The 44,164-nt window shown below is 72.8% G+C and carries 42 protein-coding genes and 1 tRNA gene; 24 read left to right on the forward strand and 19 right to left on the reverse strand.

Translation table 11 applies throughout. The features are described 5' to 3' along the window. Positions 1–43: 43 nt before the first annotated feature. Together ABT085_RS09190 and ABT085_RS09195 are read right to left on the reverse strand one after the other, a co-directional pair. Complete coding sequence (locus ABT085_RS09190) at positions 44–448, reverse strand: rodlin (protein ID WP_351603849.1); 405 nt, start codon at positions 446–448, stop codon at positions 44–46. 339 nt (positions 449–787) lie between these two features. Next, positions 788–1,195, reverse strand: coding sequence for a rodlin (locus ABT085_RS09195; RefSeq protein WP_351603851.1), 408 nt, complete (start codon positions 1,193–1,195; stop codon positions 788–790). Positions 1,196–1,408: 213 nt separating this feature from the next. Between ABT085_RS09195 and ABT085_RS09200 the strand changes: the two genes are divergently transcribed. From ABT085_RS09200 to ABT085_RS09210, 3 genes are all read left to right on the forward strand, one after another. Then, entirely contained in the window at positions 1,409–1,819 is a 411-nt protein-coding gene (locus ABT085_RS09200; RefSeq protein ID WP_351603853.1) for a rodlin, read from the forward strand. Positions 1,820–2,166: 347 nt separating this feature from the next. Next, positions 2,167–2,394, forward strand: a complete 228-nt coding sequence (locus ABT085_RS09205; protein ID WP_351603855.1) for a chaplin — start codon at positions 2,167–2,169, stop codon at positions 2,392–2,394. A 110-nt stretch (positions 2,395–2,504) separates the two neighbouring features. Continuing rightward, complete coding sequence (locus ABT085_RS09210; RefSeq protein ID WP_351603857.1) at positions 2,505–3,437, forward strand: hypothetical protein; 933 nt, start codon at positions 2,505–2,507, stop codon at positions 3,435–3,437. Positions 3,438–3,530: 93 nt separating this feature from the next. Here the strand turns inward: ABT085_RS09210 and ABT085_RS09215 are convergent, their stop codons facing one another. After that, positions 3,531–4,826, reverse strand: coding sequence for a carboxylate--amine ligase (locus ABT085_RS09215; RefSeq protein ID WP_351603859.1), 1,296 nt, complete (start codon positions 4,824–4,826; stop codon positions 3,531–3,533). A gap of 167 nt (positions 4,827–4,993) precedes the next feature. Here ABT085_RS09215 and ABT085_RS09220 point away from each other — a divergent pair, with 167 nt between their 5' ends. After that, complete coding sequence (locus tag ABT085_RS09220; RefSeq protein ID WP_351603861.1) at positions 4,994–6,361, forward strand: glycoside hydrolase family 26 protein; 1,368 nt, start codon at positions 4,994–4,996, stop codon at positions 6,359–6,361. Positions 6,362–6,392: 31 nt separating this feature from the next. On the opposite strand, the gene ABT085_RS09225 is transcribed toward ABT085_RS09220, so the two are convergent. From ABT085_RS09225 to ABT085_RS09260, 8 genes are all read right to left on the reverse strand, one after another. Continuing rightward, positions 6,393–7,499, reverse strand: coding sequence for a GNAT family N-acetyltransferase (locus ABT085_RS09225; protein WP_351603928.1), 1,107 nt, complete (start codon positions 7,497–7,499; stop codon positions 6,393–6,395). A gap of 14 nt (positions 7,500–7,513) precedes the next feature. Further along, positions 7,514–8,176 carry a YveK family protein gene (locus ABT085_RS09230; RefSeq protein ID WP_351603865.1) on the reverse strand — a complete coding sequence of 221 codons (663 nt, stop codon included), beginning with the start codon at positions 8,174–8,176 and terminating at the stop codon, positions 7,514–7,516. After that, on the reverse strand, positions 8,173–9,387 hold the full coding sequence (locus ABT085_RS09235; RefSeq protein WP_351603868.1) for a glycosyltransferase: 1,215 nt from the start codon (positions 9,385–9,387) through the stop codon (positions 8,173–8,175). The genes ABT085_RS09230 and ABT085_RS09235 overlap by 4 nt, the downstream gene beginning before the upstream one ends. Beyond that, positions 9,387–10,076: a polysaccharide deacetylase family protein gene (locus ABT085_RS09240; RefSeq protein ID WP_351603930.1), complete on the reverse strand. Its 690-nt coding sequence runs from the start codon at positions 10,074–10,076 to the stop codon at positions 9,387–9,389. The genes ABT085_RS09235 and ABT085_RS09240 overlap by 1 nt, the downstream gene beginning before the upstream one ends. A gap of 133 nt (positions 10,077–10,209) precedes the next feature. Beyond that, positions 10,210–12,201 (reverse strand): murein biosynthesis integral membrane protein MurJ, encoded by a 1,992-nt coding sequence (gene murJ / locus ABT085_RS09245; protein ID WP_351603870.1) that lies wholly within the window; start codon positions 12,199–12,201, stop codon positions 10,210–10,212. Beyond that, complete coding sequence (locus ABT085_RS09250; protein ID WP_351603872.1) at positions 12,198–13,586, reverse strand: O-antigen ligase family protein; 1,389 nt, start codon at positions 13,584–13,586, stop codon at positions 12,198–12,200. The genes murJ and ABT085_RS09250 overlap by 4 nt, the downstream gene beginning before the upstream one ends. A gap of 5 nt (positions 13,587–13,591) precedes the next feature. After that, complete coding sequence (locus tag ABT085_RS09255) at positions 13,592–15,025, reverse strand: sugar transferase (RefSeq protein WP_351603874.1); 1,434 nt, start codon at positions 15,023–15,025, stop codon at positions 13,592–13,594. Then, a complete protein-coding gene (locus ABT085_RS09260; RefSeq protein WP_351603876.1) occupies positions 15,022–16,230 on the reverse strand; it encodes a glycosyltransferase in 1,209 nt (402 codons plus the stop codon). Before ABT085_RS09260 ends, ABT085_RS09255 begins: the two co-directional genes overlap by 4 nt. A gap of 596 nt (positions 16,231–16,826) precedes the next feature. Between ABT085_RS09260 and ABT085_RS09265 the strand changes: the two genes are divergently transcribed. The 6 genes from ABT085_RS09265 to ABT085_RS09290 all read left to right on the forward strand — a co-directional run bounded on the left by ABT085_RS09265 (position 16,827) and on the right by ABT085_RS09290 (position 20,646). Continuing rightward, positions 16,827–17,066 carry a chaplin gene (locus ABT085_RS09265; RefSeq protein WP_351603878.1) on the forward strand — a complete coding sequence of 80 codons (240 nt, stop codon included), beginning with the start codon at positions 16,827–16,829 and terminating at the stop codon, positions 17,064–17,066. Between the two features lie 366 nt (positions 17,067–17,432). Beyond that, positions 17,433–17,723, forward strand: a complete 291-nt coding sequence (locus ABT085_RS09270; RefSeq protein WP_351603880.1) for a hypothetical protein — start codon at positions 17,433–17,435, stop codon at positions 17,721–17,723. A gap of 293 nt (positions 17,724–18,016) precedes the next feature. Further along, on the forward strand, positions 18,017–18,520 hold the full coding sequence (locus tag ABT085_RS09275) for a DUF5949 family protein (protein WP_351603882.1): 504 nt from the start codon (positions 18,017–18,019) through the stop codon (positions 18,518–18,520). 38 nt (positions 18,521–18,558) lie between these two features. Next, positions 18,559–19,110 carry a vitamin K epoxide reductase family protein gene (locus ABT085_RS09280; RefSeq protein WP_351603932.1) on the forward strand — a complete coding sequence of 184 codons (552 nt, stop codon included), beginning with the start codon at positions 18,559–18,561 and terminating at the stop codon, positions 19,108–19,110. A gap of 140 nt (positions 19,111–19,250) precedes the next feature. Further along, positions 19,251–19,796 carry a tyrosinase cofactor gene (locus tag ABT085_RS09285; RefSeq protein ID WP_351603884.1) on the forward strand — a complete coding sequence of 182 codons (546 nt, stop codon included), beginning with the start codon at positions 19,251–19,253 and terminating at the stop codon, positions 19,794–19,796. Beyond that, positions 19,780–20,646 (forward strand): tyrosinase family protein, encoded by an 867-nt coding sequence (locus tag ABT085_RS09290; RefSeq protein ID WP_351603886.1) that lies wholly within the window; start codon positions 19,780–19,782, stop codon positions 20,644–20,646. The genes ABT085_RS09285 and ABT085_RS09290 overlap by 17 nt, the downstream gene beginning before the upstream one ends. Before the next feature lie 60 nt (positions 20,647–20,706). Here ABT085_RS09290 and ABT085_RS09295 read toward each other — a convergent pair whose 3' ends face one another. After that, on the reverse strand, positions 20,707–21,030 hold the full coding sequence (locus ABT085_RS09295) for a chaplin (protein ID WP_351603888.1): 324 nt from the start codon (positions 21,028–21,030) through the stop codon (positions 20,707–20,709). 366 nt (positions 21,031–21,396) lie between these two features. Here ABT085_RS09295 and ABT085_RS09300 point away from each other — a divergent pair, with 366 nt between their 5' ends. From ABT085_RS09300 to ABT085_RS09315, 4 genes are read left to right on the forward strand one after another with little or no spacing between them, the layout of a single operon-like run. Then, complete coding sequence (locus ABT085_RS09300; protein ID WP_351603890.1) at positions 21,397–21,726, forward strand: SAV_915 family protein; 330 nt, start codon at positions 21,397–21,399, stop codon at positions 21,724–21,726. Further along, positions 21,719–23,179: a hypothetical protein gene (locus ABT085_RS09305; RefSeq protein ID WP_351603892.1), complete on the forward strand. Its 1,461-nt coding sequence runs from the start codon at positions 21,719–21,721 to the stop codon at positions 23,177–23,179. The genes ABT085_RS09300 and ABT085_RS09305 overlap by 8 nt, the downstream gene beginning before the upstream one ends. Positions 23,180–23,199: 20 nt before the next feature. After that, positions 23,200–23,820, forward strand: a complete 621-nt coding sequence (locus ABT085_RS09310; protein WP_351603894.1) for a DUF3592 domain-containing protein — start codon at positions 23,200–23,202, stop codon at positions 23,818–23,820. Further along, entirely contained in the window at positions 23,817–24,113 is a 297-nt protein-coding gene (locus tag ABT085_RS09315) for a hypothetical protein (protein ID WP_351603896.1), read from the forward strand. The genes ABT085_RS09310 and ABT085_RS09315 overlap by 4 nt, the downstream gene beginning before the upstream one ends. Positions 24,114–24,172: 59 nt before the next feature. On the opposite strand, the gene ABT085_RS09320 is transcribed toward ABT085_RS09315, so the two are convergent. Continuing rightward, positions 24,173–24,248: transfer RNA gene (locus ABT085_RS09320), tRNA-Arg, on the reverse strand. Positions 24,249–24,570: 322 nt separating this feature from the next. On the opposite strand from ABT085_RS09320, the gene ABT085_RS09325 reads away from it, so the two are divergent. The 4 genes from ABT085_RS09325 to ABT085_RS09340 all read left to right on the forward strand — a co-directional run bounded on the left by ABT085_RS09325 (position 24,571) and on the right by ABT085_RS09340 (position 30,990). Next, positions 24,571–26,178 (forward strand): dynamin family protein, encoded by a 1,608-nt coding sequence (locus ABT085_RS09325; RefSeq protein WP_351603898.1) that lies wholly within the window; start codon positions 24,571–24,573, stop codon positions 26,176–26,178. A gap of 381 nt (positions 26,179–26,559) precedes the next feature. Next, a complete protein-coding gene (locus tag ABT085_RS09330; protein WP_502982701.1) occupies positions 26,560–28,545 on the forward strand; it encodes a YfjP family GTPase in 1,986 nt (661 codons plus the stop codon). Between the two features lie 295 nt (positions 28,546–28,840). Further along, positions 28,841–29,305 carry a single-stranded DNA-binding protein gene (locus ABT085_RS09335; RefSeq protein WP_351603902.1) on the forward strand — a complete coding sequence of 155 codons (465 nt, stop codon included), beginning with the start codon at positions 28,841–28,843 and terminating at the stop codon, positions 29,303–29,305. 344 nt (positions 29,306–29,649) lie between these two features. Continuing rightward, the gene (locus ABT085_RS09340; protein WP_351603904.1) at positions 29,650–30,990 is read left to right on the forward strand and encodes a Cys-Gln thioester bond-forming surface protein; all 1,341 of its coding nucleotides are present in this window, start codon (positions 29,650–29,652) and stop codon (positions 30,988–30,990) included. Here ABT085_RS09340 and ABT085_RS09345 read toward each other — a convergent pair. After that, complete coding sequence (locus ABT085_RS09345; RefSeq protein ID WP_351603906.1) at positions 30,932–31,390, reverse strand: hypothetical protein; 459 nt, start codon at positions 31,388–31,390, stop codon at positions 30,932–30,934. The genes ABT085_RS09340 and ABT085_RS09345 overlap by 59 nt on opposite strands. A gap of 416 nt (positions 31,391–31,806) precedes the next feature. On the opposite strand from ABT085_RS09345, the gene ABT085_RS09350 reads away from it, so the two are divergent. From ABT085_RS09350 to ABT085_RS09370, 5 genes are all read left to right on the forward strand, one after another. After that, positions 31,807–32,259 carry a DUF485 domain-containing protein gene (locus ABT085_RS09350; RefSeq protein WP_351603908.1) on the forward strand — a complete coding sequence of 151 codons (453 nt, stop codon included), beginning with the start codon at positions 31,807–31,809 and terminating at the stop codon, positions 32,257–32,259. A gap of 26 nt (positions 32,260–32,285) precedes the next feature. Then, positions 32,286–33,863, forward strand: a complete 1,578-nt coding sequence (locus ABT085_RS09355) for a sodium/solute symporter (RefSeq protein WP_351603934.1) — start codon at positions 32,286–32,288, stop codon at positions 33,861–33,863. Positions 33,864–34,242: 379 nt separating this feature from the next. Continuing rightward, the gene (gene ettA, locus ABT085_RS09360) at positions 34,243–35,907 is read left to right on the forward strand and encodes an energy-dependent translational throttle protein EttA (RefSeq protein ID WP_351603910.1); all 1,665 of its coding nucleotides are present in this window, start codon (positions 34,243–34,245) and stop codon (positions 35,905–35,907) included. A gap of 6 nt (positions 35,908–35,913) precedes the next feature. Next, positions 35,914–36,339 (forward strand): acyl-CoA thioesterase, encoded by a 426-nt coding sequence (locus tag ABT085_RS09365; RefSeq protein WP_351603912.1) that lies wholly within the window; start codon positions 35,914–35,916, stop codon positions 36,337–36,339. Then, entirely contained in the window at positions 36,336–37,019 is a 684-nt protein-coding gene (locus ABT085_RS09370) for a DUF8010 domain-containing protein (protein ID WP_351603914.1), read from the forward strand. Before ABT085_RS09365 ends, ABT085_RS09370 begins: the two co-directional genes overlap by 4 nt. An 82-nt stretch (positions 37,020–37,101) precedes the next feature. Here ABT085_RS09370 and ABT085_RS09375 read toward each other — a convergent pair whose 3' ends face one another. Continuing rightward, positions 37,102–37,506 carry a globin gene (locus tag ABT085_RS09375; RefSeq protein ID WP_351603916.1) on the reverse strand — a complete coding sequence of 135 codons (405 nt, stop codon included), beginning with the start codon at positions 37,504–37,506 and terminating at the stop codon, positions 37,102–37,104. Positions 37,507–37,613: 107 nt separating this feature from the next. On the opposite strand from ABT085_RS09375, the gene ABT085_RS09380 reads away from it, so the two are divergent. Continuing rightward, complete coding sequence (locus ABT085_RS09380) at positions 37,614–38,600, forward strand: methyltransferase domain-containing protein (protein WP_351603918.1); 987 nt, start codon at positions 37,614–37,616, stop codon at positions 38,598–38,600. 126 nt (positions 38,601–38,726) lie between these two features. On the opposite strand, the gene ABT085_RS09385 is transcribed toward ABT085_RS09380, so the two are convergent. From ABT085_RS09385 to ABT085_RS09400, 4 genes are all read right to left on the reverse strand, one after another. Further along, the gene (locus tag ABT085_RS09385) at positions 38,727–40,166 is read right to left on the reverse strand and encodes an FHA domain-containing protein (protein WP_351603920.1); all 1,440 of its coding nucleotides are present in this window, start codon (positions 40,164–40,166) and stop codon (positions 38,727–38,729) included. Positions 40,167–40,261: 95 nt separating this feature from the next. Continuing rightward, positions 40,262–41,611 carry a vWA domain-containing protein gene (locus ABT085_RS09390; protein ID WP_351603922.1) on the reverse strand — a complete coding sequence of 450 codons (1,350 nt, stop codon included), beginning with the start codon at positions 41,609–41,611 and terminating at the stop codon, positions 40,262–40,264. Positions 41,612–41,722: 111 nt separating this feature from the next. Continuing rightward, positions 41,723–43,183 (reverse strand): PP2C family protein-serine/threonine phosphatase, encoded by a 1,461-nt coding sequence (locus ABT085_RS09395; RefSeq protein ID WP_351603924.1) that lies wholly within the window; start codon positions 43,181–43,183, stop codon positions 41,723–41,725. Between the two features lie 3 nt (positions 43,184–43,186). Then, positions 43,187–44,164: tetratricopeptide repeat protein (locus tag ABT085_RS09400; RefSeq protein ID WP_351603926.1), on the reverse strand; the 978-nt coding region annotated here is incomplete at its 5' end.

Genomic DNA, 44,164 nt, shown 5'->3' on the forward strand with positions numbered 1-44,164 from the left:
GGTCACCGGTTCCTCCGGTGACCCGCCGCGCGGAGCCTTCGACTCAGCGGTTGCCGACGCCGTTGCCCGTGAGGACCGGGATGTCGTCCAGGATGTGCGACAGCGGCTCGTCGCCCTTGGCCTGGGTGGAGTTCTCGACGCACTGCTGGTTCTGCGGGGAGGACAGGACGTTGATGTCCTGGAGCGCGACCGGGATCCCGCCGATGAGCGAGCCCACGTTCGCCTTGAGCGGCAGACCGACACAGGGCTTGTTGAGCGAGCCCTGGACGAGCGCGAGCTGCGGGCTCATGTTGCCGAAGGTCGCCGAGTTGCCGAATGCCTGCGAGGCGCCGTTGCCGCTGGCCGAGTGGGTGCCGTCGTTGCCGATGGCCATGGCCTGAGGGGCGGCCGCGGCCGCCACACCGGCGACGGAGGCGGCGACAGCCGCGGTTGCCCACAGCTTCTTCATGATCTTTCCCTTCGAAAGGCGGACTCCAGGGGGAGCTGCGTGATCGTCAACGGGCAGATCGCGGCGGGGGTTGCGATGTGTTACCCGATCGGCCCAGCGCGGTCCGATCAGTTGACGAGCGCCCCGCCTGCGCTCCGGCGCGCCGAGCGGACGCCCCGAGCTGCGAACGGACATGCGAGAGGGCGGACATACGGGAGCGCGGACACACGGGAGTGCGGGCATGCGGGAGCGCGGACATGCGAAAGAGCGGACCGCCGGGAGTTCGGCGGCCCGCTCTTGGATGCGGAGGAGGTTCAGCTCCCGGGCTCGTAACAGGAGCCGGGGGTCATGCCAGGGGGCTCAGCGGTTGTTCGTGCCGTTGCCCGTGAGGACCGAGATGTCGTCCAGGATGTGCGACAGCGGCTCGTCGCCCTTGGCCTGGGTGGAGTTCTCGACACACTGCTGGTTCTGCGGGGAGGACAGGACGTTGAGGTCCTGCACCGAGATCGGGACGACGCCGAGGAGCGAGCCCGCGTTGACCTTGGCCGGCAGGCCGATGCAGGGCTTGTTGAGCGAGCCCTGGATGAGGGCCAGCTGCGGGCTCATGTTGCCGTAGGTCGCCGAGTTGCCGAACGCCTGGTAGGCGCCGTTGCCGCTGGCGGACGAGGTGCCGTCGTTGCCGATGGCCAGCGCCTGCGGCGCGGCGGCGGCGGAGACGCCGACCACGGAAGCGGCGACCGCGGCAGAGGCCAGAACCTTCTTGATCACTTACTAATCCCTTCTGAGGAAACGCCCGTCCACCGGAGCGCTGCCCGGCACAACGGGAACTGTCCTGCTTGGTTCCTGGAATTCACTCCAATGGCCTATCACTGCCCGGACTTTTCGCTCATTGGGTGAACGGCCGCAACCAATCGCGGTGAAACCGGTTGTTGCGGAGGCAGGAACACACGTCTTGGCCCGAAAGCCAGGAAAGGAAGCAAAATGCTGAAGAAGGCAATGGCTGCGGCGGCGGTCGCCGCCTCCGTCGTCGGCGCGTCCGCGGCGGTCGCCCCGCAGGCGCTTGCCATCGGCAACGACGGCACCCACTCCGCCAGTGGCAACCTGGCGGTCTCGCAGTTCGGCAACTCCGTGACCAAGGGCAGCATGAGCCCGCAGGCCACGCTGGTCCAGGGCTCGCTCAACAAGCTCTGCGTCGGTCTGCCGGCCAAGGCCAACGTCGGTCCGGTGCTGGGTGTGCTGCTGCCGATCGCGGCCCAGGACCTCAACGTCCTCTCGGCCCCGCAGAACCAGCAGTGCGCGGAGAACTCCACCCAGGCCAAGGGCGACGAGCCGCTGTCGCACATCGTCGACGACATCTCGGTCCTCACGGGCAACGGCGTCGGCAACCGCTGACGTCCGACCCGGGCGGCGCCTGAATCGCCGTCCGGTTCGAATCCCCCCACCAAGGTCGCTCGGGCCGTCCCGCTTCGCCTGCGGGCAGCCCGAGCGCTTTCGGTATTCCGGGCGCGTTTCCTGCCGAAACCATTCTCCATCGCCTGGGCGAAGAGTTGCGCTCGGGTGGATGCTGTGCATCGATTATCTGGATGCGTTCGAGTGAATTCCCTGCCGGCCCACGTTCCGTAGTTTCTCCGGCTGTCTATGTCTCGTTTGCAGCCTGCGGGTCATGGTGCGAGCCGCTCCGACTGCGCTCGCTCGGTTTCGACCGTCACAGGAACATGACCGCTGAGAAGGGAAACTCCATGAAGAAGACTGCCGCTGTCGTCGCCGGCCTGCTCCTGGCCCTGGGCGGAGCCGCTCCGGCCTTCGCGGACGCCGACGCCGACGGCATGGCCGTCGGCTCCCCCGGCGTCCTGTCCGGCAACGTGATCGAGGTCCCGGTCAACATCCCGGTCAACCTGTGCGGCGACAGCGTCGACGTCATCGGCCTGCTGAACCCGGCCGGCGGCAGCATGTGCGACAGCGACTGACGGCGTAGGCACCTCAGCAACACGGCTGTCTCAAGGCCGGCCCTGGACCAAGGCTCTTCGCCCCGGGGCCGGCCTTTTCCCACTCCGCTTCGAGCAGGAAGACCACGAGATTGCGTCAGTCCCTGAGCAGGGGAATGGTCGTGGCCGCGGCCGCGACCGGCATTCTGTCCCTTTACGGTAGTCCGGCCCTCGCGGACACGCACGCGGGCGGGTCCGCCTCCGGCTGCCGCGACACGGTCGCGACCGCCGAGCTCGACCCGGCGATCGGCGACGCGTGCGCCCACGAGTCGGGCGCACACCGGTCGGAGCCGCGGGACGCGTCCCACGACGACTCCGGGTACGGGTCCGAGGAGGACTCCGGGTACGGGTCTCACGACGACTCCGGGTACGGGTCTCACGACGACTCCGGGTACGGGTCCGAGGAGGACTCCGGGTACGGGTCCCGTGAGGAGACCGAGAAGGGGCACCGCGAGGATTCCGGGTACGGGTCCAAGAAGGATTCCGGGTACGGGTCTCACGACGACTCCGGGTACGGGTCCAAGGAGGACTCCGGGTACGGGTCCCGCGAGGAAGCCGAGAAGGGGTCTCGCAAGGACGCCGGTTACGGAAGCGACGACGACCACTCGGGCTACGGCGACCACACCAAGCCTCCGTCGTACGGAGAGGACGAGACCACCCCGCCCCCGCACGACGACGAGACCACGCCTCCGCCGTACGGAGGCGACGAGACCACCCCGCCGCCTTACGGCGGTGACGGTGAGGAGACCACGCCTCCGCCCTACGGCGGTGAGGAGACCACGCCTCCGCCCTACGGAGGGGACGAGACCACCCCGCCGCCCCCGCCGCCTTACGGAGGTGAGGAGACCACGCCCCCGCCCTACGGCGGTGAGGAGACCCCGCCCTACGGTGACCATCACGAGGGTCCGCCCAGCATGGCGCGCACCGGCAGCAAGGCCATGCTCGCCGCCTCGGGCATCAGCGCCGCGCTGATCGCGGGCGGAGCCTTCCTGTTCCGGCGGGGCAGGGCCGCGTCCCGGCGGTGACGTGCCGGGTGCCGGTCGCACTCCCGCCCGGCACCCCCGGCCAGCCTGGCACCCCGCGCCCTGCCCGCCGGGCTCCGGCCATGGCGCGGCAGGTCATGCCTCGGCGTGGCTGCCCCGGTCACCTCGTTCGCCGAGGGCGGGGTGGGACGGCACGGTGGGCGGGGGCGCCTGGCGTACCACGCGCGGCCGGACCTGCGGGTCCCGCCGCGCGTGCCTGCCGCGCAGCCGGTCCGCCAGCCGGCGGGAGACATGACGGCACCACAGTCCCCACATCGCCCGCCCGGGACCGCGGTCGTCCGAGGCGTGCCAGGCCAGCTCCCGGCGGCCCAGGCCGGGCCGCAGCACGGTCAGCGGTGCGTAGTTCTCCACCACGAACTCCCGTCCGGGCAGCGGCGCCCCGTCCGGCAGCGGTCGATGGGTCAGATCCAGGTGCAGGGCGCGTACGACGTCCAGCCCGGCGGTGTCGCAGAAGAGCCGGAACTGGGCGCCGGGGCGCGGGTTGAAGTCGAGCAGGTGGTAGCGGCCCGTTGTGCCGCAGCGGCGGAAGTCCAGGTCGAGGATGCCGCGGTAGCCGAGCTCGCCGGTGAGCCGTTCGGCGAGCGCCTGCACCTGGGCGTCGGGGGTCCACCGGCCGACCGCCGTCAGGCCCGCGCCGCGCGGCCAGGCGCGCAGTTTGCGGCCGGGGCCGCCGCCACGGACGGCTCCGGTGCGGTCGGCGTACCCGTGGAAGAACCAGTCGCGGTCCGGGCCCGGCGGGAGGAACTCCTGGAGGAGCAGACGGCTGCCGGCCTCCTCGGCGCGTGCGTACAGCTCGCGGGCCTCCCGCATGGAGCGCACCACCACCGTGCTGCGCAGCCCACGGCCGGTGGGCAGCAGCCACGGCCGGCTCCACTTCGCCACCACCGGCAGACCGAGCTGCCAGGCGGCCCCGGCGGCCTGTGCCGCGCTGTCCGGGATCACGGTCACGGGATGCGGCACGTCCGCGGCGGCGCACACGGCGGCCAGCTCCGCCTTGTCCGCGACCCGTTCGGCCAGTGCGCCGGGCTGTTGCGGCAGCAGATACGAGGGTGCCAGCTCCTCGCGCAGCCGGCCCACCGCGACGGCGCTCGCGTCGTCCATCGGGATCAGTACGGCGGGGCGCGCGATCCGGGCGGCCACCCGGCGCAGGGCCGCGGCGATCTCGGCCGTGGACGCGCCGGGCGGGGGCGGCAGGTGCAGCCGGGTCACGTAGCGGGATCCGCGGACCGGGCTGCCGGTCAAGTCGGCGACCACGTGCACCTGCACGCCGGTCCTGCCGAGCGAGCGCACGGCACCGAGCGTGCCGTGGTGGAAGGGGTTCCGGTCGACCCGTAACAGCACGGCGGGGACGCGGATGTCGAGCAGTGGCACGGGTTTCTTCCCTCACGTCGGTTCACCTGCGCGGCGGAGCGGATCACCCGAAGGCTCCGTGGCGCTGGCCTGATTCGTAGGTATATGTCTGATTGTCATTGACTGAAGTGCCGGAGCCTTCAGAGGAAGCGTCAGGAGTCGGTGCGAGCATGAAGAGCGGAGCAGGCATGACTTCACAGCAGTCGCACGCCCGGTCCCGACGGCTGGCCGTCGTCGTGGGCGCGGTCGCCGCGTCGACGGCCCTGGCCTCCGGCCCGGGGTTCGCCGCGTCCGATCCGGTCCACCCGTCCACGACGGCCGCCGCGGTGAGGCCCGCGACCCCGAAGTCCGCGATCCCGAAGTCCGCGACTCCGGGGTCCGCGATCCCGAAGTCCGCGACTCCGAAGTCCGCGATCCCGAGGTCCGCGGCCCGGAACCCCGGGCCGCGGCAGGCCGGGAAGGACGTCCCCGCCTTCGGCGCCTACCTCGACTACGGCGCCCTCGGCGTGGCCCGGATCGCGGGCTTCAGCAACTGGCTGGGTGGCGCGGAGGTGCGGGTCGGGCACACCTACCTGCCGGGCGACATGTGGAGCAACATCGAGGGCGACGTCGGCTTCCTCGGCGCGTGGGCCGACTGGCGGCGGCAGAAGACCGACCGGATCTTCGTACTCAACGTCCCCATGCTGGAGCACAACGAGGCCGGTGTCTCCGACGAGCAGGTGCGGCTGCTGCTGCGCGAGGGCGCCGCCGGGCAGTTCGACCACCACTTCCGTGCCCTCGCCGAACGGCTGGTGGCGCTGAAGGTGCCGGACACGGTGATCGTGCTCGGCTGGGAGATGAACGGCACCACGTACACCCACCGCTGCGCACCGGACCCGGAGGCCTGGAAGCAGTACTGGAACAGGATCGTCACCACCATGCGGTCGGTGCCGGGCCAGCGGTTCCGGTTCGACTTCACGCCGAGCCGGGGCCTGGACGCCGTTCCCTGGACGCGGTGCTACCCGGGCGACGCCACCGTCGACGTCGTCGGCATGGACTCCTACGACCAGCCGTCCGGGCGGTCGTTCGACGAGCAGGTGAAGGAGCCCTACGGCCTCCAGGAGCACGTGGACTTCGCCAGGGCGCACGGAAAGCCCATCTCCTATCCGGAGTGGGGTCTCTTCCGCAACGGGGACAACACCGCGTACATGCGGAGCATGCTCTCCTGGATCGACGAGCACCGGCCGCTGTACAACACGCTGACCGACTACTGCCCGCACGGCGTGTGGCAGTGCTCGGGCAACCCCGAGTCGTCCGCGGCCTACCGGGCCCTCGTCGCGTCGCCCACCGCACAGACCGCCCCGACCGGACCGGCGACCCCGGCCACTCCGGCCACTCCGGCCACTCCGACGGTGCCGACCGTCCCGACCGCTCCGACCGTCCCGACGGTCCCGTCGGCCGAGCTCCCCGCCCCGGAAACCGAGGCCGGCTGCATGCCGTTGGAGCTCGGCGACTGGGTCGAGTACTGGATCGGCGGGAAGATCTGCACCCCGATCGTCGGGCTGCCACGCGCCTAGGGCGTGTTTCCACGGGTGGCGGCGGGCCCGGTCAGGACCTGTCGCCACCGTCGCGCTCCCTCAGCCGGGTCAGCAGTTCCTTGCCCCGCCGCCGCGCGGCGACGTCGCACACCACCGCCGAGAGCAACGGGGCGGTACGCCGCCGGGCCAGCAGCAGCCGCTGGTTGACGACCGGTTCCGGACGCCAGTGGTGCTTGTACGGCTCGTTGCCGCGCAGCAGGCTCAGCGTGCCGCGCCCGCCCGCGCGGGTGTGCTCGGCGCACGCGTCGAGCAGTATCACCGCCACGTCCGCCTTGCGTTCGCGCAGCCGGGGGTGGGCGCCGTAGAGGTAGCCGCCCGCCAGCCGCCGCGACAGCAGGGTCAGATCCACGGCGACCACGTCGTCGTCGAGCCGGAACTCGGTGACCACCGCGTCCCCGGAGCGCACCATCGGCCCCACCGACCGCACCAGGTGCTCGCAGAACCGTGCCTGGAGGTGCTCGGACGTCACCTTCCGGCCCTGCCACTGGAGCCGGTGCAGTTCGAGCAGCCGGCGCAGCGCGGGATCGACCTCGTCCGGCCGCACGAGGTGGCGCTGCACGCCCAGCGCGGTCAGCTTGCGCAGCTTGGCGCGTACCCGCTGGGCCTTCGCCGGCGACAGCCGGGCCACCAGGTCCTCCATCGGCACGGCGGGCAGTTCCAGGCACAGCGAGTCGCTCACCCGGCGGCGGGGCCCGGTCCAGCGGTCGTAGACCCGTTCGACCGCGCCGCCGGGGCGTACCTCGCGGAAGTCGATCAGCGCGGTCCGGGCGGCGGCCGCGAGACCGGCGGTGAGGGCGGCCACCGCCGCCTCCCCGCGCTCGTCGTCGACGAGGACGTCCCCGTAGTCGGAGATCGCGCCGCCGAGCGGCACCAGCGCGGACACCGGACGGCGTACGGCCGTCAGCGGGGCGGCCGCGACCAGTTCGCCGCCGTCGCGCACCACCAGCAGCCGCAGCCGGCCGGGCCGGCCGTAGGACAGCCACCACGAGTACAGCCAGGCGTGGCTCTGGAACGGGGTCGCCGTCCGGGACCGCGCGTACAGCCGGTCCCAGGCGGGGGCCAGTGCGGCGAAGGTGCCCTCGTCGGTGACCAGGTCGGTGGTGTACGTGGGTTTCACCCACGCCCGTGCGCTCACAGCTTTCCGTGCAGGTCGGCGGCCAGTGCCGGTCCGGGCACCGAGGCGGACCGGGGCGGTTCCTGGGGGGTCCGCCAGGGCCGCACCAGCAGCAGCAGTCCGCCCAGCAGCCCGCCCGCGCTCGCGCCCACCAGGCCGGTCACCTCGGGTGACGCCGAGGACGGCGAGCCCGGCCGGACCGCCCGCGCGAACTGCTGGAGCTCGACATGGGTGGCGTCCTTGCTGTCGTCGGCGTGCCGGGCCAGGGCGAAGGCGACGGCGTTGGCCATGTCGGCGGCCCGGTCCGGACGCGAGGAGGTGGCCGTGACGGCGACCATCGGGGCGTCCGGCGAGGTCGCCGTCTGCACGCTCGCCTGCAGCACCTTCGCCGAGACGCCCGCCCGGACCTGCGCGTCCCCGAGCACCGCGAGCTGGGTGGCGACCCGCCCGTACGCCTGCGCGAAGCCGAGCGCGGCGGCCGGGTCGGACTTCTCCGTCGGTACGGCGACGACATAGGCCGTGGCCGTGTACGACGGTGGTTCGAGGACGCCGTACGCGCCGCCGAGCAGGCCGCCGGCCAGGACGCCGGACGCGAGCAGGGTCCAGACGGGCAGGGTCCGGGAGCGGGAGCGTGAGTGGGAGGAGGCCGGGCGGTGTGGTCCGGTCGGGTTCTCGGTCATGAGCTGCTGGCTTCCTGAGGCGACGGGGACTGCGGGGGCTGAAGTGACAGAGAAGGCAGAGGAGTCGGAGGAGTCGGAGGGGGGAGTGCGGCGGCCGTGCCGGAGAGGGCCGCCGTGTAGACGCCCAGGAGCCGGGCGGCGCTGCGCTCGATGCCGTAGTGGCGGGCGGCGGCGGGGGCGGTGCGCGGGTGCGGGCCCCGGGCGCGGGCCTCGGCCAGCGCGCGGGCGAAGGCCTCGGGGCCGCCCGTCACGCGTACGGCGTCGGGTGCCGTGTGCGGCGGCAGGTCCTCGACCGCCGGACAGGAGGCGTAGCGCACGGGCAGCCCGCAGGCCAGGGCCTCGACGACGGCCAGTCCGAAGGCCTCCTCCGGGGACGGCGAGGCCAGCAGGTCCATCGCGGCGGTGAGCGAGGGCAGATCGGGTCCGGGGGAGCCGTCGGGCACGCAGGGGCGTTCGCCGGTGAACAGCACGCGGTCCGCGACCCGGGCCTCGTACGCGATGCGGCGCAGCACGCTCTCCTCGGGGCCGCCGCCGACCAGCAGCAGCCAGCAGTCGCCGGGGAGCGCGGCCAGCGCGCGGACCAGGACGTCGAAACGCTTGCCTGCGACGAGCCGGCCGATGCCGCCGACGACGTAGGCGCCCTCGGGCAGGCCGAGGCGGCGCCGGGTGCGCTGTCGCTGGACCGGGTCGAAGCGGAAGCGGGCCAGGTCGATGCCGTTGGGGACGACCTCGATGCGCGGGGCGGGCACACCCCAGCGCTTCAGCCGGTCGGCGACCGTGGGGGAGACGGCGACGGTCGTGGTGCCCAGCCGCTCCCCGGCGAGATAGAGGGTGCGCACCCCCCGGCTCAGTCTGCGGCCCTCGATCCGGGAGTCGCCGAGCGAGTGCTCGGTGGCGACGATCGCGCGGACGCCCGCGAGCCGGGCGGCCAGCCGGCCGTAGAGACAGGCGCGGTAGAGGTGGGTGTGGACGAGGTCGTAGCGGCCTCCGCGGATGAGCCGGACCAGGCGCGGCACGGCCGCCAGGTCACGGTTGCCGCTCATGCCGAGGTGCACGACGCGCACCCCGTCGGCGACCAGTCCGTCGGCGACCGCGCCGGGGTTGGTGAGCGTCACGACGTCGCAGTCGACGGGCAGATGGCGCAGCAGCAGTCGCAGTTGCTGCTCGGCGCCGCCCACGCCGAGTCCTGTGATGATGTGCAGGGCCTTCATCAAAGCCCCTCGACGGGCCGGCGCCGCAGCCGGTGCAGCCGGTGCTTCAGGAACAGGCGTACGGCGCCGTCGTTCTGGCCGATGTGGACGCGGGGCAGGGCCAGGCGCCCGCCCAGCGGGCCGGGGTCGATCGCGCAGGCGTAGTCGTATCCGGCGTCCCGTACGGCGTCGACGGCACGCCGGTCGACGGTGCCGTACGGGTAGCAGAAGCCGTCGACCGGAGCACCGGTCAGCTCCGCGAGCACCGCTCTGCTCTCGACGGTCTCGCGCTTCAGGGTGAGGTCGTCCACCGTGGTCAGGTCGACGTGGGTCAGCCCGTGCGAGCCGATCTCGACGCCCTCGGCGGCGGCGTGCCGGATGCCGTCGGCGGTCAGCAGCGGTTTGCGCGGGCCGAGCGGGTCCCAGGCGTTGTCGCCGCCGAGCCGGCCCGGCAGTACGAAGAGAGTGGCGCCGAAACCCCTGCGGCGCAGCCGGGGAAGGGCGTGCTCGACGAAGTCGGCGTACCCGTCGTCGAAGGTGAGCCCGACCAGGCCCCGGCCCCGCCCGCGGCCGCGGGCGGCGAGCAGCGCGGCCATGGACACGCCCGTCAGGCCACGCCTGCCGAGCCACTCAAGCTGTTGTTCCAGCCGGTCCGGGGTGACGGTGACGAGATAGGGGTCGTCGGAGCAGTCGCCCACGGAGTGGTACATCGCGACGAACGGGACGGGGGCGGCACCGGTCCGCCGGGGACGCCGGGTCCGCCCGGTCTCCCGGGCGGGCTCGGCGGAGCCGGCGGAGACAGTGGGCTCGGCGGAGAAGGTGGGGTCGGTAGGGCCGGCGGAGTCAACGGAAGAGGCCATGCGCAAGCCTTCGGGTCGCGGAACATACGGATCTCAGTGCGGGGGCGAAGCCCTGGGCACCCAGGGCCAGCCCGACCAGGACGAACACGCAGACCACGGTCACCGCGCCGGCCGCGAGACCGGCCGGCGCGGAGGCCGAGCGGCTCGCCGCGAACACGCCGGCCGCCGTGGCGACCGCCGCGGCGCGCACCGGCTTGGTCAGCTCACGCAGCACCCGCACGGTGCGCACCGGGACACTGCGCGGGCCCATGCCGGTCAGCAGCAGCGCGGCCGTGACGGTGATGCCGAAGGCGTTGGCGGCGGCGATCCCGGTGACGCCCCAGCGGCCCACCGTCCACGCGCCGACCCAGGCGGTCGCGGCCAGCCCCGCGGCCATCGCGCCGAGCGGGTACCAACGGACCCGCCCCGCCGAGAAGTACGAGCGCACCAGCGCGCCCACCAGGGTCTGGCCGAGCAGCCCGAGCGCGTACACCCGCAGCACGGCCGCCGTCGCCGCGGTGTCCTGTGCGGTGAACGCGCCGCGCTGGAAGAGCAGTTCGATCAGCTGCGGCGCGCACGCCACGACCGTGGCGGTGCCCAGCAGCACCACGCACGCGGCCAGCACCAGGTCCCGCTCGACCCGGCCGCGGGCCCGTTCGGTGTCGCCGTCGGCCAGCGCCCGCGCGACCACCGGGAAGGTGACCGTGCACAGCATCAGCGACAGCGTCATCGGGATCTGCGCCACCTTCTGGGCGTAGTTCAGGTGCGAGATGGCGCCGGCCGGGAGCCCGGAGGCGAGGAAGCGCTCGACGAGGACCTGCGACTGGCGGCACAGGGCGAAGAGCAGGACGCTGGCGAGCAGGGCGGAGCCCATCGGCCTGTCGCCCGGCCCCGGAAGACCCACCTCCCCGTCCGCAGCCCTGTCGTCACCCTCGGCCGCGCCCTTGCCTCCGCGTCGCAACTGCCGAAGCAGTGAAGGAAGTTGCGCCAGCACCATCAGGAAGCCGCCGGCCGCGACCCCCGCCGCCGCCGAACGCACCCCCCAGCGCCCGCCGAGGACGAACATCCCGGTGATGATGCCGGTGTTGTAGACGACGTAGATCGCCGCCGGGGCCAGGAAGCGGCGGTGCGCCCGCAGGGCCGCGCTGGAGTACCCGGCGAGTCCGAAGCTCAGGACGCAGGTCGCGGTGAGCCGGGTGCAGTCGACGGCGAGCGCGGGATCGGGCAGACCGGGCGCCAGGGCCTCGACGAGCTGGGGGGCGGCGCCGATCAGCAGGCTGGAGACCGCGGCGAAACCGAGCGACAGCCGGGGCAGCGTGGTGGCGACCAGTGCCCGCACAGGGTCGCCCGGCGCGCCCTGCGCCCGCCGGGCCAGCGCCATGCTGAACGCCGGGATCAGCGCGATCGCCAGCCCGTCCTCGATGAGCAGCGTGGCCGCGAACTCCGGCACGGTCCAGGCCACCAGGAAGGCGTCCGTCTCGCTGCCCGCCCCGAACAGCCGGGCCAGCGCCTGGTCGCGCACCAGCCCGAGCAGCGACCCGGCGATGGACAGCGCGGCCGTGACGAGCGCGGCCCTGGCGAGGAACCGCCGGGTGACGGAGGCGTTGTCGCCCCGGTGCGGGACGGCGGGCGCGGACCGGGCCGCCGGCACGGACACCCTGCCGTCGGTGTCACCCCTGCCTTCGGTGTCGTTCCTGCCGTCGGTGTCACCCCTGCCTTCGGTGTCGTACCTGCCCCTGGTGTCGTACCTGTCCTCGGTGTCGTTCCTGTCCTCGGTGTCGTTCCTGCCTCCGGTGTCGTTCCTGCCTCCGGTGTCGTTCCTGCCTCCGGTGTCGGCCCTGCCTCCGGTGTCGGCCCTGCTCTCGGCGTCGTCCCTGTCCTCGGTGTCACCGCGGTTCGGCCGGGCGGCCCGGTTCGGCCGGCCGGTCCAGCGCGACGGATCCGTCCAGCGCGGCCGGTCGGCCCGGGGCGGCCTGGAAGGAGGTGTCACCGTCATCGCGCCCCGGCCTCCCCGGCCGGCCGGTCCGCGCGCACCCGCGGGTGTGCCGGGCGCCGCTCGCCCTCGTCCCCGGCCAGCGCCCACCAGGCCACCAGCCCGAAGCAGACCGCGGTCAGCACGGTGGAGGGGCCGCCGATGTCGGCGTACAGGAAGTCGACGAGCTGCCACACCAGCAGCCCGCAGGCGACCAGGGCGCAGTCCGCGCCGGGACCGGCCGTGCGCACCCGCAGCAGCCCCCGCAGCCCGCACACCAGCAGCGCCAGCCAGCTCCCGGCGAGCGCCAGCAGCCCGATCAGCCCCTGCTCGGCCAGCACCAGCAGGTACATGTTGTGCGGGGACAGCAGGGGCTGCCTGCGGAACGCGGCGCCCGCGCCCTCCGTGTCACTGCCGGACGACAGCGCCAGCGAGGCGTGCGCGTCCCGGTGGTCGGGGAAACCCTTCAGCCCCACGCCGGTCAGCGGCCGCTCCCGCCACATGCCGGTGGCCGCCGCCCACAGGGTGTACCGGTCGGTGACCGACTGGTCGGGCGCGTCCGCGACTCGGGTGATGCTGCTGATCCGCTCCTGGAGCATCGCCGTACCGACCCCGAAGCCGCCCACCAGGATCACGCCCGCGGCGGCCACCGCGGCGCCCACCCGCAGCGCGCGCCGCAGCCCGGCCAGGAGCAGCTGTACGACGCAGGTCAGCGCGGTGGCGATCCATGCCCCGCGGCTGAAGGACAGGGCGAGCGGCAGCAGCAGCGCCAGCGCGCAGCCCGCGGCGATCACCCGGTGCCGCAGCGGCGTCCGCCCGAGCGCCAGGCCCAGCGCGCACACCAGGCCGAAGGAGACGACGGTTGCCATGCCCATCACGTCCTGCGGCCCGAAGGTGCCGACCGCGCGGATGTCCTCGCCCTGGTACGAGGCACCGGTCCCGGTGACGTACTGGTGCACGCCGACCGCCCCCTGCCACCCGGCGAGCGCCACGAACGACCAGGCCAGCAGCCGGAAGTCGGACCGGTCCCGGATCAGCAGCACCACGGCCGCCGGGACCAGCACGAACACCTGGAGGTAGCGGCCCAGGCCGGCGGCCGCGGCCCCCGGCGAGGACGCGCCCAGCGCCGCGACCGCCAGCCCGACGACCGGCAGCCCCAGCACCACCGCGGCGACCGGTGACAGCGGGCGCCGCCGCTGCCGTACGAGACGCACCACGCAGAACACGACCACCAGCGCGGACAGCGCGTCGGCCGGGCCCGCGCCGCCCTCCCCGCCGGGGGAGACGGGCAGTGTCAGCAGGGCGAGCACGGCCACCACGGGCAGCACCGGCGAGACCTTCGGGGAGAGCTTCCCGAGGGTCCCGGGGGACAGCCGCGGGGAGCGGACCGGGGATGGGGCGAGGCTCATCGTCGTCAGCTCCCGGTCGGGCGCACGAGCGCGGCCGCGGTGCGCAGCAGGATGCAGATGTCCTGCCACAGCGACCAGTTGTCGATGTAGGCGTTGTCGAAGCGGGCCCGGTCCTCGATCGAGGTGTCGCCGCGCAGCCCGTTGATCTGGGCCAGTCCGGTGATACCGGTCGGCATCCGGTGGCGGGCCGCGTAACCGGGGTGGTGCTGGCTGAACTGGGCCACGAAGTACGGGCGTTCCGGCCGCGGGCCGACCAGGCTCATGTCGCCGGACAGCACGTTGAACAGCTGGGGCAGCTCGTCCAGCGACGTCTGGCGCAGGAAGCGGCAGAAGCGGCTCATCTCCGGCTCGCCCGCCACGCTCCAGCGGGTGGCCGCCTCGTGCTCGTCGACGGGACGGTGGGTGCGGAACTTCAGCAGCGTGAAGGGGCGCCCGCCCTTGCCGATGCGCTCCTGGCGGAACACCACCCCGGGTCCGTCGCTGATCCGCAGTAGCACCGCGCACACCAGCAGCAGCGGGCTGACCAGCAGCAACGCGGTCCCGGACAGCAGCACGTCGACGATCCGCTTGCCGAGGCTGCCCCGGCGCCGGGTGCCCATGTCCAGCCGCCGGCAGGAGTACCCGGCCAGCTGGTCGCGGGTCGCGTACGACGGGGAGTCCGCGTCGATCTCCCGCACCGTGCAGCCGGACTCGGCGAGCGCCCGCAGCAGGGGGCCCTGCGCGGTGCGCACCGAGGGGTGGACGGCGAGCACCTCGCGCACCCCGTTCTGGATCAGCGCCCGCTGCACCTCCTGACCGGTCGTCAGCACCGGCAGCCCCTGGTGACCATGGGGCCCTTCGGGCCGCGCGGCGACGATCCCCACCGGCCGCACCCCGCACCGCGGATGGCGCAGCACGGCCGCGGCCACCCGCTGCGCGGTCGCCGCGGGTCCGATGACCAGTGCCGCGCGCGGGCGCCGCAGCAGCGCGGCGCGCCGCCGCCCGTGCGCGATCCCGCGCCCCAGGCAGGCCGTCGCCGACTGGACCAGGACACCGAGGACGAGCGTGCGCACGGACAGCGCGTGCTCCGGCGTGTACGCCGCCACGAGCGACGCCAGCGCCAGCCAGCCCACCGTGATCCGCCCGCAGACGGAGGGCAGTTCGTCGAGCACGTCCCGAACGGGCCCGGTGCGCCTGGCGCGCAGCAGTATCGTGGCGCCCACCAGCAGGGCCACCACCAGCGGCGTGCGCTGCGCCTCGCCGAGCACCGAAGCGGCGACGAAGGCCGCGGCGAGGTCCGCGAGCGGCAGCGGAAGCGAGGAGGCGGGCCGTGCCGGGGGCCGGCGGGCGGGGAACCGGAAGCCGGTGCCGCGCTCGCGCGCGGGCATGACCGAAACGGGCGAGGATCCGTGGTCCCGTGGCTGCGCGCCGGGGGAGGGGACGGTACTTTCCGCAGTCACGGGTGGATGGACTCCCTGCACTCGGAGGGCACCACGCGCCCTGTTTCGGAGGGCACCGCGCGCCCTGTTGCCTGGTTCCGGCCGCCGCCGAGCAGGTCGTCGTAGACGGCCGCGACGGCCTCGGCCGTGCGCCGTACGTCGTGCGCGGACAGGACGTGCCGACGCCCCTGCCCGCCGAGCGACGCGCGCAGGGGCGGGTCGAGCAGCAGCCCGGTCACGGCGGCGGCCAGCGCCCCCGGGTCCCCGGGCGGGACGAGACAGGGCCCGGCCAGGGCGGGCGGCAGACTCTCGCGGGCGCCGTCCACGTCCGTCACCACCACCGGCCGGCCGCAGCCCATGGCCTCCAGCGGGGCCAGTGCCATCCCCTCCCAGCGCGAGGGCAGCACCACCAGGTCGGCGGCCCGGTACCAGGGCACGGTGTCGGCGACGGCCCCCGTGAACAGCACGGACCGCGGCGCGCGGGCGCGCAGCCGGTCCCCGTCCGGACCGTCGCCGACCAGCACCAGCCGGGCGTCCGGCAGCCGCCGCAGGACGGCGTCCCATGCGTCCAGCAGGACGTCCTGGCCCTTCTGCCGGCACAGCCGCCCCACACAGACGACCAGCGGAGCACTCGGATCGACGGCCGCCCCCGGCACGGTTCGCCCGCGGTCCGCGGCGGCCGGGCTGAAGCGCTCCGGATCGATGCCGTTGGGGATCACCGACCACCGTCCGGCGACACCGGCGCGCACACCGGTGACGCGTTCCGCCTCGCTCACGCACACCACCCGGGAGGCCCAACGCGCGCCCCACCGCTCCCACTTCAGCGCGAGCGCCGCCGCGGTACCGCCGACCGCCTCGAACGACCAGGCGTGCGGCTGGAACACGGTCGGGATGCGCCCCCGTACGGCGATCCGGCCGGCGAGCCCGGCCTTCGCGCTGTGCGCGTGCACCAGGTCGGGCCGGACCTCGTCGAGCAGCCGGGCGAGCCGCCGTACCTCGCGCACGAGGGCCGGACCGGGCGACCTGGCCGCCCGCCAGTGCCGTACGTCGGCGCCCGACGCGCGCAGCGTGCTGGACAGTTCGCCGTCCGGGCAGGCGACCGTGAGGTGCAGACCGGCCGTGAGCTGGGCCCTCACCAGGTCGGTCACCACTCGGGCGACCCCGCCGTCCACGGGTTGGGTGAGGTGGAGGACCCGTGGCCGAGGGTCCGTTGCTGGCAGGTGCATTGCGCGGTTTTCCTCGCTCACGATGGCGCTCGGTTCGTGCGGGAACGCGCCGTCTCACCGTTGTGCCTCGACGGCGACGAAGTGTGCGCCGGTCCACGCCGCGTCCCGCTGGGGAACGAGCCGGGCAGTCAGCTGGTCACCACGCCGCAGCACGGCCCGGTCCGGATCGAACACACCGCGGTCGTGACCGAGCGTGTCCGCGCACCAGAGCCCGCGCCGGGCGCGCGGACCGTGGTTCGGTGCGCGGTGCGGAGCAGGGCGCGCACCGTCGCGCGGTGCCGAGCAGAGCGCGTACCGTCGCGCGGCGCAGCGGCGGACCCAGGAAATGGCGCATGACCGGCGTTGCCCTTTCGAGGAGGTTCGTCGACCGGGGGGTCAGCGGAATCGGACGCCTGCCGTAGGAGTGCGGAGAGGTCCGCAACTCTAGCTGCTATACGTGCTAATCGGTAGAAAGTGGACAGTTGTGTCGGAGTCGTGAATCCTCGCCCCCGGGGATCACCCCAATGGCGGCACAACTCGCGTGCGCCCGGCGCGTTGACACAGCGCCGGACACCCCCGTCCGGCTGTCTGTGTCAATTCCCAAGGAGCACCTCTCCATGTCGCGTATCGCGAAGGGCCTGGCCCTGACCACCGTTGCCGTCGCGGCCATCGCCGGGACCGCCGGCATCGCCGCCGCCGACAGCGACGCGCACGGCGCCGCCGCCAACTCCCCCGGTGTGCTGTCCGGCAACGTCCTCGAGGTTCCGGTGAACATCCCGGTCAACCTCTGCGGCGACACCGTCGACGTCGTCGGCCTGCTGAACCCGGCCTTCGGCGGCTTCTGCTTCAGCGACTGACGTCGGCGCATCCATCGCGACCGGCCGCTCTCCGGGACGGAGGGCGGCCGGTTCCGCGTTTTTGGACACGGAGCGTGACCACTCCGGGGGCGGGAGCGCGGTCCCGGCCCGGCGCACTCCCGTGGTGTTACTCCGAACGGGGGGCCGGGTTCGAAACGGCAACCCGCCGCGCGGACGGGGCTTCGCCCCGCCGGCCCGTCCCCAAGGCTCCGGACGGTACGAGGGCTTCCTTCGCGCCGGGCGCGGAGAGTCTTCGCGCCCGGCGCAGAAAGTCTGCGTGCGCGGGGTTTCCGCCCCGGTCAGGAGTCGTTAGGCACGACGTCAGACACAACCGAGGCGACGCGAGTTGCCGAAGAGAGGAACACGATGAAGTCGCTGAAGGCCGCCGCAGTCGTCGCCGGGTCCCTTGTCATGGCCGGTGCCGCCGCGCCCGCGTTCGCCCAGAGCACCGCCGACCTCACGCCCTCCAGCCTCAACGGTGCCGTCGACACGCTCGCCAGGCATCCCCTGGAGCTGCACGACGTGATGCCGCTCCAGCACCAGTCGGACGCCCTCAACACCGAGAACAAGGACTCCGTACTGCACACCGTGAAGGGCGCGGCCACCGCGCTCAACACCCACAACCCGCTCCTCGGCGGCCTGCCGCTCCAGAGCTGACACGCCGCTGCCGGGGCCGGCGAAGGGCGCCGGCCGAGGATGCCGGCGAAGGGCGCCGGCCGAGGATGCCGGCGAAGGGCGCCGGCGAAGAGGCACCGGCCAAGAGGCGCCGACGAAGGAGTGCCGGCCAAGGGCGGCACCGGGGTGCCGCACCGGACGGAGCCGGTCTCCCGGCGCTGTTCGAGAGGCGTTGCCGCACTGCGTCCCCCGTTCGTGTGGAGCACCTCCGGAGCGTCGCCCGGTCGGGTGAGAACGGGCCCGGCGGCCTTCCGGAGCGTCGGTAAGGTCGCGCGGTGACCTCAACCTCAAGCGAAACCCGCCCCCTTCGCGTCGCCGACCTCGGCACGCTCGTCGTACTCCCCTGGAGCGGCGAGACCCCCGACGGCGGCGACATGCCCTACCTCCTCGCGTACTCGCTCGGGGACGCGCAGGCCGGTCCCGAGGCCTCGGCGGCCGCCGTCGCCCAACTGCTCAACAGCAACGGCCTGCCCGTCGGCGGAGACCTGGTCGACGGCAACGCCAAGCCGAGCCTCCCGGTCAGTCTGCTCGTCGAGGCCGGTCAGGCCGTCGTCTCCATGCCGCCGCACCTCAACGTCCAGTGCACCCCGCCGCCGGAGTGGCTGGAGGCGGTCGCCGACCGCGGGTACGCCTACTTCGTGTTCACCACCCGCCCCTGGCCGCAGGCCGCGCCCGGCACACCCGTCACCCCGGAGGCGCTGGCGGCCTTCGCCGGCGCGGACGAGACCCTCAACGCGGCGGCGCACCTCGTCCTTCCGGCCCGCAGCCTGCGCGCTTGACGGCCAGGACCGCGGGCGCGGGCCGCGGGTTCGCCCTGATGCTGGTCCTCACCGGCGCGGCCGGGCTGCTGGCCTCCTGGGTCATCACCCTCGACAAGTTCAAGCTGCTGGAGAACCCCGCCTTCGTCCCGGGATGCAGCCTGAACCCGGTCGTCTCCTGCGGCAGCGTGATGAAGAGCGCCCAGGCCTCGGTGTTCGGGTTCCCCAACCCGATGCTGGGACTGGTGGCCTACGGCATCGTCGTCTGCGTCGGCGTGAGCCTGCTGGCCGACGCCGTGTTCCCGGGCTGGTACTGGCTGACCTTCGACGCCGGGTGCCTGTTCGGCGTCGGGTTCGTGTCCTGGCTCCAGTTCCAGTCGCTGTACCGGATCGGCGCGCTGTGCCTGTGGTGCTGCCTCGCCTGGGTCGCCACGATCATCATGTTCTGGTACGTGACGTCGTTCGCCGTACGGAAGCGGTTCCTGCCCGCGCCGGCCCCGGTGCGGATGTTCCTCGCGGAGTTCACCTGGGTGCTGCCCCTGCTGCACATCGGCGTCGTCGGCATGCTGGTCCTCACCCGGTGGTGGACCTTCTGGACCGGGACCGGGTGAGCGCTGGAACGGGCGCGGCGACCGGGCCGCGGAGGTGCGTGTTACGGCCATGTGGAGCCCGGTCCGGCCGTCACGGGTGACCAGGCGGCCCGCCGGACGGTTACCTCTGGGGACAACCGAACCGGACCGAGGAGCACAACATGGTCGTCAGCGTGGGCGGCGCTGTGGTGGTGAGCGCCGAGTACGGACCGGAGAGCCCGGGGAGACCCGGACCGCGAGCACGACTGGGACGGGCGGGCACACGACGGGACCTGCTGCGCGGACTGCTGGCCCCCGCGGCCGCCCTCCTGCTCGCTCCCCTCGTCGCGGCCTCCCGGCCCCCGCGGACCGCGGGCGGATCCGGCGGGGCCGCCTTCGACGAGACCTACCGGGGCCGCCGTATCCAGGGCGTCCGGCTCTCCGCCGGGCGGCGCACGGCCATGCCCGGCGCGGTCGCCTGGCAGGTCACCGTGGACGGCCGGCCCCTGCATCTGATGCGAAGGGCCGACGGCACCTGGCTGAGCATGGTCGACCACTACCGCTCGTACGCCACCCCGCTGGAGGCGGCGCGCGCGGCGGTCGACGAACTGGGGCCGGGCGAGCGGCTGCGCGCGGCGGCCGCCCCTGCCCACGGCCCGGGGGAGCGGGGCGAAACGGGCCAGGACCACAGCGGACACATGGGGGGACGGCATGGTCTACACACGTAAGGACGCCGCCACGCTGACGGCCGCCGAGAAGCGGCGGTTCGTGCGGGCGATGCTGGAGGTCAAACGGCGCGGCGAGTACGACGGGTTTGTGCAGATGCACATCGACCACTACGTCGCCGACGGCGAGACCGGCCTGCGCACGGCCCACATGGCGCCGTCCTTCCTGCCCTGGCACCGCCGGTTCCTGCTGGAGCTGGAGCAGGCGCTGCGCCGGGTGGACTCCTCCGTGACGGTGCCGTACTGGGACTGGACCCGCGACCGCGGGACGACGTCGACGCCGTGGACCGCGGACCTCCTCGGCGGCAACGGGCGGAGCTCCGACCACCAGGTGACCACGGGACCCTTCGCGTACGCGGCGGGCAACTGGACGATCCGGGCGGGGGTGACCGACGGGGAGTACCTCACCCGGGACCTCGGCCGCGCCCGCGCCCCGATCTCCCTGCCCACCAGGAACGACGTGGACCAGGCGCTCTCCGACCCGGTCTACGACGTCTCGCCCTGGGACTCGACCACCACCAAGGGCTTCCGCAACAGGCTGGAGGGGTGGGGGCCCGGGAGCGGCAGCGCCTCCTGGCGCAACCACAACCGGGTGCACCGCTGGGTCGGCGGAGCCATGCTCGGCGGGGCGTCCGTCAACGATCCCGTCTTCTGGCTGCACCACGCCTTCGTCGACCTGCTGTGGTCCCGCTGGCAGGACCGGCACCGCGAGCACCGCTACCAGCCCGCCAAGCCGCCCGGCCCCGGCACCCCGCAGCACGGCCGGGTCATCGCCCGGAACGAGATCCTGCCGCCGTGGGACGTGACACCGGACAGCCTGGAGGACCACAGAGGGGTGTACCGGTACGCGTGAGCGGCCATGGGAAGAGCCCCGGCGCTCGAGGTGCCGGGGCTCTTTTCGCGTACGTCAGGGTCAGCGGCCGTAGCCGTTACCCGACTGGTGGCTGCCGTGGTGGCCGGTGTGGTGGCCGGCGTGCCGGCCGACCCCACCGAGGTGGCCGTCGCTGGCGCAGGCGTTGCCGAAGGCCGGGTTCAGCAGTCCGATCACGTCGATGGTGTTCCCGCACACGTTGACCGGCACATTGACCGGAACCTGGACGACATTGCCGGACAGCACACCGGGCGAACCGACGGCCGCGCCCTGGGCACCCGCGTCAGCCATGGCCAGACCGGCTCCGCCGAGCGCCACGGCACCCGTGCCGAGAGCGACCACGGCCGCCTTCGCGATGCGAGACATGCGTTCTCCTTCTATTGCTTGGGCGAGGGCGGCAGCAGGACCCGCCGCCGCACGCTCCGTTCAACGCGGCGATCCGGGCAGGGACACGGCGTAGGACGCACATCATTTTTTATTTCGACAAGGACCGGCGTGAGTCGACACGGACGGGTGTGAGTCGGCAGGGACCGGCGTGAGTCGACAGCGACCGGTATGGGTCGGCAACGACCGGCATGAGTCGGCAAGGGTCGGCAAGGGTCGGCAAGGGCGGACCGTCCGCGGCGACGTGGCGCGGGCCCCGGCGACGGACACGGCCCCCGGTGCGAGGCTTGCGACAAGCTTGGGAATCTCCATACCTCTACCCGGAGGGACCGCTCCTAGGCTGTGCGGATGGAAACGGCGACCCGTACACCGCCCGTTCCGGACGTCGTCGTGCTGCCCACCATGGCCGACGTGCCCCGGGACGCGGACGGCGTACCCCTGCTGGACGGGACCGTGGACCTGATGCTGCTGCCCCTGCCGGCGCGGCCCGGAGAGGACCGGCTGACGGCGGTGGCCTTCTCCACGGTCGCCGGGCTGGTGGCGGCGATGGGCGAGGAGCAGCCCTGGATCGCCGTCGCCGGCTCGGACCTGGCGGGCGCCCTGAGCGGATCGGGCGCCGAGGCCGTCCTGCTGGACCCCCGGCCGGCCGGGGCGGCGGGGAGGCCGGTGCATGACTGACCCGGACTTCTCCGGCATCAACCCCGACAACCTGGCGAAGACCATCGGTGACCTGGCCGAGGCCAGTACGTCCCTGCGGCAGGCCGGGACCGCCTACGCCACCCGCTTCCGGAAGTTCGGCCTGGACACCGGCAGTCTCACCGAGATGGGGAAGATAGCCGCCTGGGTCGACGACGAACTGCCCATGCTGCGCCGCCGGCAGGCGCTGGCCGCCGCCATGGAGTTCCAGGGCGTAGGTCCCAGACCCACCATGGTCCAGGTTCCCGAACCCGTCTGGACCGTCTCCCAGGCCCGACAGCAGGGCGCCGAACTGGCCCAGCAGGCCGATGCGTTGGGCGCCATGGAGCCCGACCGGGCCGGGCCCGCGCTGCACCGCATCGCGGCGGAGCTGGCCGCCCACCGCGGCGACGGCGACTTCGCCTCGGCCTTCTACGCCGAGGCCGACCCCGGCCTGGTCAAGAACCTCCCCTCGGTCATCGCCACCGCGAACGCGCCCACCGCACGGGAGGACGCCAGGATCTTCGGCGCGGCCTTCACCGCCGCGATCGACGCCGACGCCCCCGCTCCGGGCTTCGACAAGGTGCTGGACCTGTTCCACGGCGACATCCCCGAGAACGAGCCCGCGGCCGTCTTCGACCGGGCCCTGATGCAGGGCGACGACCCAGGCCTGTGGGACACCGCCTGGAAGCATCTGGAGAAGGCAACCACCGACCTCGGCGACCCCAAGGCGACCTGGACCGTGCACGCCGGACTCGTCGCGGGCGTCGTCGGGTTCCAGTCCCACCAGGCGGAGAACCTGTGGGACGAGGCGGACAGGTTCTCCCAGGAGGCCAAGGCCGCCTACGAACGCCGCCTCAACGCTCTCACCCCCCAGGAACGGGCCCTGTTCCGCAAGCAGACCAGGGCCGCGGCCAAGGCAGCCAAGGGCGCCTCCCGCGAGGCCGAGCAGATCTACGGCAGGTTCGGACTGGGCCCGCTGTCCCGGTTCATGGAGGCCTCGGTCGGCGACTCCGGCCGCTGGATCGCCACCCGGGTCCCGGTCGGCGCGGTGTCCGCGAGCGCGGAGGCGGGCTGGCTCGCCAAGGCGTTCCGCACCGGCGACCGGCTGCCCCTGGTCGGCACCGTGCTCACCGTCGGCGGCATCGCCTACGACATCGAGGTCAACCACTCCGACGCCGATGTGGCCGTCGTCTCCAACGTCGCCTCCCTCGGCGCCGGCATGGTCGGCACCTGGGCGACCGAGGCCGCCGTCGTCGCCGTCGCCGGAGGCCCCGTGGGCTGGGCCGTGGGCGCGGGCATCCTGGTCGGCGCCGGTCTCGGCTACGCCGCCTACTACGCACTCAACACCGACACCGGCAAGAAGGCCGTGCACGCGGTCACCCACGCGGTCGAGGACGTCGGCAAGGACATCGGCGGCGCCGCCGAGAAGCTCGGCGGCTGGCTGGGCCTCTGAGACACATGGGAACCGGATCGATGACGAAGAAGACACGCACGCAGCGGACGCGCCCGGACGGGGCACCTCCGCCGCCCGCCTCCGCGCAGAAGGCCCGGCTGGCCGAGATGCGCCGGGCGACGGCCCGGGAGCGGCGGCCGGTGCCGCAACGGCGCCTGATCGCCACGCTGGCCGTCCTGTTCCTGGGCACCGCCTGCGGGACGCTCTTCCTGCTCTGGCTGCCCTCGCACACCCTGGTGCACGATCTGCGCACCCGGGGAGTGGCCACCTGGGCCCAGGTCACCTCGTCCCCCCGGGACAAGTTCGGCAGCGCCGGGAACGTCGAGGTCCGGTTCACCGCCTCCGGCCGGACGGTGGAGACCGTGCTCAGCGACTGGGGCGGCGAGCGCCCGGGCGGCCTGGAACCGGGCGGCACGGTTTCAGTGACCTACGACAGACAAAACCCCCACCGGGTGCTCACCACCGCCTGGGTCCAGCACCCGCCGGCCGTGACGGCGCCGATGCTCTGGGGGCTGGTGCTCTCCCCGTTCTTCCTGGCCGGGACGGTCCTGCTGGCCGTACTGCGCCACCGCCGGCTGCGCGACCGGCGGCCGCAGGTGGGGGCGACGACGCCACCCGCACCGCGGAAGGAGCATTCGTGACGGAGCAGAAGGTGGCCAACCCGCGCAAGGCCGACCTGGTCAGGCTGCGCGGTGATCTGGCCAGGGAGGTGGAACGGCTGCGGACGGCCCTGCGGCGTCCCACCCAGGACCTGGGCGGCGACAAGGTCTGGGTGGGCAGGAACGCCCGCTCCTGGCACACCGGACTCGTCGGCCGCGACAGGAAGCTCGGCATCGAGGTGGACAAGCTGCTGCCCCTGCTCGACGCGGCGATCCGCACCGAGCCCGACCGGATCTCCCCGGCCGACGCCCGCGCCTACCGCCAGGACACCTGACCACCTGCCCGGACATGGTCCGACCAGCAAAAAGCCCTCCCCAAGGGGAGGGCGGAGACTGGCGCCCCCGGCAGGACTCGAACCTGCGGCCAAGCGCTTAGAAGGCGCCTGCTCTATCCACTGAGCTACGGGGGCCTGGTGTGGTGGCCTCGTTGCGTGGTGCCCGGGTGCGGGCTGATCCGCGACGATGCCGGGGACAAGGATAGGGCTCCCGGATCCTTCTCCCTGTTGCTTCGCCTCCGTGGCTCGATGTGGAGGTTCGGTGAAGCGGTCCTGATAATCGCAGGCAGGTACGAATCGTGCATCGCTTTTGGGGTCTCGCGCTACGGGTGTTGTGCACTCGTTATGGCTGGGCTGTGCCCTTGTCCCAGTCGTACCTTCCGTCCCTTGTGTTCAGTCGGCGCGCAGGCATGCCTATATGCTTCAGAAATCCCCCGAAATTGGGCATTCTTCGCATGTGGTGACCTTGGACGTACGGCCTCAGCTGCTCGACGCACTCTCCGCCCTGCGCGACCGTGTCGCCGCCGCACGCTTTCCGCTGCCCCTGGCAGGGGCCCCGCGCGCGCGTGCCAATCGCGACGAACTGCTCGCCCAGCTCGACGACTACTTGGTGCCCCGGTTGAGAGAGCCCCACGCGCCCTTGCTGGCCGTCATCGGGGGTTCCACCGGCGCCGGGAAGTCGACGCTCGTCAACTCGCTCGTGGGGCGCCGGGTCAGCGAGGCGGGGGTGCTGCGGCCGACGACACGGACTCCCGTACTGGTGTGCCACCCGGAGGACCATCACTGGTTCAGCGGCATGCGCGTCCTGCCCGACCTCACGCGCGTGTGGGTGCCCCACCAGGACCCCGGCGAGGAACTGCTCATGCCCGGGGAGGACGGCAAGCGCATCCTGCGCATCGAGACCGCCGAGACCCTGCCGCGCGGCCTCGCGCTCCTCGACGCACCCGACATCGACTCCCTGGTGGCGGAGAGCCGGGTCCTGGCCGCCGAGCTCATCTGCGCGGCCGACATCTGGGTCATGGTCACGACGGCCGCCCGCTACGCCGACGCCGTGCCGTGGCATCTGCTGCGTACCGCAAAGGAGTACCGCGCCACCCTGGTGACCGTGCTCGACCGGGTGCCGCACCAGGTGGTGTCGGAGGTGTCGCGGCAGTACGGTGCCCTGCTCACCAAGGCCGGGCTGGGCCATGTACCGCGCTTCACCGTGCCCGAGCTGCCCGAGTCGGCCTGGGGCGGCGGCCTCCTCCCGGCCACCGCGGTGGCCTCCCTGCGGACCTGGCTGGTCCAGCGCGTCCAGGATCCCGTCGCCCGGCAGGACGTCGTGGCCCGCACGGCGCACGGCGTCCTGGACTCCCTCAAGTCACGGATGCCCGAGCTCGCCGGCGCCGCCGCGGCCCAGCACGCGGCGGCTCTGCGGCTCACCGCCGCCGTCGACGGGGCGTACGACAGCGAGCACACGCGCGTGCGGGGACGGCTTCAGAGCGGCGCCGTACTGGCCGGCGGCGCCCTGAAGCGATGGCGGGCCTTCCCGCTCGACTGCACGGCGGGTGAACTCTTCGACGCCCTCGTCGAGAGTCTCGGCTCACTCCTGCTCTGCGCCGTCACCGCCGCCGACGAACGTATCGACGAGGCCTGGCGGCGCGAGCCCGCGGCGGGCGCCCCCGCGCTGACGGGGCACGACCCGACGCCGGAGGGCGCCGAGCACCGGATCGGGGTGGCCGTACGACGCTGGCGGCGCGAGCTCGAGGAGTGCGCCGAGGAGGAGCTGCGCGGTCTCGACCGCGGTGCCGCCGTCGAGCCGGAGGCGGTCTCCGCGCTGGTCGCCACCGTCCTGCTGGGCGGCCGCAGGGCGCGCAACGCGGGCGAGCGGCTCGCGGAGCGGATCGGCGCGCACGGCGCCCTGCGGCTGCGCGACCGGGGCGGGCGGCTGCTCACCACGTACGTGGACCGGGTGCTCCAGACCGAACGCGAGCGGCGCCTCGCACCCCTCGACGGGCTCGACATCCACGTGGAGCCCCAGGCCGAACTCATTGCCGCGCTGTCCGTACTGCAGAAGGAGAGGTGACCGGTGACCGCCGTCGCCGACCAGGACCACACGGAACATGCCGATCACGGCGGGGGGACGGACCCCGGGCGGCCGCCGGGGCCGCCCGCACGGGAACGGGAGGAGGCCGGTCAGGGCATCGCGAGGGGCGTCCGCAAAGGGCAGCCGGAGGGAGTGCGTCAGATGTCCGATGCCGTCGGCCACGAGCGGTTCGAGGAGCGCGTGAGGCGCGAGGAGCGCGAGGAGCGCGAGGAGCGTATGGGGCTCGGGGGGCACGTGGGGCGCGATGCGTTCGATGGGCGCGACGGGCGCGGGGGTGAGGCGGATCACGCGGATCGCATGGATCACATGGACCACATGGACAGTGCAGGTCGCACCGGTCGCGCGGGCCGCTTCAATCGCATGGATCACTTGATCGACGTGATTCACGTTGATCACGTCGATCATGTGGATCACGTGAATCATGTGGTGCCTGCCGGTCACGGGGGCGTCGCGGACCACGGAGACCACCGGGACCCCTCGGACCCCGGAGGCCCCGAGCGTCCCGAGGACCGCCTGGACGGTCAGGACCGCCAGGACCGTACGGGTCATGCGGGTCCTGCGGGCCGGGTCGACCGTGTGGACGGCAAGGAGCGGGCCGAGCACGCCGAACGCGCGGACCGTGGTGAGTCCTCCGGTGCCTGGGACGACGGGCTGATCGCGCGCCGGGTGACCGAGGAGGCCGCCGCGACGGCCCCCGCTGTCGCTGCCGCCATCGAGAGCCGGGCGCAGTCGGCGCAGATCCCCGCACCGCTCGCCTACGACGGCCCGCTGCGCTCGCGTCTCGACGCGCTGCGGGAGCTCGTGGGGCTCTCCCGGGCCCGGCTCGACAACAGGACGCTCGCCGAGGCGGGCCGGGTGCTGGACGAGTCGGCGGCGCGGCGCAGGCTCTCCGGGCAGCACACGGTCGTAGCCATCGCGGGCGCCACCGGCAGCGGAAAGTCGCAGCTGTTCAATGTGCTCGCCGGGGTGACGATCTCGGAGACGGGCGTACGGCGGCCGACCACCGCCGCCCCCATCGTGTGCAGCTGGAGCGACGGCGCGTCCGGCCTCATCGACCGCCTCGGCATCCCGGGACGGCTGCGGCGGCGCCCGTTGCAGAGCGCGGAGGCCGAGGCGCTGCTGGGCGGTCTTGTCCTGGTCGACCTGCCCGACCACGACTCCGCGGCCGTGCAGCACCGGGAGCAGGTGGACCGGGTGCTGGCGCTCGTCGACGCGGTCATCTGGGTCGTCGATCCCGAGAAGTACGCCGACGCCGTCCTGCACGAGCGCTATCTGCGGCCCATGGCGGGGCACGCGGAGGTCATGTTCGTCGTCCTCAACCAGATCGACCGGCTGCCCGAGGAGGCGGCCGATCTGGTCCTCGACGATCTGCGGCGGCTGCTCGACGAGGACGGGATCGCGCTCGGCGAGTACGACGAACCGGGCGCGACCGTGCTCGCCCTCTCCGCGCTGACCGGCGACGGGGTCGGTGAACTGCGGGAGGCGCTGGGCCAGTTCGTGGCCGAGCGCGGGGCGGCGGCCCGCCGGATCTCGGCCGACGTCGACGCCGCCGCGGTCGGGCTGCGGCCGGTGTACGCGACCGGGCGGCGCAGCGGGCTCAGCGAGGAGGCGCGGGACGAGTTCACCGCCCGGCTGGCGGACGCGGTGGGTGCCGCGGCGGCGGGCGAGGCGGCCGAACGCGCCTGGCTGCGCAACGCCAACCGCGCGTGCGGGACGCCCTGGCTGCGGCTGTGGCGCTGGTTCCAGGGCCGGGGGGCGCAGGTCCCCACGGGCCGCCTCGGGCAGCGGACCCAGGCCGACGAGGAGGCCACGGCCAGGCAGCGGGTGGAACAGGCGGTGCGAGGGGTGTCCGAACGGGCGTCGGCCGGGCTGCCCACGCCGTGGGCGCAGGCGGTGCGCGAGGCCGCCGTGCGGGGGTCCCAGGGGCTGTCCGAGGCGCTGGACGAGCTGGCGGCGCGGGCCGGACTGCCTCCCGGGCGGCCGCCGCGGCCGGGCTGGTGGCCGTTGGCCGTGCTGGCCCAGGCGGCCATGACGCTGCTTCAGATCGTGGGCGGGTTGTGGCTGGTGGGGCAGATCACCAGGGTGATGGCACCGAATCTGGGGGTGCCCGTGCTGTTGATGCTGGCCGGCATCGTCGGCGGTCCGCTGATCGAGTGGAGCTGCCGGATGGCGGCGCGCGGACCGGCGAAACGGTACGGACTGGAGGCGGAGCGGCGGTTGCGGGAGGCGGCCGCGGGCTGCGGGCGGGCCCGGGTCCTGGATCCGGTGGCCGCGGAACTGCTGCGCTACCGGGAGGTCCGGGAGCAGTACGGCCGGGTCGTGGGCGTGGGAGCCGGGGTGCGGTGAGGTGAGGTCGGTGCCGGGTGCCGGGGTGAGTAGAGGACGGTGCCGAGTGTTGGGGTGCGGATCGGATCACCCCTGCGGGTGAGGGAGTTCTCCACAGGCGGGCGGTGACCCACAGGGCTCGGCGGGCTCGTCCCGGCGGAGGCAGTCTGGTGCCACGGCGGTCGCGACGGACGCGGCCGCCGTGGCGGCGGCGGTACGCGCGTGAGCGTGACCGACGCGGCGGACGCAGCCGTACGGGACGGGCCTGTACGCGTGCCGGACCGGGCCGGGTGCCCGGGTGAGGGAGGGGTTCGCGATGAACGAGACGATCGTGTGCACGGTGGGCAACGTGGCCACGCAGCCGGTGTACCGGGAGCTGGCCTCGGGGCCGTCCGCGCGGTTCCGGCTCGCGGTGACCTCGCGTTACTGGGACCGCGAGAAGAGCGCCTGGACCGACGGGCACACCAACTTCTTCACGGTGTGGGCCAATCGCCAGCTCGCCACGAACGCGGCGGCGTCCCTGTCGGTGGGCGAACCCGTGATCGTGCAGGGCAGGTTGAAGGTGCGGACCGAGGTGCGCGACGGGCAGAGCCGGACGTCGGCGGACATCGACGCGGTGGCCATCGGCCATGATCTGGCCCGGGGCACCTGCGCGTTCCGGCGTACGGGCCGGCCGGAGGCCGGTCCGCCGGACCGGCCCGAGCCCGCCTGGGAGACCCCGGCCGAGGGCGGCGGCCCGGAGGCGGTGCACCGGCCCGCGGAGCCGGCCGCGGTGACGTGATGTCAGCCGATGCCCCGACTCGGCCGAACTGCGGCTTATCGGCGAATTCCACCGAGAGTCGTTCCGGACGGCCCGGTTGATTTGTCGATAAGCCCTGCTCCGGGGTGATCCCGGCGATAACGATTCCGAGTCGGATCGGTTGTCTGACGATATGACGAGGGAAAGGCGGAGTGGCTCTTCCTTAGGATGCCGGGCATAGCTGTCAAGGCTGCTGATTCTGCTGGTGGGACCGTACCCCCCACGTCAACGGGTCCTGCTCGAAGGGGAATTCTGTGCTTTCTTCGCTCTCCGCGCCGTCTCCGCGTCGTCGGCGAGGGGTGGTCCGGTCTGCCGCCGCGGTACTCATGTCCGGTCTGGTCGCCGCCGGTGCGGTGGCCGTCGCCGCTCCGGCCGTCGCCGCCGAGACGGTGCAGAGCCAGGGCGGGGCGATCGCCACCATGGGCGGTCTGAAGACGTACGGCGGCGCGGTGGTCCACGGCGACAGCGGGGACCAGCAGGTGTCGGCGGGGCTGTTCGAGATGTCCGTCGAGGGCGGCGGCACCCTCCAGACGTACTGCGTCGACCTCCACAACCCCACCCAGCGGGACGCCAGCTACCACGAGACGCCCTGGAGCGGCACGTCGCTGGCCGCCAACAAGAACGCCGGCAAGATCAGCTGGATCCTCCAGAACTCCTACCCGCAGGTCAACGACCTGGCCGCGCTCGCCGAGGCGGCGGGCACCGGCTCCGGTCTCACCGAGCAGGACGCGGCGGCCGGTACCCAGGTGGCCATCTGGCGCTACTCGGACGCCGCCGACGTGGACGCCATCGACCCGCAGGCCGAGAAGCTCGCCGACTACCTCCAGAAGGCCGCCCGTAACGCCGCCGAGCCCGAGGCGTCGTTGAGCCTCGACCCGCCCGCGGTCTCCGGCCATCCCGGGGGTCTGCTCGGCCCGGTGACGGTGCACACCGATGCGGACAGCGTGACGGTGACCCCGTCCTCGGACCTGGCCGTCGGCGGGGTGCGGATCGTCGGCAAGGACGGCAAGGCCGTCACGTCCGCGCAGGACGGCAGCCGGCTGTTCTTCGACGTGCCCGAGGGCGCCGCGGACGGGTCGGCCGACCTGACCGTGCAGGCCTCGACCACCGTCCCGGTCGGCCGGGCCTTCACCTCCGAGTCCAGGAGCCAGACGCAGATCCTGGCCGGCTCCAGCGAGTCGACGGTCTCGGCGACGGCGAGCGCGGCCTGGGCGGCGCTGGGCCCGATACCCGCCCTGTCGGCGGTGAAGAACTGCGCCAAGGGCGGAGTGGACGTCACCGTGGCCAACAAGGGTGACGAGGTCTTCACCTTCGAGCTGATGGGCACCGAGCACAGCATTCCGGCGGGGGCGTCGCGGACGGTGACGATCCCCCTCCAGGAGGATCAGGCCTACGGCTTCACGATCGACGGCCAGGCCGGCTTCCAGAAGCGGTTCACCGGCGTACTCGACTGCAAGACCCAGGGCGGCGTCGGCGGGAACGCCGTGCAGACGCTCAGCGAGCCCAGCCCGGCCACGGTCGGCGGCACCTCCACCGGCCCGAACCTCGCCGAGACCGGAGGCTCCGGCGCGACCCCGCTGATCGTCGGTGTGGCCATCGGCCTGGTCGTCATCGGCGGCGCGGCGCTGATCCTCGTCGGCCGGAAGCAGAACCCGACCCAGGGCTGACGGAGTCACCTCGATCCCGGGCGGCCACGGCGCGGACCACCGAGGAGACGGCGGCGGTCGCGGCAAGGCTCCCCAGCACGACCAGCCCCACGCCGATCACGAAGAGACCGTCGCCGTCGCCCGACCAGTCGTGGAACGCGGCGACGCCCAGGCCGGTCGTGGTGCCGACCACGGCACCCGCACGATGTCCCCGGTACGCCGCCCAGCACACCGGGGCCAGCAGGGTCAGCACCAGCCCGATCACCTGCCACGGTTCGTAGGGGCCGGTCGACGTGCCGTCGGGCCGCACGTCGCGATGCTGGTCCCAGCCCAGCCAGGCGGCCCACAGCGCCAGGGCCGCCCCGGCCGACGCGAGTACCGGCAGGAGTCGGGAAACGGGATCCGTCAGGTGTCGGTTCATGACCCGAGCCTCCCGGTCCGCCGCGTCACAGCACAGAGTGCGCGTACTCATCTCCGCCCGAGTACGCGGACCCCCCCGAGCGGTGGTACGGCGGTGGTGCGGCGGTCGGGGGCGGTCGGCGGTGGCGGCCGGGTCGACCGGACGAGGTCATGCCGGATTGGCCAACAAGCCAACTTCCCGCAGGAGTTGAGGTAGTCGAGTTGCGTGACCGTCTTGCGTGTCGCGGACCCGGGCCGGTGGCCCATGATTCCCCGGCACCGAACAGAAGTAGTTGATACAGCCATCGATCTGCTGCATACCAACTGTTCAGTTTGGTCAGAGTCTGGCGCGGGCCCATAACTGCTGGGTAACGTGCGCTCGCCCCCCGCGCCCCTTCGGTCCCATACGGGTCCATGAGTCGCATGAGGAGAAGCGGGATGCCAGATCCGTTTCCGTATTCGGAGTACCAGCCGCACCGGCCAGGAGCGCCGTACCGCCCCGCGCCTCATTCCTATTCCTCCGATGTCATCTACGCGTGGCAGCCGCATCAGGAGTTCGACAGTGGGACGACGTCGCCCCGCACGGGGCCCGGTCACCACAGCGACCTGCGTCTGTTGCGCCGCGCATACCGCACCCAGCGGCGCGTGGCGACGTTCACGGCTCTCGGATACTTCACGGTCTTTCTTGTGCTGTCCGCGTTCGCACCGTCGTTGATGACGGGCACTGTCTCGGGCGGCCTGTCCACAGGGCTGCTTCTCGGGCTGCTCCAGGTACCCGTCACCTGTCTGTCGGTCGGGCTGTACGAGCACGCCGCGCGCCGCAGGGTCGATCCGATCGCGGACCGCATCCGCAAGCAGGGCGAGCCGGACGTGAAGCGGAGAGTGGCATAGTGGGCGGTTTCGACAGCTCCACGCACATGATGTCTTTGATGGCATTCACGACAGTCGCTACGCTCATCCTGCTGCTGTGCGTGATGACAGGACCTGACGATGACGACCTCGACGCGTTCTACACCGGGTACGGGTCGCTGTCGCCGATGCGCAACGGTCTTGCCATCGCCGGGGATTACATTTCCGCGGCGACGGTCCTGTCCACAGCTGGGGTGATCGCGCTCGACGGGTACGACGGCGTCGTCCTGGCGCTGAGCATCGCCCTCTCTCTCATGCTGCTGATGTTCCTGCTGGCCGAACCGTTGCGCAACGCGGGCAGGTTCACCATGGGCGACGTGCTCGCGCGGCGGATGCCCGGCCGCAAAGTGCGCATCGCCGCGTGTGTGGCGACGATCGCGGCCCTGCTGCCGATGATGCTCATCCAGCTCGCCGGCACCGGCGATCTGTTGGCGTTCATCCTCGGCTTCTCCAGTGACTCGCTGAAGACCGGATGCATCGTCGGGATCGGCGCACTGATGATCAGTTACGCAGCGATCGGCGGCATGAAGGGCACAGCCCTCATCCAGGTCTTGAAGATCGTGATGCTGTTCGGCTCCGGCGCGGTCGTGGCCGCGCTGATTCTGCGGCAGTTCGACTGGGACCTGGGCAAGCTGTTCTCCGCCGCGGCAGCGAACAGCGGCGTGGGGTCGGCCTTCCTGCACTCCGGTCTCCAGTTCGCCGGTGGCCCCAGCCCCCGGCTCGACATGATCAGCTCGGAGCTCACCGTGATCCTCGGCGGCGCCTGCCTGCCGCACGTCACCATGCGCATGTACACCGCGACCAGCGCCCGTCAGGTGCGCCGGTCGATGTCCTGGGCCGTGTCGTGCGTCGCACTCTTCATGCTGATCTGCACAGTCGTCAGCATCGGGGCAACGGCGCTGATCGGGCGCACGACGATCGCCGGCGCCGACCCGACGGGCCGGACCGCGTATCTGCTGGGTTCACGGGCCGCGCTCGGAACGAGCGTTTCGACGTCGGAAACGTTCCTGTTCACCATGGTCACAACGGCGCTTTTCCTCACCCTGCTCGCATCGGTCGCCAGCATGATCCTGGCCTGTGCCAACACCCTCGCGCACGACCTGCTCGCGCGCCGTGGGACGACTCCCCGCCGTGAGATGACCATCGCCCGGGTCTCCGCCCTGGCGGTGGGCGCCCTCACCATCCTGCTGGCCACCCGCGTCCAGCACCACAATCTGCAACCGCTGGCTCTGCTGTCGGCCTCCATCGGCGCATCCGCACTCGCACCGGCACTGGTCTACAGCCTCTTCTGGCGCCGCTACACCCGCACGGGTCTGCTGTGGACCCTGATCGGCGGCACACTCGCCACGCTCGTCCTCATGACCGGCACCAACCTCGTCTCCGGTTCACCCTTCTCAGCCTTCCCGAACTCCCACTTCAACTGGTTCCCGTTCACCACCACGGGCCTTGTCTCCGTACCCCTGGGCTTCGCCCTCGGCTGGGCAGGGACAAAGATCTCCGGGCGGCAAAAAGCGGAGGAACAGCGCCAGCAGTACGAGGCGGTCGAAGCATGGATCCTGGCGGGGGCGGCAAGACGAGGAGGCTGAATCGAGTCGAAAGCATCGCCCGGGCGGCCTGGGCACCGGCCTGGCCGGTGGCCTGGGCACCGGCCAGGCCGACTCGGCCGCACGTCAGCCTCGGAGCGAGTCCCGGATGCCCGCAGCTTCCCAGGCTGAGGTTTCGGACGGGGTATGTCAGCGGTGCCGGCCGTCGGTCGAGCGGGCCGGGCCGTCCCTGGGCCGTCCGAGGCTGGCCGAGGACGACCGGCGGCGACCGACAGTGACAGGCGCGCCGCAGACGTCCGCGGCAGAACCCCAGGTCAGAGGTGCCCGACGGAACGCGTTTCCCCCCAGGGGTAGCCGTCAGGCAAGATGGGGTGTATCTGCCCTCTGCCCATTGCCTGATTTCAACGCCGGACGGTTTCTCTTGGCTGAGTACATCTACACCATGCGCAAGACGCGCAAGGCACACGGCGACAAGGTCATCCTTGACGACGTGACGCTGAGCTTCCTGCCCGGCGCGAAGATCGGCGTGGTCGGCCCGAACGGAGCCGGTAAGTCGACCGTCCTGAAGATCATGGCGGGCCTCGAGCAGCCGTCGAACGGTGACGCGTTCCTCTCGCCCGGCTACAGCGTCGGCATCCTGATGCAGGAGCCCAAGCTGAACGAGGAGAAGACGGTCCTGGCCAACGTCCAGGAGGGCGTCGCCGAGATCAAGGGCAAGCTCGACCGGTTCAACGAGATCGCCGAGCAGATGGCGACCGACTACTCGGACGCGCTGCTGGAGGAGATGGGCAAGCTCCAGGAGGACCTGGACCACGCCAACGCCTGGGATCTCGACGCCCAGCTGGAGCAGGCCATGGACGCCCTGGGCTGCCCGCCCGGCGACTGGCCGGTCAACAACCTCTCCGGTGGCGAGAAGCGCCGCGTCGCGCTGTGCAAGCTGCTGCTCGAGGCGCCCGACCTGCTGCTCCTCGACGAGCCCACCAACCACCTCGACGCCGAGTCCGTGAACTGGCTGGAGCAGCACCTCGCCAAGTACGCGGGCACCGTCGTGGCCATCACCCACGACCGGTACTTCCTGGACAACGTCGCCGAGTGGATCCTCGAACTCGACCGCGGCCGCGCCTTCCCGTACGAGGGCAACTACTCCACGTACCTGGAGACCAAGGCGACCCGTCTCAAGGTCGAGGGGGCGAAGGACGCCAAGCGGCAGAAGCGCCTCAAGGAAGAGCTCGAGTGGGTGCGCTCCAATGCCAAGGGGCGCCAGGCCAAGTCCAAGGCCCGTCTGGCCCGCTACGAGGAGATGGCGGCCGAGGCCGACAAGATGCGGAAGCTGGACTTCGAGGAGATCCAGATCCCGCCGGGCCCGCGTCTGGGCAGTGTGGTCGTCGAGGTCAACAACCTCAACAAGGCCTTCGGCGAGAAGGTCCTCATCGACGACCTGAGCTTCACCCTGCCGCGCAACGGCATCGTCGGTGTCATCGGCCCGAACGGCGCCGGCAAGACCACGCTCTTCAAGATGATCCAGGGTCTGGAGGAGCCGGACTCCGGCTCCATCAAGATCGGCGAGACCGTCAAGATCTCCTACGTCGACCAGAGCCGCGAGAACATCGACCCCAAGAAGACCCTGTGGGCCGTCGTCTCGGACGAGCTCGACTACATCAACGTCGGCCAGGTCGAGATGCCCTCGCGGGCCTACGTCTCCGCCTTCGGCTTCAAGGGCCCGGACCAGCAGAAGCCGGCCGGCGTCCTGTCCGGCGGTGAACGCAACCGCCTCAACCTCGCGCTCACCCTCAAGCAGGGCGGCAACCTGCTGCTCCTCGACGAGCCGACCAACGACCTCGACGTCGAGACCCTCTCCAGCCTGGAGAACGCGCTGCTGGAGTTCCCCGGCTGCGCCGTGGTCGTCTCCCACGACCGCTGGTTCCTGGACCGGGTCGCCACCCACATCCTCGCCTACGAGGGTGAGTCCAAGTGGTTCTGGTTCGAGGGCAACTTCGAGTCGTACGAGAAGAACAAGATCGAGCGCCTCGGTGCGGACGCCGCCCGTCCGCACCGTGCCACCTACAAGAAGCTGACCCGGGGCTGATCGATCTTGCGGCACATCTACCGCTGCCCGCTGCGCTGGGCGGACATGGACGCGTACGGGCACATCAACAATGTGGTGTTCCTCCGGTACCTGGAGGAAGCCCGTATCGACTTCCTCTTCCGTCCGGACAAGGACTTCCAGCAGGGGTCGGTGGTGGCGCGCCACGAGATCGACTACAAGCGCCAGCTCGTCCACCGGCACGCGCCGGTGGACATCGAGCTGTGGGTCACCCAGGTCAGGGCGGCGTCCTTCACGATCAACTACGAGGTCAAGGACCCGGACCAGGTCTATGTCCGGGCCTCGACGGTGATAGTGCCGTTCGACTTCGCACAGCAGCGGCCCCGGCGGATCACCGCGGAGGAGCGGGAGTTCCTGCAGGAGTACATGGACGACCACGAGAGCGCCGACGAGGGCGAGGCCGTCGCCGCATGACGGTGCTCCACCTCGCCGACGAGGGGGAGGCCGCGGACCTCGCGGCCTTCCTCTCCCGACTGCTCCACTACGACCGTTCGGCGGCGGTGCGTCTTCAGGCGGCCGGCACCGCACTCGCGGTGTTCGGCCGGCCGCCGTCCTTCGAGGTGCTGGCCATCCGGGCGGTGCGGCTGGCCAAGCCGTACGAGAACGGGCTCGACGTCACGCTCGACGTGACCGTGTCCGCCGGTGAGCTCCTGGAGTCGGTGGACGAGAAGGCGGCCACGGCCACCGTCCCGGCCGCCGTGACCGGGCCGCCGTGGGCGGGGGTGCTGCCGCCGCGGGGTGGCTGGAAGGCCGAGCCGGGGCTGCCGGCGCCGGACGGCCTGCGCAGCCTGGTCGCCGCGGCCGTCACCGAGTTCCGTTCCCGGACCGGTGAGCTGCCGGACGGCCGGCGTACCCGGACCGAACTCGACCGGATCGGGCGGGAGATCTGGTCCCGGACGGTGGGCGAGACCCGGCTGCCGGTGCGGGTCGTGCACGCGGCCCAGTCACTGGGCTTCCTGCGCGCGGTGAAGACGTCCGCCGAGGCGGAGTTGGGGATGTTCTCGTCGGGTGCGTGGCTGCGGCTGCGCACGCCGTACGGGTCGATCGCCGTACGGACGGCGGGACTCGGGACGCTGGGCGTCAGCGTCCGCTGACCCCGCGCGGGACCGCGTGCCCGCGCGGGTCCGAGCTCCCGGACCGGACCCCGGCAGGGTCCGCCCCGGCAGCCCGCGGGCCTCACTCCGGCGTGTTCACCATCGAGGCCGCCGCGTACGTCAGGTAGTTCCACAGCGTCGTCTCGTGCTCCTCGGACAGGCCGAGGTCGTCGACGGCGTCCCGCATACGCCCGAGCCAGGCGTCGTGCGCGGCCCGGTCGACGGTGAACGGGGCGTGGCGCATGCGCAGCCGGGGGTGGCCGCGGTTCTCGCTGTAGGTCGTGGGGCCGCCCCAGTACTGCATGAGGAACAGCGCCATGCGCTCCTCGGCCGGGCCCAGGTCCTCCTCCGGGTACATGGGCCGCAGGATCGGGTCCTCGGCGACTCCCTCGTAGAAACGGTGGACGAGCCGACGGAAGGTCTCCTCCCCGCCGACCTGCTCGTAGAAGGTCTGCTCCTGAAGCGTGCCGCGCCGAATCTCTTTCACGTCCCCATGGTCTCAGACGGGGTGGCGGAGGACTCAAGGCTTAGGACCTGGCCAAGGCCACCGGGAGCTGGTTCGCCTCGGGCGCCGTCGCGCAGGACAGTGGAGCTATGGGCACGCGTGCGCTCGACAAGGACCTGGAGGACATCGCCGCCTCGGCGCGGGCCGCGCTGGTGCGCGAGATCGGGATCAGCGGCGCCTTCGACCCGGATCCGGCCTGGCGGGAGGCGTTCGCGGCGGTCCCGCGGCACCTCTTCGTGCCGTACTACTACGTCGGCGCCCTGGGCAGCTACGAGCGCTGCTGGGGCGAGGACCCCGACCTGCGGGCCCGGGAGCGCTGGATGCGCGGCGCGTACGCCGACGCCCCGCTCGCCACCCGGCTGCGCGACGGCGAGCTGGTCTCCTCCAGCAGCCAGCCGTCCCTCATGGCCCAGATGCTGGCGGAGCTGCGGGTGACGGACGACAGCCGGGTCCTGGAGATCGGCGCGGGCACCGGGTACAACGCGGCGCTGCTGTCGTACCGCCTCGGCGAGGACCGGGTCACCACCGTCGACCTGTATCCGGAGATCACCGAGTCGGCCCGCCAGCACCTCGCGGCGGCCGGGTACCACCCCGCCGTCGTCACCGGAGACGGCGCGCGCGGGGTTCCCGAGCGGGCCCCGTTCGACCGGATCATCGCCACCTGCACGCTCACGTCGATCCCGCGCGCCTGGCTCGCCCAGTGCGATCCCGGTGCCCGGATCCTGGCGCCGCTGGCCACCGGCCTGATCACCCTGACCGTACGGGACGCGGAGCGCGCCGAGGGACACTTCCTGCACACGCCCGCCTACTTCGTGCCGCTGCGCGGCGAGGGCCGTCCACGGCCGGATGCCGCGGCCTCGACGAGCGGGGTGCCACGGGCCCTCCGGGACCACGAACTGCTCCGGTTCCTGCTCACGCTCAGCCGCGGCAGCCTCGATCCGCAGGAGGCGTACGCGCTGTGGGACCGCGAGCACGCACCGCAGCGCGAGCGCTACGGAGTCACGGTCGCCGGCGGCTCGGCGTGGGCGTGGCTGGACGACCCGGAGGGGCCGTACGTGTGGCCCCTCCCGGGCTGACCGGACGACCGGCGAACCGGACGACCGGCGAACCGGACGACCGGCGAACCGGCTGGCAGGCCGACCGACGAACCGGCTGACCGGCGAACCGGCGGCCGTTCCCGCCGGTCGGCCGGTCCGGCTCGCTCAGCCCCGCCGGATGGTGATCGTCGTCCAGGCGCCCACGTGCACCTGGTCGCCGTCCTGGAGCGGTACCGGCACGAAGGGCTGAATCGGTTCCTCGGAGCCGTTGACCGTCGTGCCGTTCGTCGAGTTCTGGTCGACGACCGCCCAGCCGCCGTCGGGCTGCTGCACCAGCACGGCGTGCTGGTGCGAGACGCCCGGGTCCTCCGGCGGCACCGAGAGGTCCACGTCGGGGGTCTCGCCGGTGGAGTGGCGGCGACGGCCGATGGTGATCTGGTTGCCGGTGAGCGTGCGCTGCTGCTCGGGCGAGTACGCGGGCAGGTTCAGGCCCGCGGCCTCGGGCCCGGAGCGCTGCATCATCGCCATGAAGTACGTACGGTCCGGACCGATGGTCGCCGTCCAGGTCGCCGGCTGCTGCGGGAAGCCGGAGCCGGGCGGCGGGCCCTGCGTCGCACCGGGCTGCGGGTAGCCGTAGCCACCGCCGCCGGGCGCACCGGGGCCGCCCGGACCACCGGGGCCACCGGGGCCGCCCGGAGCGTTGCCCGAGGGCGGGGAGATCACCCAGTCGTCGTCGCCGAAGGACGGCCCGCCCTGCTGGGGACCGCCCTGCGGCGGACGGCCCGTCTCCTGCGGGAACATCGGCGGGGCCTGCGGGCCGGACTGCTGGTACATCTGCGCGGCGCCGTTCGGCACACCGGGACCGGGCGCACCAGGACCGCCGAAGCCGCCGGGGCCGCCGGAGGTGGGCGGCGGAACGGGCCGCGAGGGGTCCGCGCCGAATCCGGGAGCCGGGGAGGAGCCGGGGAACCCGGACGGGCCCGGACGGCCGGGGCCCTGCTGACCGGGGCCCTGCTGACCGGGACCGCCCTGGCCGGGCTGGCCGGACTGCGGTCCGGGCCGCTGCGAGGGGTCCGCGCCGAACGGCGGAGCCGACGGGTCGCCGCCGAACGGCGGGATCGGCTCGGCGGGCCGGTTCACCTGCGACGGCCGGGAGCTCTGGTAGTCGAAGGCGTCACCGCCGCCGAAGGAGGGACCCGGGCCGCCGGGGCCACCGGGACCCCCCGGGCCACCGGGACCGCCGGGCGGCTGCTGGAAGCGGACGGCCGGGCCGGGCGCGGGCGGGCGCGGGCGCGGGGCGGCCGGGGTGTAGGAGGTCGCCGTGTTGGTGAGGAAGTTCCACCGGCACTCCTCGCAGAACGGCGCACCGTTCTCGCGGGGCGTACGGCACTGGGGGCAGAGCTCGGGCTCGGTGCCGGGCACGGCGGACAGATGCCGGCCGCCGTGGCCCTGCTGGCCGCCGGGGCCGGGAGGCGGCGGCGGGAAGCCGTAGTCGCCCGGCGGGGGCGGCGGAGGGGGCGGAGGCACGGCACCGGCCATGCGGTGACCACAGACCTCGCACCAGTCGTCGGAACCCGACTGATGTCCGTTCGGGCAGGTCGGCATGTCGGCGCTTCCCCCTCTCCTTTTCCGGCCGCTCTGACCGGATTTACTCCGACCCCGAGAGGGGCCAGGCTCGCTGCTTGCGGTGTTCCGCTAGGTCACTTCTTTACACGAACAGTCTTTGTGGACCGAGTTTCGAGAGTCATCTCGTCGGCCTCCGCGACCTTTGCCTTCAATCGCACAGTACCTGTCGTCGCGTCGACCACGTCCACCACCTTCGCAAGCAGTTTCGCAGTATCTGCGTTCCCGGAGGCGCTGGCGAGCTGAACGGCACGGCCCAGCTTGGCCGTTGCGCCGTCGAAATCGCCCGCTTTGCGAAGGTCGAGGCCCTGCTGGATCGCCCGGGCCAGTTCGGCCTGGCCGGTGTAGTGCGCCACCTGCGGATTGATCGAGGTCGACGCCGTCATGTCGTCGGTCCACACGGCCCGTACGAGGCCCTGTGCGCCCGGGTTCGGGGCGCTCTCGCCCCCGGGCTGCGGGACCACCAGGGAGATCCGGGCGGCCAGCATCTCCCGGCCCAGGCCCGCGGGCGGGACCTCGACGCACACGTGGTAGTCGCGGGACTCGTCGCCCCAGGAGCCGGTGGGGTAGTCCCCGGCGCGCGGTCCGGCCTCGGTTCTGCGGTCGGTCAGATCCTCGACCGTGGGCGCGACTTGCTTGACGTACTTGACGGAGGTGCCGACCGGGGTCCACAGCCGCAGCGCGACGTCGGCGACCTCCTTGCCCATGGCCGTCTCCATCATCCGCGTGAAGTCGGCGGCGAGTCCGGCCGGGTCGGCGACGATGTCGGCGGTGCCGAGCAGCGCGGAGGCGATCCCTGTGACTTCTTTCACTTCCCAGTCGGTGCCGACCCCGCGTGCGTCACAGGTGAAGCGGCCCGCGCAGTGGTCCAGGGACGCCTTGAGGTCCTGCGCCGACTCGTGCTCGTTGCGGCCGTCGGTGAGCAGGATGCCGTGACGTATGGCGACGTCGGCCGAGGACAGCAGACTCTCGGCGAGCCGCAGCCAGGTGCCGATGGCCGTACCGCCGCCGGCGCTCAGCTTGCGCAGCGCCTGCTTGGCCTGGTCGCGGGTGGTCGCGGAGGCCACCGAGAGGCGGCCGCCGCCCGGATAGACCTCCTTGGCCACATGGGTGCCGCCGATCACCGCGAAGTGCACGCCGTCGCGCAGGGTGTCGATGGCGGCGGCCGTGGCGTCGCGGGCGTTGCGCATCTTCGTGGCCGGGTAGTCCATCGAGCCCGAACAGTCGACCATGATCGCCACGCCCGCGGACGGACCCCGCCCCGGTGTGTACACCTGTGGGGCCGAGGCCGGGCTGCCGACCGTGCCGCCGCCCGTCGCGGTGACCGTGACGATCGCGTTGACCTCGCGACCGCCCTCCGGGAGGTACTCGTTCTGGTAGACGTCCACCGAGAACTGCGGCACGTTCGACTTCGAGAAGTTGGCCATACCTGCTCAAATCCCCCTAGGAGCCCCCACGTTTGCGGGGGTGATGTCTCGGTACGGACCGGTCCCCTCCGGTCCGTCGGTACGCACGTGTCTTCGTCCCGGTTCGCGGCCTCAGGCCGATCCTGCCCCGGGCGACGGGGCGGGGAACGGCAACACGGCCACTGTTACGTTGTCGTGGCCCCCGCCGTCCAGCGCGTGGCCGACCAGGACCCGGGCGCCGTGCAGCGGCCGTGCGGCGGCGTCGAGGGGGAGCACCTCGGCCATCTCCTCGGCCGCCTCGGCGTAGTTCCACAGGCCGTCCGTGCACACCACCAGCACACCGGGCCGGTCCGGCTTGAAGGCGGCGGTGTGCGGCTCCAGTTCGTAGGCGTCGGCGCCGAGCCAGCCGGTGATGGCGTGGGCGCGCTCGTCGGCGTAGGCCTCCGCCTCGTTCATCAGGCCGGCGGCGACCATCTGCGCGGCCCACGAGTCGTCCTCGGTCAGCCGGGCCGGCGGTGAACTGCGGTCGGCCGGGACCCAGTAGACACGGCTGTCGCCGACCCAGCCGACGACCAGCAGTCCGGTGGTGACCACGGCGCCGACCAGGGTGCAGGCGGGCGCGTTCTGGTGCGAGGCGTGCTCGCGGGCCGTCTCCGGTTCCCCGGCCAGCGCGTCGACCGCGTGCGAGGCGGCGACGATCGCGTCGTGCATCGCCTGCTGCGGGTGTGTGCCGCGCGGCAGGGCGGCCGCCAGGGAGTCGCCCGCCGCGCGGGAGGCGGCGAGCGAGGCGTCGTCGGGACGGGTCGCGGAGGAGACGCCGTCGCAGACGATCGCGACCAGCGCGGGGGAGCCGTCGGGCAGAGCGCTCGTGCAGACGGCGAACGCGTCCTCGTTGCGGTGGTGGCGCAGGCCCCGGTCGCTGACGGCGGCGATCGGGCCGGACTCCTGCTCCATGTGGTCGCGTTCGCGCGGCTGGGCGTGCCCGCAGACCTCGCAGTAGCCGTCGTGGTCGACCCGGCCGGTCCGGCAGGCGACGCACACCTTGGGTTCCTCGGCCGGTGCGGCGAGTTCGGCGGCCACGCGCGGGTCGGGCGCCTGGAGGGCGTACTCCTCGGGCTCCGGCGGCCGGTCGAAGCGCACGCCGGTGGCGGGGACGGCCGCCGGACGGGCCGAGGGCGCCGGGGCGGGCGGCGGCACCACGGGACCTGAAGGGGCCACGGAGGCCTGCGGAACCACGGGGGCCGAAGGGGCCACGGAGGCCTGCGGAACCGCGGGAGCGGGCGGGACCGCGGGGGGTTGCGGGGCTACAGGGGCCTGCGGGACCACGGGAGCCGAAGGGGCCGTGGAGGCCTGCGGAACCGCGGGGGCCGAAGGGGCCCCGGCGGCCTCGGGAGCCGGTGGCGTCCGTGGCGTCGGCGCGGCTGCCTGGTGCGGTGCCGGGCTGTTCATGGTGAGCGTCGGATGGTCGTCCGGCTGCGGCGGCACGGCGGACAGGTCGTATCCGCACGCACCGCAGAAACGGTCGCCCGCCTCGAGCGGCTCCTCGCAGCTCGGGCATCGCGCCAGGGCGGCCTGCTGGGACATCTGGGACATCACCTACACCCACGTCCGGGGGCGGTAACGGTTGGCACGTTCCACCAGGTCGATCCTCTCCTCGCCGCCGGTCGCCAGCCGGGCCAGCGTGCGGTACGAGCGCTCCAGGCCGAACCTGAGGCCCCGTTCGTCCAGGCCGCTGCCGAGCAGCGCCCGCTCCCCGGAGGCGGTGGGGGCGGAAGCCCGGCCTCCGGAGAGTATCCAGTCCAGCGCGCAGCCGAGCACTTCCGTGGACAACTGCTCGCGCCGCGTCGGATCCAGACCGTACGCGTCCAGCGCCTCTACCTGCGCCGCGGCGGCGCTGAGATCCTCCGGGAACGACACGTCCGCGGAGGTCGCCGTCCGCTGCCGCAGCCGCGCGCGCACCGCCGCCACCCGGCCGGCCGTGTAGTGGATGGACGACTCCGGCACCGACTCCAGCGTCCGTACGGCCGCACGGCGGTCCCCGGTCGCGAGCTGGACACGGGCCAGGCCGAACGCGGCGCTCACATAGCTCGGGTCGGTCGACCACACCAGGCGGTAGTACTCGGCCGCGTTGTCCAGCTGCCCGAGCACCTCGGCGCACAGGCCGAGCGCCAGCTTGGGCGCGTTCTCGCCCGGGAAGGCGTCGTAGACCGCGTCGAAGGAGAGCGCCGCGCCCTCGTGGTCGCCGGTCACCAGCGCGGCCACGCCCCGGTACCAGACCACCCGCCAGTCGTCCGGGCGCTCCTCCTCCAGCGCGCCCAGGGAACTCAGCGCGGCCGCCGGGTCGCCGTGCTCCAGCCGGGCCCGGACCTGCCGCAGCCGGGTCTCGACGGACGGGGCGGGCACGGCCGACAGCGCGCTGATCAGCTCGGCCGGTGCCGAGGTCATCAGGCCCGCCAGGAAACCGGCGTTGGGGTCGGTCGGGTCGACGTGCGGCACCGGGAGGGCGAGCGCGGCGGCCGGGGTGGCGATCTGCCGGACGAGTCCGGCCACGGGAACCGGGCCGGCCCCGGCCCG

Source organism: Streptomyces sp. NPDC002265, assembly GCF_040296125.1.
GTDB lineage: Bacteria > Actinomycetota > Actinomycetes > Streptomycetales > Streptomycetaceae > Streptomyces.

Bases quoted from the DNA above. Each gene is read 5' to 3' on its own strand.
- ABT085_RS09385 (WP_351603920.1), bottom strand. From the start codon at position 40,166: ATGCCGACCTGCCCGAACGGACATCAGTCGGGTTCCGACGACTGGTGC.
- ABT085_RS09290 (WP_351603886.1), top strand. From the start codon at position 19,780: ATGGTCTACACACGTAAGGACGCCGCCACGCTGACGGCCGCCGAGAAG.
- ABT085_RS09395 (WP_351603924.1), bottom strand. From the start codon at position 43,183: ATGTCCCAGATGTCCCAGCAGGCCGCCCTGGCGCGATGCCCGAGCTGC.
- ABT085_RS09250 (WP_351603872.1), bottom strand. From the start codon at position 13,586: ATGAGCCTCGCCCCATCCCCGGTCCGCTCCCCGCGGCTGTCCCCCGGG.
- murJ (WP_351603870.1), bottom strand. From the start codon at position 12,201: ATGACGGTGACACCTCCTTCCAGGCCGCCCCGGGCCGACCGGCCGCGC.
- ABT085_RS09305 (WP_351603892.1), top strand. From the start codon at position 21,719: ATGACTGACCCGGACTTCTCCGGCATCAACCCCGACAACCTGGCGAAG.
- ABT085_RS09285 (WP_351603884.1), top strand. From the start codon at position 19,251: ATGGTCGTCAGCGTGGGCGGCGCTGTGGTGGTGAGCGCCGAGTACGGA.
- ABT085_RS09380 (WP_351603918.1), top strand. From the start codon at position 37,614: ATGGGCACGCGTGCGCTCGACAAGGACCTGGAGGACATCGCCGCCTCG.
- ABT085_RS09240 (WP_351603930.1), bottom strand. From the start codon at position 10,076: ATGTACCACTCCGTGGGCGACTGCTCCGACGACCCCTATCTCGTCACC.
- ABT085_RS09300 (WP_351603890.1), top strand. From the start codon at position 21,397: ATGGAAACGGCGACCCGTACACCGCCCGTTCCGGACGTCGTCGTGCTG.
- ABT085_RS09205 (WP_351603855.1), top strand. From the start codon at position 2,167: ATGAAGAAGACTGCCGCTGTCGTCGCCGGCCTGCTCCTGGCCCTGGGC.
- ABT085_RS09340 (WP_351603904.1), top strand. From the start codon at position 29,650: ATGTCCGGTCTGGTCGCCGCCGGTGCGGTGGCCGTCGCCGCTCCGGCC.
- ABT085_RS09350 (WP_351603908.1), top strand. From the start codon at position 31,807: ATGCCAGATCCGTTTCCGTATTCGGAGTACCAGCCGCACCGGCCAGGA.
- ABT085_RS09280 (WP_351603932.1), top strand. From the start codon at position 18,559: ATGCTGGTCCTCACCGGCGCGGCCGGGCTGCTGGCCTCCTGGGTCATC.
- ABT085_RS09355 (WP_351603934.1), top strand. From the start codon at position 32,286: ATGATGTCTTTGATGGCATTCACGACAGTCGCTACGCTCATCCTGCTG.
- ABT085_RS09335 (WP_351603902.1), top strand. From the start codon at position 28,841: ATGAACGAGACGATCGTGTGCACGGTGGGCAACGTGGCCACGCAGCCG.
- ABT085_RS09370 (WP_351603914.1), top strand. From the start codon at position 36,336: ATGACGGTGCTCCACCTCGCCGACGAGGGGGAGGCCGCGGACCTCGCG.
- ABT085_RS09295 (WP_351603888.1), bottom strand. From the start codon at position 21,030: ATGTCTCGCATCGCGAAGGCGGCCGTGGTCGCTCTCGGCACGGGTGCC.
- ABT085_RS09310 (WP_351603894.1), top strand. From the start codon at position 23,200: ATGACGAAGAAGACACGCACGCAGCGGACGCGCCCGGACGGGGCACCT.
- ABT085_RS09345 (WP_351603906.1), bottom strand. From the start codon at position 31,390: ATGAACCGACACCTGACGGATCCCGTTTCCCGACTCCTGCCGGTACTC.
- ABT085_RS09230 (WP_351603865.1), bottom strand. From the start codon at position 8,176: ATGACCGAGAACCCGACCGGACCACACCGCCCGGCCTCCTCCCACTCA.
- ABT085_RS09390 (WP_351603922.1), bottom strand. From the start codon at position 41,611: ATGGCCAACTTCTCGAAGTCGAACGTGCCGCAGTTCTCGGTGGACGTC.
- ABT085_RS09270 (WP_351603880.1), top strand. From the start codon at position 17,433: ATGAAGTCGCTGAAGGCCGCCGCAGTCGTCGCCGGGTCCCTTGTCATG.
- ABT085_RS09220 (WP_351603861.1), top strand. From the start codon at position 4,994: ATGACTTCACAGCAGTCGCACGCCCGGTCCCGACGGCTGGCCGTCGTC.
- ABT085_RS09330 (WP_502982701.1), top strand. From the start codon at position 26,560: ATGGATCACTTGATCGACGTGATTCACGTTGATCACGTCGATCATGTG.
- ABT085_RS09200 (WP_351603853.1), top strand. From the start codon at position 1,409: ATGCTGAAGAAGGCAATGGCTGCGGCGGCGGTCGCCGCCTCCGTCGTC.
- ABT085_RS09235 (WP_351603868.1), bottom strand. From the start codon at position 9,387: ATGAAGGCCCTGCACATCATCACAGGACTCGGCGTGGGCGGCGCCGAG.
- ABT085_RS09260 (WP_351603876.1), bottom strand. From the start codon at position 16,230: ATGCACCTGCCAGCAACGGACCCTCGGCCACGGGTCCTCCACCTCACC.
- ABT085_RS09190 (WP_351603849.1), bottom strand. From the start codon at position 448: ATGAAGAAGCTGTGGGCAACCGCGGCTGTCGCCGCCTCCGTCGCCGGT.
- ABT085_RS09265 (WP_351603878.1), top strand. From the start codon at position 16,827: ATGTCGCGTATCGCGAAGGGCCTGGCCCTGACCACCGTTGCCGTCGCG.